The organism is Roseibium sp. TrichSKD4 (genome assembly GCF_000148725.1).
In the GTDB taxonomy this organism is placed as follows: Bacteria; Pseudomonadota; Alphaproteobacteria; order Rhizobiales; family Stappiaceae; genus Roseibium.
Map to the genome: position 1 here is coordinate 1,044,189 of NZ_GL476320.1, position 57,671 is coordinate 1,101,859.

Annotated in this window: 46 protein-coding genes, 1 tRNA gene and 6 pseudogenes (1 of these 53 only partly in view); 38 read left to right on the forward strand and 15 right to left on the reverse strand. The window is 55.7% G+C overall.

Features of this window, described 5'->3' with window-relative positions:
* Both TRICHSKD4_RS25575 and TRICHSKD4_RS25580 read left to right on the forward strand, forming a co-directional pair.
* Nucleotides 1-1,577: pseudogene (locus tag TRICHSKD4_RS25575) on the forward strand (hypothetical protein); the annotation flags it as partial.
* Nucleotides 1,574-1,867 (forward strand): hypothetical protein, encoded by a 294-nt coding sequence (locus TRICHSKD4_RS25580; protein ID WP_040617417.1) that lies wholly within the window; start codon nucleotides 1,574-1,576, stop codon nucleotides 1,865-1,867. The pseudogene TRICHSKD4_RS25575 and the gene TRICHSKD4_RS25580, both read left to right, overlap by 4 nt.
* A gap of 78 nt (nucleotides 1,868-1,945) precedes the next feature.
* Here the strand turns inward: TRICHSKD4_RS25580 and TRICHSKD4_RS31015 are convergent, their stop codons facing one another.
* Nucleotides 1,946-2,095, reverse strand: coding sequence for a hypothetical protein (locus TRICHSKD4_RS31015; RefSeq protein WP_168157077.1), 150 nt, complete (start codon nucleotides 2,093-2,095; stop codon nucleotides 1,946-1,948).
* A 33-nt stretch (nucleotides 2,096-2,128) separates the two neighbouring features.
* Here TRICHSKD4_RS31015 and TRICHSKD4_RS28640 point away from each other — a divergent pair, with 33 nt between their 5' ends.
* The 3 genes and pseudogenes from TRICHSKD4_RS28640 to istA (TRICHSKD4_RS31870) all read left to right on the forward strand — a co-directional run.
* Nucleotides 2,129-3,646 carry an EndoU domain-containing protein gene (locus TRICHSKD4_RS28640; protein ID WP_009760182.1) on the forward strand — a complete coding sequence of 506 codons (1,518 nt, stop codon included), beginning with the start codon at nucleotides 2,129-2,131 and terminating at the stop codon, nucleotides 3,644-3,646.
* Nucleotides 3,647-3,648: 2 nt separating this feature from the next.
* Entirely contained in the window at nucleotides 3,649-4,092 is a 444-nt protein-coding gene (locus TRICHSKD4_RS25590) for a hypothetical protein (RefSeq protein ID WP_040617418.1), read from the forward strand.
* A gap of 317 nt (nucleotides 4,093-4,409) precedes the next feature.
* Nucleotides 4,410-5,081: pseudogene (gene istA, locus TRICHSKD4_RS31870) on the forward strand (IS21 family transposase); the annotation flags it as partial.
* Nucleotides 5,082-5,089: 8 nt separating this feature from the next.
* On the opposite strand, the gene TRICHSKD4_RS25600 reads toward istA (TRICHSKD4_RS31870), so the two are convergent.
* Complete coding sequence (locus TRICHSKD4_RS25600) at nucleotides 5,090-6,094, reverse strand: IS30 family transposase (protein WP_040617578.1); 1,005 nt, start codon at nucleotides 6,092-6,094, stop codon at nucleotides 5,090-5,092.
* A 423-nt stretch (nucleotides 6,095-6,517) separates the two neighbouring features.
* On the opposite strand from TRICHSKD4_RS25600, the gene TRICHSKD4_RS25605 reads away from it, so the two are divergent.
* The 12 genes and pseudogenes from TRICHSKD4_RS25605 (at nucleotide 6,518) to TRICHSKD4_RS25660 (ending at nucleotide 28,566) form a co-directional block, all read left to right on the forward strand.
* Complete coding sequence (locus tag TRICHSKD4_RS25605) at nucleotides 6,518-8,440, forward strand: DUF262 domain-containing protein (protein WP_009760188.1); 1,923 nt, start codon at nucleotides 6,518-6,520, stop codon at nucleotides 8,438-8,440.
* Nucleotides 8,441-13,618, forward strand: coding sequence for a DEAD/DEAH box helicase (locus TRICHSKD4_RS25610; protein WP_009760189.1), 5,178 nt, complete (start codon nucleotides 8,441-8,443; stop codon nucleotides 13,616-13,618).
* A 1-nt stretch (nucleotide 13,619) separates the two neighbouring features.
* On the forward strand, nucleotides 13,620-16,391 hold the full coding sequence (locus TRICHSKD4_RS25615) for a DEAD/DEAH box helicase (protein WP_009760190.1): 2,772 nt from the start codon (nucleotides 13,620-13,622) through the stop codon (nucleotides 16,389-16,391).
* 2 nt (nucleotides 16,392-16,393) lie between these two features.
* Complete coding sequence (locus tag TRICHSKD4_RS25620; protein ID WP_009760191.1) at nucleotides 16,394-20,329, forward strand: Eco57I restriction-modification methylase domain-containing protein; 3,936 nt, start codon at nucleotides 16,394-16,396, stop codon at nucleotides 20,327-20,329.
* A 3-nt stretch (nucleotides 20,330-20,332) separates the two neighbouring features.
* Complete coding sequence (locus tag TRICHSKD4_RS25625) at nucleotides 20,333-21,487, forward strand: ImmA/IrrE family metallo-endopeptidase (protein ID WP_009760192.1); 1,155 nt, start codon at nucleotides 20,333-20,335, stop codon at nucleotides 21,485-21,487.
* A gap of 4 nt (nucleotides 21,488-21,491) precedes the next feature.
* Nucleotides 21,492-22,256: an HNH endonuclease gene (locus TRICHSKD4_RS25630; protein WP_009760193.1), complete on the forward strand. Its 765-nt coding sequence runs from the start codon at nucleotides 21,492-21,494 to the stop codon at nucleotides 22,254-22,256.
* A 73-nt stretch (nucleotides 22,257-22,329) separates the two neighbouring features.
* Nucleotides 22,330-23,859, forward strand: a pseudogene (gene istA, locus TRICHSKD4_RS25635) (IS21 family transposase).
* Nucleotides 23,849-24,639 (forward strand): annotated as a pseudogene (gene istB, locus TRICHSKD4_RS25640) (IS21-like element helper ATPase IstB). The pseudogenes istA (TRICHSKD4_RS25635) and istB overlap by 11 nt, the downstream one beginning before the upstream one ends.
* A 179-nt stretch (nucleotides 24,640-24,818) precedes the next feature.
* Complete coding sequence (locus tag TRICHSKD4_RS25645; RefSeq protein WP_040617419.1) at nucleotides 24,819-25,358, forward strand: hypothetical protein; 540 nt, start codon at nucleotides 24,819-24,821, stop codon at nucleotides 25,356-25,358.
* 208 nt (nucleotides 25,359-25,566) lie between these two features.
* Nucleotides 25,567-26,124: a DUF3489 domain-containing protein gene (locus TRICHSKD4_RS28645; protein WP_009760199.1), complete on the forward strand. Its 558-nt coding sequence runs from the start codon at nucleotides 25,567-25,569 to the stop codon at nucleotides 26,122-26,124.
* Nucleotides 26,121-26,663, forward strand: a complete 543-nt coding sequence (locus TRICHSKD4_RS25655) for a DUF2924 domain-containing protein (RefSeq protein ID WP_009760200.1) — start codon at nucleotides 26,121-26,123, stop codon at nucleotides 26,661-26,663. Before TRICHSKD4_RS28645 ends, TRICHSKD4_RS25655 begins: the two co-directional genes overlap by 4 nt.
* Before the next feature lie 91 nt (nucleotides 26,664-26,754).
* Nucleotides 26,755-28,566, forward strand: coding sequence for a recombinase family protein (locus TRICHSKD4_RS25660; RefSeq protein WP_009760201.1), 1,812 nt, complete (start codon nucleotides 26,755-26,757; stop codon nucleotides 28,564-28,566).
* A gap of 242 nt (nucleotides 28,567-28,808) precedes the next feature.
* Here the strand turns inward: TRICHSKD4_RS25660 and TRICHSKD4_RS25665 are convergent.
* A tRNA-Gln gene (locus TRICHSKD4_RS25665) sits at nucleotides 28,809-28,882 on the reverse strand.
* Between the two features lie 453 nt (nucleotides 28,883-29,335).
* Between TRICHSKD4_RS25665 and TRICHSKD4_RS25670 the strand changes: the two genes are divergently transcribed.
* From TRICHSKD4_RS25670 to TRICHSKD4_RS25685, 4 genes are all read left to right on the forward strand, one after another.
* A complete protein-coding gene (locus TRICHSKD4_RS25670) occupies nucleotides 29,336-30,901 on the forward strand; it encodes a Ppx/GppA phosphatase family protein (protein ID WP_009760204.1) in 1,566 nt (521 codons plus the stop codon).
* Nucleotides 30,898-31,593, forward strand: coding sequence for an RlmE family RNA methyltransferase (locus tag TRICHSKD4_RS25675; RefSeq protein ID WP_009760205.1), 696 nt, complete (start codon nucleotides 30,898-30,900; stop codon nucleotides 31,591-31,593). The genes TRICHSKD4_RS25670 and TRICHSKD4_RS25675 overlap by 4 nt, the downstream gene beginning before the upstream one ends.
* Before the next feature lie 188 nt (nucleotides 31,594-31,781).
* Nucleotides 31,782-33,284: an IMP dehydrogenase gene (gene guaB, locus TRICHSKD4_RS25680; RefSeq protein WP_009760206.1), complete on the forward strand. Its 1,503-nt coding sequence runs from the start codon at nucleotides 31,782-31,784 to the stop codon at nucleotides 33,282-33,284.
* Between the two features lie 44 nt (nucleotides 33,285-33,328).
* Nucleotides 33,329-34,621, forward strand: a complete 1,293-nt coding sequence (locus tag TRICHSKD4_RS25685; RefSeq protein ID WP_009760207.1) for an RsmB/NOP family class I SAM-dependent RNA methyltransferase — start codon at nucleotides 33,329-33,331, stop codon at nucleotides 34,619-34,621.
* A 9-nt stretch (nucleotides 34,622-34,630) separates the two neighbouring features.
* Here TRICHSKD4_RS25685 and TRICHSKD4_RS25690 read toward each other — a convergent pair whose 3' ends face one another.
* On the reverse strand, nucleotides 34,631-35,707 hold the full coding sequence (locus tag TRICHSKD4_RS25690) for a tetratricopeptide repeat protein (protein WP_009760208.1): 1,077 nt from the start codon (nucleotides 35,705-35,707) through the stop codon (nucleotides 34,631-34,633).
* A gap of 257 nt (nucleotides 35,708-35,964) precedes the next feature.
* Between TRICHSKD4_RS25690 and guaA the strand changes: the two genes are divergently transcribed.
* From guaA to TRICHSKD4_RS25725, 6 genes and pseudogenes are all read left to right on the forward strand, one after another.
* Nucleotides 35,965-37,515, forward strand: coding sequence for a glutamine-hydrolyzing GMP synthase (gene guaA / locus TRICHSKD4_RS25695; protein WP_009760210.1), 1,551 nt, complete (start codon nucleotides 35,965-35,967; stop codon nucleotides 37,513-37,515).
* Nucleotides 37,516-37,575: 60 nt separating this feature from the next.
* Complete coding sequence (locus TRICHSKD4_RS25700) at nucleotides 37,576-37,968, forward strand: GtrA family protein (protein ID WP_139052277.1); 393 nt, start codon at nucleotides 37,576-37,578, stop codon at nucleotides 37,966-37,968.
* Nucleotides 37,969-38,050: 82 nt separating this feature from the next.
* Nucleotides 38,051-38,569, forward strand: a complete 519-nt coding sequence (locus TRICHSKD4_RS25710; RefSeq protein ID WP_256377434.1) for a ChbG/HpnK family deacetylase — start codon at nucleotides 38,051-38,053, stop codon at nucleotides 38,567-38,569.
* Nucleotides 38,570-38,693: 124 nt separating this feature from the next.
* Nucleotides 38,694-39,479 carry an FkbM family methyltransferase gene (locus TRICHSKD4_RS25715; protein ID WP_009760215.1) on the forward strand — a complete coding sequence of 262 codons (786 nt, stop codon included), beginning with the start codon at nucleotides 38,694-38,696 and terminating at the stop codon, nucleotides 39,477-39,479.
* Nucleotides 39,480-39,719: 240 nt separating this feature from the next.
* A pseudogene (locus TRICHSKD4_RS31400) lies at nucleotides 39,720-39,998 on the forward strand (GNAT family N-acetyltransferase); the annotation flags it as partial.
* A gap of 42 nt (nucleotides 39,999-40,040) precedes the next feature.
* The gene (locus TRICHSKD4_RS25725) at nucleotides 40,041-40,550 is read left to right on the forward strand and encodes a hypothetical protein (protein WP_040617421.1); all 510 of its coding nucleotides are present in this window, start codon (nucleotides 40,041-40,043) and stop codon (nucleotides 40,548-40,550) included.
* Here the strand turns inward: TRICHSKD4_RS25725 and TRICHSKD4_RS25730 are convergent.
* Nucleotides 40,541-40,891 (reverse strand): TraR/DksA C4-type zinc finger protein, encoded by a 351-nt coding sequence (locus TRICHSKD4_RS25730; RefSeq protein WP_009760220.1) that lies wholly within the window; start codon nucleotides 40,889-40,891, stop codon nucleotides 40,541-40,543. The two genes, TRICHSKD4_RS25725 and TRICHSKD4_RS25730, sit on opposite strands and share 10 nt — an antisense overlap.
* Before the next feature lie 150 nt (nucleotides 40,892-41,041).
* Between TRICHSKD4_RS25730 and TRICHSKD4_RS25735 the strand changes: the two genes are divergently transcribed.
* A complete protein-coding gene (locus TRICHSKD4_RS25735) occupies nucleotides 41,042-41,410 on the forward strand; it encodes a hypothetical protein (RefSeq protein WP_009760221.1) in 369 nt (122 codons plus the stop codon).
* Between the two features lie 9 nt (nucleotides 41,411-41,419).
* Here TRICHSKD4_RS25735 and TRICHSKD4_RS25740 read toward each other — a convergent pair whose 3' ends face one another.
* On the reverse strand, nucleotides 41,420-42,058 hold the full coding sequence (locus TRICHSKD4_RS25740) for a MarC family protein (RefSeq protein WP_009760222.1): 639 nt from the start codon (nucleotides 42,056-42,058) through the stop codon (nucleotides 41,420-41,422).
* Nucleotides 42,059-42,282: 224 nt separating this feature from the next.
* On the opposite strand from TRICHSKD4_RS25740, the gene gyrA reads away from it, so the two are divergent.
* The 6 genes from gyrA (at nucleotide 42,283) to tgt (ending at nucleotide 49,155) form a co-directional block, all read left to right on the forward strand.
* Nucleotides 42,283-45,060 (forward strand): DNA gyrase subunit A, encoded by a 2,778-nt coding sequence (gyrA, locus tag TRICHSKD4_RS25745; protein ID WP_009760223.1) that lies wholly within the window; start codon nucleotides 42,283-42,285, stop codon nucleotides 45,058-45,060.
* Between the two features lie 111 nt (nucleotides 45,061-45,171).
* On the forward strand, nucleotides 45,172-45,672 hold the full coding sequence (gene coaD, locus TRICHSKD4_RS25750) for a pantetheine-phosphate adenylyltransferase (protein WP_009760224.1): 501 nt from the start codon (nucleotides 45,172-45,174) through the stop codon (nucleotides 45,670-45,672).
* Between the two features lie 47 nt (nucleotides 45,673-45,719).
* On the forward strand, nucleotides 45,720-46,259 hold the full coding sequence (locus TRICHSKD4_RS25755) for a peptidylprolyl isomerase (RefSeq protein WP_009760225.1): 540 nt from the start codon (nucleotides 45,720-45,722) through the stop codon (nucleotides 46,257-46,259).
* 43 nt (nucleotides 46,260-46,302) lie between these two features.
* Nucleotides 46,303-46,776 (forward strand): peptidylprolyl isomerase, encoded by a 474-nt coding sequence (locus TRICHSKD4_RS25760; RefSeq protein WP_009760226.1) that lies wholly within the window; start codon nucleotides 46,303-46,305, stop codon nucleotides 46,774-46,776.
* A gap of 143 nt (nucleotides 46,777-46,919) precedes the next feature.
* A complete protein-coding gene (queA, locus tag TRICHSKD4_RS25765; protein WP_009760227.1) occupies nucleotides 46,920-47,993 on the forward strand; it encodes a tRNA preQ1(34) S-adenosylmethionine ribosyltransferase-isomerase QueA in 1,074 nt (357 codons plus the stop codon).
* Nucleotides 47,994-48,003: 10 nt separating this feature from the next.
* A complete protein-coding gene (gene tgt, locus TRICHSKD4_RS25770; protein ID WP_009760228.1) occupies nucleotides 48,004-49,155 on the forward strand; it encodes a tRNA guanosine(34) transglycosylase Tgt in 1,152 nt (383 codons plus the stop codon).
* A gap of 14 nt (nucleotides 49,156-49,169) precedes the next feature.
* Here the strand turns inward: tgt and TRICHSKD4_RS25775 are convergent, their stop codons facing one another.
* The 5 genes from TRICHSKD4_RS25775 to TRICHSKD4_RS25790 all read right to left on the reverse strand — a co-directional run bounded on the left by TRICHSKD4_RS25775 (nucleotide 49,170) and on the right by TRICHSKD4_RS25790 (nucleotide 52,324).
* Nucleotides 49,170-49,625, reverse strand: coding sequence for a DUF4864 domain-containing protein (locus TRICHSKD4_RS25775; protein WP_009760229.1), 456 nt, complete (start codon nucleotides 49,623-49,625; stop codon nucleotides 49,170-49,172).
* 110 nt (nucleotides 49,626-49,735) lie between these two features.
* Complete coding sequence (locus TRICHSKD4_RS32505; protein ID WP_083782879.1) at nucleotides 49,736-50,131, reverse strand: UDP binding domain-containing protein; 396 nt, start codon at nucleotides 50,129-50,131, stop codon at nucleotides 49,736-49,738.
* Complete coding sequence (locus TRICHSKD4_RS25780; RefSeq protein WP_009465942.1) at nucleotides 50,115-51,641, reverse strand: IS66 family transposase; 1,527 nt, start codon at nucleotides 51,639-51,641, stop codon at nucleotides 50,115-50,117. Before TRICHSKD4_RS25780 ends, TRICHSKD4_RS32505 begins: the two co-directional genes overlap by 17 nt.
* Nucleotides 51,642-51,710: 69 nt before the next feature.
* On the reverse strand, nucleotides 51,711-52,058 hold the full coding sequence (tnpB, locus tag TRICHSKD4_RS25785; RefSeq protein ID WP_009465501.1) for an IS66 family insertion sequence element accessory protein TnpB: 348 nt from the start codon (nucleotides 52,056-52,058) through the stop codon (nucleotides 51,711-51,713).
* Nucleotides 52,055-52,324 carry a hypothetical protein gene (locus TRICHSKD4_RS25790; protein ID WP_009465502.1) on the reverse strand — a complete coding sequence of 90 codons (270 nt, stop codon included), beginning with the start codon at nucleotides 52,322-52,324 and terminating at the stop codon, nucleotides 52,055-52,057. The genes tnpB and TRICHSKD4_RS25790 overlap by 4 nt, the downstream gene beginning before the upstream one ends.
* On the opposite strand from TRICHSKD4_RS25790, the gene TRICHSKD4_RS31875 reads away from it, so the two are divergent.
* Complete coding sequence (locus TRICHSKD4_RS31875) at nucleotides 52,302-52,475, forward strand: hypothetical protein (protein ID WP_009760231.1); 174 nt, start codon at nucleotides 52,302-52,304, stop codon at nucleotides 52,473-52,475. The two genes, TRICHSKD4_RS25790 and TRICHSKD4_RS31875, sit on opposite strands and share 23 nt — an antisense overlap.
* Nucleotides 52,476-52,482: 7 nt before the next feature.
* On the opposite strand, the gene TRICHSKD4_RS25795 is transcribed toward TRICHSKD4_RS31875, so the two are convergent.
* Nucleotides 52,483-53,832, reverse strand: a complete 1,350-nt coding sequence (locus TRICHSKD4_RS25795; RefSeq protein ID WP_009465529.1) for an IS5 family transposase — start codon at nucleotides 53,830-53,832, stop codon at nucleotides 52,483-52,485.
* A gap of 115 nt (nucleotides 53,833-53,947) precedes the next feature.
* Here TRICHSKD4_RS25795 and TRICHSKD4_RS31880 point away from each other — a divergent pair.
* Nucleotides 53,948-54,013 (forward strand): annotated as a pseudogene (locus TRICHSKD4_RS31880) (L,D-transpeptidase); the annotation flags it as partial.
* Here the strand turns inward: TRICHSKD4_RS31880 and TRICHSKD4_RS29825 are convergent.
* The 3 genes from TRICHSKD4_RS29825 to galU all read right to left on the reverse strand — a co-directional run bounded on the left by TRICHSKD4_RS29825 (nucleotide 54,010) and on the right by galU (nucleotide 55,974).
* Nucleotides 54,010-54,747 carry a nucleotide sugar dehydrogenase gene (locus TRICHSKD4_RS29825; protein ID WP_371256932.1) on the reverse strand — a complete coding sequence of 246 codons (738 nt, stop codon included), beginning with the start codon at nucleotides 54,745-54,747 and terminating at the stop codon, nucleotides 54,010-54,012. The pseudogene TRICHSKD4_RS31880 and the gene TRICHSKD4_RS29825 sit on opposite strands and share 4 nt — an antisense overlap.
* The gene (locus TRICHSKD4_RS32085; RefSeq protein ID WP_050763532.1) at nucleotides 54,632-54,997 is read right to left on the reverse strand and encodes an NAD(P)-binding domain-containing protein; all 366 of its coding nucleotides are present in this window, start codon (nucleotides 54,995-54,997) and stop codon (nucleotides 54,632-54,634) included. The genes TRICHSKD4_RS29825 and TRICHSKD4_RS32085 overlap by 116 nt, the downstream gene beginning before the upstream one ends.
* Before the next feature lie 95 nt (nucleotides 54,998-55,092).
* On the reverse strand, nucleotides 55,093-55,974 hold the full coding sequence (gene galU / locus TRICHSKD4_RS25805) for a UTP--glucose-1-phosphate uridylyltransferase GalU (RefSeq protein ID WP_040617582.1): 882 nt from the start codon (nucleotides 55,972-55,974) through the stop codon (nucleotides 55,093-55,095).
* Nucleotides 55,975-56,299: 325 nt separating this feature from the next.
* Here galU and kdsA point away from each other — a divergent pair, with 325 nt between their 5' ends.
* Complete coding sequence (kdsA, locus tag TRICHSKD4_RS25810) at nucleotides 56,300-57,142, forward strand: 3-deoxy-8-phosphooctulonate synthase (protein ID WP_009760236.1); 843 nt, start codon at nucleotides 56,300-56,302, stop codon at nucleotides 57,140-57,142.
* A 125-nt stretch (nucleotides 57,143-57,267) separates the two neighbouring features.
* Nucleotides 57,268-57,671, forward strand: the 5' portion of a protein-coding gene (eno, locus tag TRICHSKD4_RS25815; protein WP_009760237.1) for a phosphopyruvate hydratase. It continues 871 nt past the right edge of the window; only the first 404 of its 1,275 coding nucleotides appear in the window; the start codon lies at nucleotides 57,268-57,270; its stop codon lies beyond the right edge, outside the window.

The window sequence follows — 57,671 nt, forward strand, 5'->3', positions numbered from 1 at the left end:
GCGAGAACACCTCGCTTACCGGCGGCGTCATTGCGTCACGCTCCGGTGACCTGACCCTTGAAACAGAAACCCTTGAGACGAAGGATCTTGAACTTCACGACAAGAACCGTCAGGTCTCAGGCGGTGTAAATGTGTCTGTTGGCCCCTCGGCTAACGGCAACTTCACACCCGGCGGCTCCATCGAAGGGTCCTATTCCAATTACGAGAAGGAAGGCATCGCCCGCGCCACCATTGGCGAAGGGGAAATCGTCGTACGTGATGGCGATGCCGACGGCGTGTCGGCAACAAAGCTCCGCGCCGAGGCAGATAGCGCAGAGGCTGCAGGCGATGCAGACACCGCCGCAACCCTTCGCGCCATGGCAGACGCCGAAGAGGCCGAAGATACAGCCGCCACCGAAACTCAACTCGCCAACCTCAACCTCAACCGCGACCCGGACAACGTCGTCGAAGTCACCAAGGTCGTTGACGAAGGCTTTGATCTTTATGTCAGTGATACGAGTGTGCGGACCGCGGTAGAAGCAGTCGATATTGTCGGACAGGCATTGGGCAAAGCTTTTGCTCAAGTCAGTGAAGCTCTTGCCCAATCGGGGGAGTTGACAGCTGAAGAACTTGCAACTGCCCAAGCGGTCGGTGAGGCCATTGACGAAGGCCGGTTTGATCTGCAGGCGCTGGTCAACTGTTCAGGGAAACAGGGTTTCAACCTTTGGCATCTTTTTGTGTCCCCGGCATACGCTTCTACCGGTTGTGCAGTATTCGACAAGGATGGAGTGAAAATCGCCGACCTGACACCCAAGGAACGGGAAGCTTGCGTAAAAATCCTTGCCAATCTTCTTGAGCGATATGCGTCCAAAGTCCTTGGGGATCCGGAAACTGCCGGTGAAATGCCAGAGAGCATCCGGACCATTGCAAACTCACTTCGAGCAATCGCACCTGACGGCCAAGCAGTTCAATTAATGAATGCTTTGGGAATGTCGGCGGGGACAATCAAAGACTTCGCGCTTCGTTCGATTATGGAGGAGGTCGATCCCGAAGCATATGACGAATTGCAGAATATCTTCGAAATCGGAGCCGGTTTAGGTGGGGATGTCGTCGATGCAGCTCTGGACCAAATCGCGGACAAGTACGGTATGTCCGATTCAGATCGAAAAGATATGAAACTGGTAGCAGGAGCTACCTCAGGCGTTGTTATTGGCTTTTTTGGAGGGCGTTATGTTATCAAAAGTGCTTCAAATGATAGTGGAAACAATGTCAATGCGGGTGTCCTACTGAACCGTCAGCTCGCTGCGGAAGAAATAGCTGGTGGCCATGGCTTTGAAAAACACGTGATCAATCAAGGGGAGTTTGCAGGCTTGGGCATCAAAACAAGAATGCAATACCAAAAGCATATCGAAAATGTTCTGAATAACCCAAGTAGCGTTCGATACACCACGGATGGAAGAAGCTTCTATCTTCAGGAAAATACTGGAACGGTGGTAGTTCGGAATCCTAGTGCGCCGGACGGGGGAACAGCTTTCCAACCAAAAAATTGGAACGAATATATATCTGAACTGCCAGCAAGAGCGGAGCCGTATCAATGACAGAAAATTACCTTATGCATTCAATAAAAATGGCCTTACACGATCTTGAAAAGCGCGGGGATATTGTTGTTTGCTCGAGCGAAACTGAGGTCTCCGCTAAATATCTTTATGAGGCAGTATGCGAGTTAGTTCCCAATGAAAGGCTAACCATCACAGAACTTGCTGGAGTGAGGTCGTTGATTCTTCAAGCATTGTCTGACAAGCGTTTCTTTGATTGGGAAATGCCAACTTTGACAGGTTTGACTTCAGAGGAGTTTAAGGCTGTAGCCAATAAACTTCCCAAAGGGTAATAGGTTGGAAGCCTATAATTATGTAACCTTTTAGCGCCTTCGTTTACACCTCGGAGCTGTATTTTTCCTAGGTGCTCATCAGACAATCCCTCCCGCATTCTCACCGATGACGAGCTGAATGTATCTGTCGGCGAGAACACCTCGCTCACCGGCGGCGTCATAGCTTCGCGCTCCGGTGACCTGACCCTTAAAACCGAAACCCTTGAGACAAAGGATCTGGAGCTTCACGACAAGAACCGTCAGGTCTCTGCCAGCGCGAATGTGTCTTTAGGCCGCTCGGCAGATGGCAACTTCACGCTCGGCGCAAGTGTTGAAGGCTCCTATTCCAATTATGAGAAAGAAGGCATTGCCCGCGCCACCATTGGCGAAGGGGAAATCGTCGTACGCGACGGCGATGCCGATGGCGTATCAGCAACAAAGCTCCGCGCCGAGGCAGATAGCGCAGAAGCGGCTGGCGATGCAGACACCGCCGCAACCCTGCGCGCCATGGCAGACGCCGAAGAGGCCGAAGACACAGCCGCCACAGACACCCAACTCGCCAACCTCAACCGCGACCCCGACAACGTCGTCGAAGTCACCAAGGTCGTTGACGAAGGCTTTGAGCTTTATGTCAGTGATACGAGTGTGAGGACCGCAGTAGAAGCCGTTGATGTTGTCGGCCAAGCTCTAGGCAAAGCATTTGCTCAAGTCAGTGAAGCTCTCACCAAATCGGGAGAATTGACAGCTGAAGAACTTGCAACTGCCCAAGCGGTTGGTGAGGCCATTGACGAAGGCCGGTTTGATCTGCAGGCGCTGGCCAACTGCTCAGGGAAACAGGGTTTCAACCTTTGGCATCTTTTTGTGTCGCCAGCATACGCTTCTACCGGTTGTGTCTTGGTAGACAAGAATGGCGCAAAGATTGCTGACCTAACACCCAAAGAGCGAGAGGTTTGCGTTAAACTGCTGGCAAACCTGCTCGAAAAATATGCCGACGAATACTTGGGCGATCCAGCGACAGCTGGAAAAATGCCAGAATCCGTTAGGGCGATTGCAAATTCACTTCGATCAATTGCGCCTGACGAACAAGCAATTCAGCTGCTTAATAGCTTCGGCATGGCCGGAGGACTTATCCGAGAATACGCGCTTAGCGCGCTCTTGGAGGAACATGATTCAGAGGCTTACAATGATCTGCTAGAGTTTTTTAAGGAACTTGCGGGCTACGGACAAGTTGGTGGTGATGCAGTTGACACTGCTATCGACAGAGTTGCCGACAAGCATGGCCTTTCCGAGGCTGACCGGAAAGATCTGAAACTTGTGAGCGGCGCCGGTCTTGCGGTCGTAATCGGATTATCTGGTGGACGTTACGTTGTAAAGAACGGGATTGCTACTCAAACAAAGCTGCTTTCAGGAAAAACACTTGATATCGAAGTTTCGGAAGCGCGTATCAATCATGTATTGCACGGTGACGTTAGAGCATCGGGTCCAACCGGTGGTCATTCTACAAATTCTGGAAGCGTTAAGACAATTGGGAATGTTGAGGTAGGTCATGGCGGAGTGCGCCGTGCGCAAGTCGCGATCCATGGCCAAGCGAAATCGAATAATGGAGGGGTATCAACGCTATTTCCTGCTTCATGGAGTGATCAAAGAATCCTACGAGAGTTCTCGCAAGGTCTTCGAACAGGTGTTACATCTTCTAACCCGATTACTGGCGTACCACGGGTAGTCTCGCCAAGCGGTGTCACAATTGAATTTATTCGCAGAGGCGGTGAAATTAAAACTTTTTACCCTGTGTTCGAGTAGGCATGACAATGATGGAAGTAACAGAAGATGATTGGCGAGAAACCCCAATCACCAAGATATCGTTCCCAATATTGGAAGTTGTTCTTGATGGACAAAGTCCGAATCTGCATTTTGGCTTCATCGCCCAATTATATCGCAAGTATCGCTTAGGTGATTGGAAAGGTCGAATACCTGCTCCAAATGCCCTTGCGGATAAGACTTACTTGATGTGGAAAGATGAAGCTTACTGCCTGTTCCATTCGCGGCATGAGAAATTTGGTGATCATATCATTGAATGTGCGCACCCTTACTCCAAAAATGCTTTTGTGTTTTTTGACTACAATATTCTAGAAGCTTCGTTCGCAGTTCTGAATAAGGGTGGTGGGGAACAGCTGCCGCATATCCCGACATATTATGCACATCCGCACGACAGGTATGATTTTAAAACAGGCGTGCATATGTGGTGACGTAAGCGTCCAAACAATGAAATGTATATGGTTCCACCTAACCTTCTGGACTTACGAATTAAATGCCGGGGTCAATTAGGTGTCGTCTCATGGTCAATATCCAAAATGCGAATATTCGTTGTTAAGAGTGGCCAGCTAGCCAGTAAGGTGCGCTTGGAGTGTTTCGATGAACGGGTCGAATTCCTCCCGATCTGCTGGTCTGTAATCGGCGGAGCAATACTCGGCCACGGTAGCGGCGGCATTGTGTTGTCGCGGGCGGCGTAAAAGTCGTCCACTTTCGCCCTTTCATTTGATGGGAGGGCTTGGGGATATTCACCGTGGACTTGTATTTGAAGGTTCGTCACGCTCATTTTGAAGACGGTTTGAGTGGTCGTCAGGTTTCTCGTGATTTTGGGATCAGCCGGGACAGTGTTGCGAAGATGTTGACGTACTCGGAACCGCCAGGTTACCGGCGCACTGCACCGATCAAGCGGCCAAAGCTTGATCCTTACACAGACCAGATCGATAGCTGGTTGGCGGAAGACAAGAGCCGCCCGCGCAAACAGCGCCATACAGCCAAGAAGATATTTGAACGATTGCGCGATGAATGCCGGTTTGATGGCGGCTATACGATTGTCAAAGACTATGTGCGTGCGCAAAAGTGCGGCTCGCGGGAGATGTTTGTGCCGCTGAGCCATCCTCCAGGGCATGGCCAAGCTGACTTTGGCGAAGCGTTGGTTGTCATTGGCGGGATCGAACAGAAGGCGTACTTTTTTGCCTTTGATCTGCCGCACAGTGATGCGTGCTATATTCGCGCTTATCCTGAAGCTAACACCGAAGCCTGGCTTGATGGACATGTGCATGCCTTTGCCTTCTTCGGGGCAGTGCCACGCTCGATCCTTTACGACAATGACCGCTGTCTTGTGGCCAAGATCATGCCGGACAGCACCCGCAATCGCACGCAGCGGTTCAGCGCGATGCTGTCTTATTACGTGATCGGGGACCGTTATGGGTGGATTCATGAGCGAAGTGCAACGTTTGCATTAAAGCGGATTTTGATGTCTTTTCCAAGCTCGTTTAGGAAAGCCTCTACGGGTGATTTGAAGCCGAGGCATTTTCTCGGCGTGAGGTTGATAGACATGGCGATGTCCTGGATTTCGTCGTCGGTCAGCTCGTCGAGATTGGTTTTTCGGGGGAGCCAGCGTCGAATGCGCCCGTTGGCGTTTTCCACTCCCCCCTTTTGCCAACTCGCATAGGCATCGCAAAAGAATGTCGCGAGGCCGAGCGCGTCCTTCAGCAATTTATGTTTTGCGAACTCCGTGCCGTTATCAAAAGTCATGGACCGGCGCATGGAAGGGTCGAGCCGGGTCAGGATTTCCGTGATTGCGGTCACGGTTTGCGCGGCGGTTTTGCTGGCGAGCCGGGTCATGATTGTCAGCCGTGTCTTACGCTCGTGCAGGACCAAAAGCGGGCGGTTATGCTTGCAGATCACAAGGTCACCCTCCCAGTGACCTGCCTCGGCACGCTCATTGGCGGCGTCAGAACGCTCGGATATATGGGTCTTTCCGGTGATCCTGTCCTTCGACCGGCGGGCGCGGCGGCCCCGGCTGGCCTTGCGGCGCGTGAGGTATCGCCAAAGCTTTCGGGCTTTCTGTGCGGCTCGGAAGATGAAAGCATAGATCGTCTCGGTGCTGATCGCTCTCAGGCCGACCTCAACACCGCGCTTCAACCAACCTGCGATTTGTTCTGACGTCCAGCCCTCCGCCAAACGCTCAAGGACGAAACCCCGCAAGCTATCATCGCGCTCAAGAATGGCCTGGCGCTGCCGGCGATACATGTAGGACCCGTAGGCAAATGTCGGGCGATACGCGCCGTCTTGATGAGAGTTCCGGCGCAACTCCCGGCTGACGGTAGATTTATGACGCCCAATCGCCCCTCCAATGGCTGTGGGGCCGTGGCCCTGAGCCTTCAATTCGGCAATCCGGTCTCTTTCAAAACGGGTGAGGTGAGAATATCCTGGCATCGCAACATCGTTTTCTTGTGTGGTAACAAGCGGATACCAAATCCGCCGACGATGTTGCACTTCACTTCTGAATTCACCGGCTATGCTCACACGGGCCCTGAAAGCATTTCCCATCAAAATGGACACTGCAACCAAGCTCTTTTAGATTGTGCAATCTGGTATTGTAATCGCATGAAACCTCTAATATTCATCGAAATATCTAGTTTGGCCTTTCGTTTTCAATACAATTGTCACTCCAATCTTTTGATGACCCCGAATCACAAAGAAATCCGGCGGCGTTTTGAACAGTGCCTAGAATTCATTGGGCGTGGGCTGTTTTGGAGGCACATGTGGATCGCAGCAATCTGATGAACCAATTCGGGGTCTCGGCCAACCACGCATCCATTTTCCAGAAGCCAACAATTTCATTTGAGGAGAGCGAGATTGGGTAAACAAGCCGCATTTAAGACCAACCCGGTCAGCTTGGAGGACCTTCTCCGTCAATGTGGGAATGGCAAGATTCAGTTGCCAGATTTCCAGCGCAGCTGGGTTTGGGACGAGGAACGGATCAAGGGGCTGATCGCCTCGATCTCGCAGGCGTTTCCGGTCGGCGCGTTGATGACGCTAGAGGTGAAGTCTGGCGCGGCTGATACCTTTGCGCGGCGACCAATCCAGGGGGCAGATACCGCCGTGGGCAACGACTCACCGGATCAGCTCTTGCTGGATGGCCAGCAGCGCATGACCTCACTTTATCAGACATGCCTACGCCGCGAAGTAGTGCAAACGGTAACTCCTCGCCTCAAGCTTGTGAAGCGCTGGTTTTACATTGACATTCGAAAAGCAATGAATCAGGCCGAGGACAGGGAGAACGCTATTGTCTCTGTTCCCGAGGACCGGCGGATCAAGTCGGACTTCGACCGGAAAATCGACCTCGATCTTTCCACGCCAGAACGCGAATACCAAAACCTTATGTTCCCGCTGAACCAGGTTTTTGACTGGGATGAATGGCAAGATGGGTTTAACGAGTCCTGGCTGGAAAACAACCCGGAGACACGCAAGCTCTTTAAGCCTTTCAAGGATGAGGTCCTTCAGAACTTCAAGGCCTACCAGCTGCCCGTGATCGCATTGAGCCCCGACACTTCCCACGAAGCCGTTTGTCTGGTCTTTGAGAAGGTGAATACCGGCGGCAAGCCGCTCGACGCATTCGAGCTTGTGACAGCGATGTATGCAGCCCGCGGCCATCGCCTGCGGGACGACTGGCTCGGCGCCGACGGCCAGCCGGGGCTCCAGTCGAGACTTCAGCTTTTTGGGCGGGCAGCCGAACAGAAGTTCGGCGTGCTGGAAAAAGTCGCGGCAACAGATGTGCTCCAGGCCATCGCCCTCCTGCATGGGGTCGAGACCCGTGCGGCCGAAATCGCCGCAGGGCGCAAAGAGTCGGAGCTGTCCGCAGTCAGGGCCACGCGTCAGTCGCTACTAGACCTGCCGCTGGAGGCTTACCTGAAACACCGTGCTGCGGTCGAAGACGGTTTCAAGACTGCGGCGAAGTTCCTCCGACAGAACTACATCTACCGGGTCATCGATCTGCCCTATCAGGGCCAGCTTGTCCCCTTTGCCGCGATCCTCGCCATCATCGGACCAAGGTTCGACCACGCTGCAGTGAAAGACCAGCTCGCTCGCTGGTTCTGGTGCGGCATTTTCGGTGAACTCTATGGCTCGGCCATCGAGTCCCGATTTGCCAAGGATGTGCTCGAGGTGCCCGCATGGCTGGACGGTGGTCCCGAACCCAGCACAATCACCGATGGTCGTTTCCGACCGGAACGACTGCGCACCCTGCGCACCCGCCTGTCGGCCGCCTACAAAGGCATCCACGCTCTTCTGATGGCCGAAGGCGCGAGAGATCTTCGCTCCGGCCAGCACTTCAAGGACACCGTGTTCTTCGACGAATACGTCGATATCCACCACATCTTCCCGCAGGACTGGTGCAAGAAGCAGAAGATCGAGCCGAAGGTCTTTGACACCGTCGTCAACAAGACCCCGCTCAGCTACAAGACCAACCGCATTCTTGGCGGCGTAGCACCATCGGTCTACCTGAAACGACTGGAAACAGGCGGAAAGGACAACCCGCCGATCGCCCGCGAAGCGCTTGATGATTATCTGGCGTCCCACGGGTTGGATCCCTCCTTGCTGAGGGCGGATGACTTCGAGGGCTTCATGGCGGATCGGGAGACGCGGCTCCTTGCAATGATTTCAAAGGCAACCGGGCATGCGATCGTCAGGGCAGATTCCGTGCCGGAGGAAGGCGAGGACGTTCTCCAGGACGACGAAGGCTTCGATGTTCCAAGCCCGGACGCCGAGGAGGCCGCCTGAATGAAAGCGTTTGAGTTCGACCATCAATTGATCCGTGCTTACGAGCACTTTTCGCGTTCATTCAGCGCAATTCGGGCGCCCGACCTGAAATCCGAGATCGATGCCCAGTACGACGCCGGAAAATTCTGGCCGGATGCCCTATTGTCTCTGAACCCACGCTTCATGGCGGGGCCGACGGTCGATGAACTTGTCACCACGGGTGATCTCGACGACGGTACGGGCAAGGTTTTCCGGTTTGGCACCACGCCTCTTCGCTTTCACCGGCACCAAGCCGAGGCGATCGCGAAGGCGAAGCAAGGAAAGAGTTATGTCGTCACGACCGGTACGGGTTCGGGGAAATCCCTGTGCTTCTTTGTGCCGGTTGTCGACGCGATCATCCGCGCGCGACGCGCAGGAAAGCAGCGCCGCACGACGGCAATCATCGTTTACCCCATGAACGCACTGGCAAATAGCCAGATGAAGGAGATCGACAAGTTCATCGCCGGTTCCGGTTTGCCCGATGAGCTCAAGCCGGTGGTCAAACGTTACACCGGTCAGGAAAGCCGTGAAGAACGCGAGCGCATCGCTGCCAATCCGCCCGATGTTCTCCTGACGAACTACATGATGGCGGAACTGCTTCTGACGCGTCAGGACGACCTGGACTCGAAAGTCGTCTCGAACGCGTCCGGTCTCGAATTCATCATTCTCGACGAACTCCACACCTATCGCGGGCGCCAAGGTGCCGATGTCGCGGTCCTCGTTCGACGCCTGCGGGACAGGTGCTCGCCTGACAAGGAGCCAATCTGCATCGGGACCTCGGCAACGATGGCCTCCGAGGGATCGGACGAGAGCCGCTCGCTTGCTGTCGCGAAGGTAGCGTCTCGTCTGTTTGGCACCGACATTGGCCCGGACGCGGTCATTGACGAGTCTTTGCAACGCGCGACCGATGACACCCTGAAGACCGAGCACGTCCTTGGCGCTTTGAAGACAGCCCTGACTCAGCCTTTGCCGGACGTACTCGATGACGAAACCCTGAAGCGCCATCCGCTCTCGGTGTGGGCCGAACTCGAACTTGGATTGGACGATGGGCTTGAGATTCGCAGGAAGAAGCCTATCCCTTTCGAAGAAGCCGTTGAAAAGCTTTCTCTGGCCAGCGCGGTCGATGCCGAAACCTGCCGAGACTATCTCGAAAGATTCCTGACCCGTGTAAGCCTGCCGGAGCATGAGCGCGGCGGCACAAAGGACGGAGCCTTTCTCGCCTTCAAACTCCACCGTTTCATCTCCGGTGCGGGTGAAGTCTTTACGACGCTCACAGCCAGGCCGCGTAGGATCCTTCTTGAAGGACAGCTCGAGGACCCCGAAGCCCCTGGAAACCGCCTCTACCCCACGCGGTTCTGCCGAAATTGTGGCCAAGAATACCATGTCGTGACCAAGGTCGACGATGATGGGAGCCTGCGCTTTCTGCCTCGAAGCATCGACGACACGCCGCTCGACACTGAAGAAGACGAGGTCGCTGGGTATCTCTGTCCGGTGACGCCCGGCGATACGGACTTCCAGTTCACAGGCGAGCTTGAGGGTTACCCCGAAAGCTGGCGAGAAGAGAAAAACGGCATTGAACGGCTGAGAGGGTATCGCAAGAAGCGTATGCCGGTGTCCTACGTCGTTGGTGCCGATGGTCGCCACGGAGCGGGCGGAAACGATTTCTGGTTCATCCCGGGAAAGTTCGCGTTCTGCCTGTGCTGCCATGACGAACCGACGCAGGGGATGCGTGAGCGCAGCAAGTTGGCAGGTCTGTCCGGCGAAGGGCGAAGCTCGGCAACAACCTTGCTGGTCGCCAGCGCCCTGGAGTGGATGAACAAACCTGGCAGCGGCGTACCCGAGACGAAGCGGAAGCTTTTGGGGTTCACGGATAACCGTCAGGATGCAGCCCTGCAGTCCGGCCATTTCAATGACTTCCTGTTCGTAAGCCTTTTGCGCGGAGCCATCCTTCGCGCGGTCATTGCTGCCGGCTTAGGTGGGCTCGCAGAAGACGAGTTTGGCCTGCAGGTGGTGAAGGCGCTCGGCTTTACTGCCGCCAACAAAGAGGCGCGCCAGCATTGGCTGCTGGATTCGAATGCTGGTGCCATCATTCGTGAAGATGCCCAACGGTCGCTCGCAAAGGTACTCGCCCATCGTGTCTGGACGGACCTGCGTCGCGGTTGGCGCTTCACCAACCCCAGCTTGTCTGTCCTGAACCTGATCGACGTGATTTTCATCGGCCTCGAGGAGATCTCTGAAGATCGCGAGCGCTTCATGGCCATCCATCCAGCGCTGGGAGAGCTCGACCTCGAAAAGCGGCAGGCAATTCTGAAGAAAATTTTGTCGGCGATGCTCGAGGGGCTGGCTGTTCACACTGAGGATCTCGATCTTACCGTTCTCGATGGAGTGGCACAGAAATCCCGGAACTTGCTCCAGGCACCTTGGGCCATTGATCAAAAAGAAAACCCGCGTACTCGGTCATCGCTCGTCCTGCGTGGTGGCAGTAAGAACGTGGTCACACTGCGTGAAGAACAAACACTTCTTCGAGCTGGCCCCAATTCGCGGATCGCACGGCTAGTGAACAGGAACTCTGTTCTCGGCACCAAGCTGAACAAGGATGAATACTATGAGTTCATGGAAGGGATACTTGCCTTCCTGAGCGACGAGGGGCTGCTGGTGCCAGTCGAACTCGATAGCGATGTGACGGGCTGGCGCCTTTCACCATCCGCCGTTCGGCTTGTGCCTGGACCGGCCCTCGCTGATGAAACCAAGCGCGGTAACCAATATTTCCACGACCTTTACACCGCGATTGCCAGTGACCTTGGCGACGGGCGTAGTTCGTACTGGGGGCTGGAAGGACGCGAGCACACGGCTCAGGTTTCGCAGAAACAACGTGAATGGCGCGAGTGGCGGTTCCGGTTCGAACAGGATGACATGGAGCATCTTGCCACCTCGGAATACCGCACGGAAATTCGGGCAACGGGCGAGTCAGACCGGTTCCTGCCCGCGCTGTTCTGCTCTCCGACCATGGAACTCGGCGTTGATATTTCCGCCTTGAACGCTGTCTACCTGCGCAACGTACCGCCTACGCCAGCGAATTACGCGCAGCGTGCTGGCCGTGCCGGTCGCTCAGGCCAAGCCGCGGTTGTCGTGACATACTGCGCCTCGGGGTCTCCGCATGACCAGTATTTCTTTGAACGGCGCAACGATATGGTTGCCGGCGTCGTGCGGCCGCCAGCGCTCGACATCACCAATGAAGAGCTGGTCCGATCGCACCTGCATGCGGTGTGGCTTGCGGAAGCGAAACTGGCGCTTTCTCCTGACATCCCAGAGATTCTGGACCTTCACGGGGATAAATTCCCGCTGAAGGAAGATGTTCTGGCGGTCATCTCGAAACCCGCTCTGGTCTCGCAGGCACGGGGACCGATGGCGCATGTCTTGAAGCAAATTCTGGCGTCCAACGGAGGGCAAACCCCGATCTGGATGGACGATCCCGACGAGTTCGTTCTTCACACGGCCATGAACGCGCCAAAGGAATTTGACCGCGCCTTCAACCGTTGGCGCGATCTATACAACTCTGCCAGAAAGCAGTTGAGCGACGCAAACACTCGCTCGGAGATTACAGGCCTGTCAGGAGTTGACCGGCGCAAGATCAAGGCTGCTCAGATGCAGGCCCAGGATCAAATTGCCATCCTAGAACAAGGCAAAGCCTCGAATGCCTCCGATTTCTATACCTATCGGTATCTGGCCACAGAGGGCTTCCTGCCCGGATACAACTTCCCGCGCCTACCCCTCTACGCCTTTATTCCGGGAGAAGGTAAAGCGGGCAATTTCCTGTCCAGAGCCCGCTTCCTGGCCATTTCCGAATTCGGCCCGCGCAGTCTGATCTATCATGAGGGTCGCGCCTACCGGGTTATGAAGGCCAAGCTTCCTCCGCAGGCACCTCAAGGTGACGGACCTGAGTTGGCAACCGAAGACATCTACATCTGTTCCAACTGTGGTGCATCGCATGAGGGCGAAGTCGAGCGTTGCCATGGGTGTTACAACCACATGGCGGGTGAGGTCCCCATCAAGAAGACCTTGCGCATCGACAACGTCGAGGCGGCCCCGACTGAGCGTATCACGGCGAATGATGAAGAGCGCGTTCGGCAGGGCTTCGACATCCAGACCGTCTTTTCCTGGCCGAGGAAGGATGGGCAGGTCCAAGTGACTAACGCCAAATTCGTCTGTGGCGAGACTTCCCTCTTGGCCCTGCAATACGCCAACAGTGCGGAAATCAGCCGACTGAACAAGGGCTTGAAGCGCCGAAAGGACCAGACGGTCTTCGGTTTCCACATCGATCCGAGGTCCGGATACTGGGCGAAATCCGACGACGAGGATAGCGACACGGACGTCCCGCCGGACGTGGTCAAGCCGGTTCGCATTGTTCCGATTGTCCGCGATAGAAAGAATGCCCTGCTGTTCCGCTTCGAAAAGCCAGAGCAGTATGAGCCCGAGACAATCGCGACTGTTCAGCATGCGTTGCTGCGCGGAATCGAAGTGGTTTTCCAGTTAGAGGAAGGCGAAATCCTCGGTGAACCGCTGCCCGCGAGGGACAACCGTCGCGCAATCCTTGCCTACGAGGCAACGGAAGGCGGCGCCGGCGTGCTCACGCGCCTGATTGATGACGGAAAGGCAATCAACGAGGTGGCGAAGACCGCACTGGGTTTGATGCACTTCGAGAATGTCGATGCTGCGATTGCGGCGGGTGATGCTGATCTGTTGCAAGAGAAGAAAGACGGAAGCTGTGTTCGCGGCTGCTACCGTTGCCTGTTGTCCTACTTCAACCAACCGGACCATGAGCTGATCGACCGCTCGAGCCCGGAAGTGGCGCAATTCCTGATCGATCTTGCACGCGGCACAATTTCCCTTGCTGCGAAGCCGACCGCTGGAACGGTGGTATCACCATGGCTTGAGGCATTCAGCGCCGCAGGTATTCCCCAAGTCGATACAATGCATGCGAGCTTTGGTGGACGCGAATTCGAGTTCGTTTGGCTCGCTTTCGCGGTTGCCGCAACGACCGCTGACCTGACAGCAGAAGCTGAGGCAGACGCGATGAACAAGGGCTGGGTTATTTTTGGATTGCCTTCGGCTCCATCGGAAGGACTGCCGGATGGCTTTATGAAGAATTTTGAAGGTTGATATGACCGTGAATTTTACTCTTGGGGACCTTGTCAGAGCGCGCGGCCGTGAATGGGTTGCCTTACCGACACCTGGTGAGGGCCTGCTTGCCCTGCGTCCTCTCTCGGGCAATGAAAACGACATCGTGGTTCTTGCTCCGGATCTCGAGCTGGCACCCGTAGAAGCCGCTCGCTTCGACCTGCCTGACGACGCGCGCACGACAGTGCAGTCCAAGGCGGCCCTCCTTGCCGACGCGTTGCGACTGACCCTCCGCAGGGGGGCTGGCCCGTTCCGATCCGCCGCACAGCTTGCGTTTGAGCCTCGGACGTACCAGCTTGTCCCGCTGCTCATGGCCCTTCGGCTTCAGGTCCCGCGGCTGTTGATTGCCGATGACGTTGGCATCGGCAAGACCATCGAAGCGGGTCTGATCCTGCGCGAACTGATGGATCGTGGAGAGGTCGATGCGTTTTCGGTTCTCTGCCCTCCGCACCTCGTGGACCAGTGGATCACCGAATTGAAGGATCGCTTTGGGATCGATGCCGTTGCCGTCACCTCCGGAACTGCGGCACGTCTGGAGCGCAACCTCCCATCGGCGCAAACCCTTTTCGATGCCTATCCGTTCACGGTGGTCAGCCTTGACTACATCAAAGCCGAGAAACGTCGGGATGGGTTCGCCAGGGCCTGCCCGGATTTCGTTATCGTCGATGAAGCACACGCCTGCGTCGGGACGCACAAGGGAAAGCAGCAGCGCTTCGACCTGCTTCAGGGCCTTGCACGCGATCTGGACCGTCGGTTGATCCTGCTGACAGCCACGCCGCACTCCGGGGATGAGGATGCGTTCGCTCGGCTGCTGTCTCTGATCGACACAGAATTCGGGACCGTCAACTTCGACAACCAGAAATACCGCGAGCGCCTTGTCAGGCACTTTGTTCAGCGACGGCGCGTCGATCTGCTCGCGGGCGACTGGGATGAGAACCGCTCGTTCCCCAAGCACGAGACCAACGAATACTCTTATCGCCTGAACGACGAGCATCGGGCCTTCCAGGAAGCCGTGCTTGATTACTGCTTCTCGGTCGTGTCTCGGGCCGGAGACGCGCAGAAGGATCGCCGCCTTGCCTTCTGGGGCACTCTCGCGCTGATGCGCTGTGTCGGATCGTCACCCGCAGCCGCAATGAGCGCGTTGCGAAACCGGGCTTCCAATGAAAACGACCGCCTCGAGCCGCAGATATACGACGAAGACGGCGATGACGAAGACGCCGTGGACATTGAGCCAAACACCGTCTTTTCAAATGACCCCGCTCTCCAAGGGCTGCTCGACAAGGCCAGCGAACTTCTGACGGCCGAAGATCCCAAACTGAACGCCCTCATCAAGGCCCTCAAACCCTTGATCAAAGACGGCGCTAACCCCGTCGTCTTCTGCCGCTACCTCGCCACGGCCGAACATGTGAAGGAAGGGCTTCGTAAAGCCTTCCCCAAGCTGAATGTGCAGGCCGTGACGGGTGAACTGACGCCGGACGAACGTCGGGATCGCGTAGCGGAAATGGCGGCGGAAGAAAGTGCCGCCACAGATCAGCGCATCCTGGTCGCCACGGACTGCCTGTCGGAGGGGATCAACCTTCAACAGCTGTTCGACACCGTGATCCACTACGACCTTTCCTGGAACCCGACGCGTCACCAACAACGCGAAGGCCGCGTCAATCGCTTCGGACAGCCCGCCGAACTCGTTCGCTCAATCATGATGTTTTCGCCCGACAGCGCCATCGACGGTGCTGTCTTGGACGTCATTCTTCGCAAAGCCAAGGAAATCCACGACGCTACTGGCGTGACTGTGCCTCTGCCCGACGAGCGGGGACCGGTCACCGATGCACTGATGACTGCAATGATGCTCCGCCGTGGCGGTGGCAGCCACAAGCAGCTGACGCTGGACCTGCAAATCGGCGACGGTATCCAGGTGATGGAGACCCGCTGGCGCGATGCAAGCGAGAACGAAAAGCGATCACGTGCCCGGTTTGCACAAAACGCCATGAAGCCGAGTGAGGTCGCACCTGAATGGGACAAGGTGAAGTCCCTGCTTGGATCACCAGCAGAAACGCTCGAATTTCTCGAGCGCGCGATGTCTCGGTTCGGGGTGCCCCTCGAGAAGAAGAAATCGCTGCAATTCGCCCACGTGCATGCCCTTCAAGATAGCCTCAAGGAAAAGCTGGAGCAGCGTGGGCTGAAGGGCTCTCTGAAGCTGGCCACGCAAGAACCGGTGCCCTCAGGCGCTTCACTTCTGACCAGAACCCATCCGCTGACATCGTCCCTGGCAGAAAGCCTGCTTGAAGCCTCTCTTGACACCGAAGCGCTGCCGGATCTGGGCATCGGTCGTGTCGGGGCCTGGCCGAGTGCCGCCGTCACTCAGATGACGCGTGTCGCGCTCTTGCGTATTCGCTACAAGCTCACGGTTCATGCACGGCGCGAGCGCCTTCTGCTGGCAGAGGAAGCCGCGCTCGTTGCCCTCGACAGCAATACGGTGATCGCCTCTGGCAGCGAGGCGCGCGCGCTGCTTGCCTCTCCCGCGACTGCTGATCTTGCGTCTGTCGCCCGCGACCGGATGATCAATACGGCGAAGGCGGCCCTTCCTGACCTGCTGGGCGGCCCGATTGCCGATTTCGTGCAAAAGCGTGCCGCGGAGCTGGTTGAAGACCACGCCCGCCTTCGTGCTGCAGCCGGGTCCGCGTCGCGTGTCAGTGTGGAGCCGATCATTCCCCCAGACGTCATCGGCCTCTTCGTTCTTGTTCCGGGGGAGGTGTAATCATGGCCCGCAAACCAATTACCGATATGTCGGCGTGGCCGTCGCTGAGCCTCGAAGGCAACCTGATCGCGCCTGCGATGATCGCCAAGATCGATCAGCGCCAGGCACCCGAGCAATCCCCCGACGAATACGGGGTTCGCAAAGGTCTCCAGATCCGCGAGGAAATCGCGACCGCCTTCCGCGTAGGCCAATCGCATTTCGACGCCTTTGCAAAAATCGAGCAACCCTCGGCCGCCGCCACCTCGCGTTTCATCGCCGATTTCTTCAAGGAAACCTTCGGGTACACCGATCTCGCGGTGGCAGTAGCACCGATCGCCCTGATCGCGTCCGACCGTGTGCCCGTCGTTGTGGTCCCGCCATCCGAACTGCTTGATCGTCGCAGCCCGACGCTCTCGACGGACAGGTCGCGGTCTCCGGCCTTTGCTCTTCAGGACCACCTGAATGATCGGGACGAGGCCCTTTGGGGCATCGTGACCAACGGGATGCAGTTGCGCCTCATGCGCGACAATGCCTCCCTGACCCGCCCGGCCTATATCGAGGCTGATCTGGCGCAGATGTTCACCAACGAGGACATCGCGTCCTTTGCGGTGCTCTGGCTGCTGATCCACCGCACCCGCTTCGGCGCGGCAGACACCCCCGCCACCGATTGCCCGCTCGAACGCTGGCGCGATGCCGGCTCCAAGGAGGGCGAAGCCGCGCGTGATCGCCTGGCCGGTCAGGTCCAGCTGGCACTCAAACTGCTCGGCTCGGGCTTCCTCGAGGCCAACCCCGACCTCGCCGCGAAACTGCATTCCGGCGAAGTGAACCTGACCGATTGGTTCAACGAGCTCCTGCGCCTCGTCTACCGCCTGATCTTCCTGATGGTGGCCGAGGACCGGAACCTCCTCCACCCGGAAAAGGCCAAACCCGAGGCCCGCGCCCTCTACGCCCAGGGCTATTCGCTCCAGTCGCTGCGCAAGCAATGTTACCGCGCCGCCACCTGGGACAAGCACCATGACCGCTACGAGGGGGTGAAGATCGTCTTCCGCGCGCTCACGCAGGGCCAGCCCGCCCTTGCGCTGCCCGCCCTCGGCGGCCTCTTTGCCGAGGACCGGCTGCCCCACCTCGAAACCGCCCGCCTGCGCAACCGCGCCTTCATGGAGGCGCTCTACCGCCTCTCCTGGCTTGCCGACAAAGCCGGCATGGTCCCCGTCAACTGGCGCGCGATGGAGACCGAGGAGCTTGGTTCGGTCTACGAATCCCTCCTCGAACTCCAGCCCCAGCTGGGTGACGACGGGAAGACGCTGGTCTTCGCCTCCGAGGCGGCCGAGCAGAAGGGCAACCAGCGCAAGACCACCGGCTCCTACTACACGCCCGACAGCCTCGTTCAGGCGCTGCTCGACACCGCGCTCGACCCCGTGCTCGACAAGACGGAAGGAGAGGCGGACGATCCCGCCAAGGCGCTGCTGAAGCTCTCGGTCATCGACCCCGCCTGCGGCTCGGGGCACTTCCTGCTGGCCGCAGCCCGCCGCATCGCCACGCGGCTGGCGCGCATCCGGGCCGAGGGCACGCCCTCGCTCGCCGACTTCCGCCATGCCCTGCGCGATGTCGCGCGATGCTGCATCCACGGGGTGGACCGCAACCCGATGGCGGTGGAGCTGACCAAGGTCGCGCTGTGGATCGAGACAGTGGATCCCGGCCTTCCACTCGGCTTCTTCGACGCGCAGATCCGCTGCGGCGATGCGCTGCTGGGGGTGTTCGACCTGCAGGTGCTGCAGGACGGTATTCCCGATGCCGCCTACAAGCCGCTGACCGGCGACGACAAGGAAACCGCGAAATACTACCTCAAGGCCAATCGCGATGCGACGGCGGGGGCGAGCGGCTTCGATTTCGGGACCGGCACGTTCACCATGCCTGAAGTCAAACCGCTGGCGCTGGATTTCTCGGGCTTCCGCGACCTGCCCGAGGATACGGTCGAGCAGATCGGCGCCAAGGCCAAGCGGTTCAGGGAGCTGCGCAAGGGGCAGACCTTTGTCCGCGCCAAGGCGGCGGCGGACCTTTATGTGGCAGCCTTCCTGCTGCCCAAGGTCGGCGGCGCACCGGCGGGGGCGTCGGAGCGGACAGTACCGACGACCGAGGAGCTGTGGATGGCTCTCAATCAGGGGAAGATGCGCCAGGCGATGAATGATGCCCCCAACGCCGCCCGCAATGCCCGCGCCCTGCATTGGCCGCTGGAGTTCCCCGATGTGATGCAGCGCGGTGGGTTCGATGTGGTACTGGGTAACCCGCCGTGGGAGCGCATCAAGCTGCAGGAGCAGGAGTTCTTTGCCTCCCGCTCGCCCGAGATCGCAAATGCCCCCAACAAGGCGGCGCGGGACAGGCTGATCAAGGAATTGGAGACGGCCGAGCAGGGCAGCACACATCGTGCGCTGTTCGATGCGTTTACCGAGACCAAGCGCGAGGCCGAGGCGACCAGCCAATTTGTTCGAATGTCGGGAGAGGATAGCGGGCGCTTTGCCCTCACTGGCCGTGGCGACGTGAACACCTATTCACTGTTCGCGGAACTATTCTTGATGCTGATCAGGCCGCTTGGCCGAGCAGGAATCATTGTGCCTTCGGGCATAGCCACCGATGCAACAAATGCACCGTTTTTCTCATACCTTGTTGAGCAGGAAAAACTTGCGCGTCTAATATCATTTGAAAACGAAGAGTTCATTTTCCCTTCGGTTCATCACTCATTCAGATTCAGCCTAATTACAATTTCAAATCAACGAACAAAGGCGCCTGATTTTGCCTTCTTTCTGCGCAGAACGGCTCAAATATCCGAACAAGACAGGAACTTCAATTTAACATCTCAACAGATATACAGAATCAATCCGAACACAATGACTGCGCCGGTGTTCCGCTCGAAGATCGATGCAGAGCTTACAGCAAAACTGTACGAAAATGCTACAATCGTACTGCGTGAGGCTGATCACAAAAGTGGAAATCCATGGAATGCAAACTTCCACTCCAGGATTTGGCATATGTCGGAAGACTCAGAGTATTTCAGAACCGCCGAACAGTTAAGCACCTGTGGCTATGTACGTCGGGGCCAACTATGGGAGAAAAGCGAGAGCACAAGCGAAAGATCTGATATCTATGCGCCCCTTTACGAAGCGAAAATGATCCATCAATTTGACCACCGCTGGGCGACTTACGATGCATCGGGCAATGTGATTTCCTCTGATGAAACCGGATTTACATACGACTTCTCAAACGAGGCGACGCCTCGATATTGGGTCCCACAGAAAGAACTGCGGAAACGACTAGAAGCGAATGGCTGGGGGCGTCAATGGCTTCTTGGGTGGCGGGACATTACCAGCGCTCATGTCTATCGCACGCTTATAGCCTCTGTATTCCCACAAGCGGCAAGCGGCGATACGCTGCTTTTAATCTTCCCCAATCCACCTGACGTTAGGCAGCTCGCGGGGTTAGTAGCAAATTTGTCCGCACTGACCTTGGATTATATCGCAAGGCAAAAGGTAGGCGGTACTCATTTGAAATTTAACGTGTTTTATCAACTTCCAGTTATCCTTCCCGACTTCTACACCGAATCTCGCCTCGCCTTCCTCACCCCGAAGGTGCTGGAACTCACCTACACCTCGCACAGCCTCGCCCCCTTCGCCCGCGATCTGGGCCATGACGGCCCGCCCTTCGCCTGGGACGAGGACCGCCGCGCCCACCTGCGCGCCGATCTCGACGCCTTCTACGCCCGCGCCTACGGCCTGACCCGCGACGAGCTGCGCTACATCCTCGACCCCGCCGACGTGAAGGGCCCCGACTACCCCTCGGAAACCTTCCGAGTCCTCAAGGAAAAGGAAATCCGCCAACACGGCGAATACCGCACCCGCCGCCTCGTCCTCGCCGCCTGGGACCGGATGGAAGCGAACGGCGAATTCACGGCGATGGGGATGTAGGCGATGGCGGTCATCGACCCCGTCGTCAACAGTCGGGTGGCCGACTTCATCCGCGGCGCGGTCCAGTCGATTTTCGACTCGCGCTTCGACTGGACGCCGGACGCCGAGTCTATCCTCGCGCTGATGCGCGAGGGTGGCATGACGCCCGAGCAGGAGCGGCGCTTTCGCCCCTATTTCGATCTGTTCGTCGAGCAGGCCCGAAAGGGCGAGATCAGCGGTTTCAACCCGCAGGTCGACGATGAGACATTCGTCGACTACCCCCCAAAGTTCGACCTCGACGCACTGCTGACACCGCCCGCGTCGCCCGACGCGCAGAAGGACCTGTTCGACGGAACCGGCACGCGAACCGAGTCCGAGCGCGCCCTGATCGACCAGCTGATCGCGGCGACGAAGCTCTATGACAGCAGCGAGGCGATCCAGGAGCTGTTCGCCTTCACCATCAACCTCCGCGAGTTCGCACCATTCAATGCGATGTTACTGCACATCCAGAAGCCCGGCCTGACGCACGCGGCAAGCGCGCATGACTGGTGGCACAGGTTCGGTCGGGTGCCGAAAAAGGGCGCACGACCTCTCTTGGTGCTGCGCATGAAGGGGCCGGTCGATTTCGTGTTCGACGTGCAGGATACCGAAGGCAAGGACCTGCCGGTCGAAGCGTTCTCTTTTCCGACCTTCGGCAATCTGAGCGACACCCGCTTCGCCGAATTCATGCGGGCCGTCAGCAAGGAGAAGATCGATCTCGTTCCGCTGGACGCAGGAGACAGTCAGGCAGGCTGGATCCGGCTGCTCGCCCGCGCGAAGAACGACAAGGGTAAAAATTTCTACCAGCTGGCCTACAACCGGAATCATGCCGCACCGACGCGTTTCGTGACTGTCGCCCACGAACTGGCGCACCTGTATCTCGGCCATCTTGGTGCGGACATCGGACGACGCGTTCCCGACCGGAGCCACACGCCTCACGCGCTGATGGAAGTGGAGGCTGAAATGGCGGCCTACCTGGTGGCGAAGCGCAACGGGCTTGAGCCGAGGAGCGAAAGCTACCTGTCGAATTACAAGGGTGCCTTCGAGGACCTGAACCTCTACGCGGTCACGAGAACCGCGAATGCCGTGGAAACCGCGATGGGCATCTCCGCCCAGAAGCTCTGGAACGAGAAGGCATGAGGGAATGATCGAGACGCCCCAATCCTTCGTGACCCGCCAGGAATGCGATAAGGTCACCTACCAGAATGGCTTCAGGCGCCCCCATGGCGAAACCAAGGGCTGGCAGCGGTACAGTTCGACGACCGCGCAGGGGTCAATCTGGCTCGCTCGGCACACTTCCGGTCCGTGGCTCCTCGCCCTGGATCATGCCGGGGTCATCGCAGAGATCGGGATTGAGGCGTCCGATGCCGCAGGACCAGGCCTCGCACGGTTCCGGTTTGCCTCGCTGGCACAGCTTTATGACGTGATGCCAAGAGTTTACGAGCTTGCCGCTAGCCTTCCCGACGCACCACTTCAGGAATTCCTGCACCTTACAGAAACCCTGCCCAGGACGACAGAAGCGGAGCGGCTCGTCGCCCAGCGTGTCGGCCAGAACATTTTTCGTGAGCGACTGTTGCAATACTGGCAGGGGCGCTGTCCCTTGACCGGAATTGCCGACAAACCTCTTCTCCGTGCCTCCCACATCAAGCCATGGCGCGACTGTGAAAACGATGCAGAGCGTCTGGATGTCCACAACGGCCTGCTTCTGTCGGCTCTTTGGGATGCCGTATTCGATGGCGGTCTGGTGACCTTCGGCGATGACGGGACCCCTGTCTTTTCGGAGAACCTCAGCGAGCAGGCGCGTGCGCGACTCCATTATGATCGGCCAGTCGATCTGACCGAAAAGCATCGGGTCTTCCTGGAGTGGCATCGGACGAAGATATTCGACGCCAAGGCGCCTGACTGTTGATTGCCACTGAGAATTGACCCATGTGCAACCTTGCCCTGGCGCGAAGCAGCTGGGGGCTACAGGAGTGTTAGACATGGGATTTTTGAGAGTTATCCGGAAATGGGCGCTGCGCGACAAGATGCCCATTCGCGAGATCGCGCGGCGGACCGGCGTGTCGCGCAACACGATCAAGAAGTATCTTCGGGAGGGGTTTGTTGAACCCGCGTTTCAGACGCCGGATCGTCCCAGCAAGCTCGACCCATATGCCAAGCAGCTCACAGCCTGGCTTGTATCGGATCAGCGCAAATCACGCAAAGAACGCCGGACGGCGAAGCTGATGCATGCCGATCTGGTGATGCTGGGATATGACGGTTCCTACAAGCGCGTTGCGGCCTTTGTTCGGGAATGGAAAGGCGAACGGCAGCGGGCGCATCACACGACGGATCGTGGAACTTTCGTGCCGCTGGTGTTCGCACCAGGCGAAGCGTTCCAGTTCGACTGGAGCGAGGACTGGGCCTATGTCGGTGGCGAGCGGATCAAGCTGCAGGTCGCGCATATCAAGCTGTCGCACAGCCGCGCCTTTCTGGTTCGGGCCTATCTGCTGCAAACGCATGAGATGTTGTTCGATGCCCATTGGCATGCCTTCCGCGTCTTCGAAGGCATCCCCGGTCGCGGTATCTACGACAATATGAAGACCGCCGTCGACAAGGTCGGAATAGGCAAGGAGCGCGATGTGAATGCGCGGTTCACGGCGATGACCAGCCATTATGTCTTCGATCCCGAGTTCTGCAATCCGGCGGCAGGCTGGGAGAAGGGGCAGGTCGAGAAGAATGTGCGCGATGCGCGCCATCGGATGTGGCAGCTGATGCCGGCCTTTCCGGATCTGGATGCGCTGAATGCTTGGCTGGAAGAGCGCTGCAAACTGCTGTGGGCTGAGACGGCGCATGGCACGTTGCCTGGCAGCATCGCCGATGTGTGGGAGGCTGAGAAGCCTGCGCTGATGTCGCTCCCCACAATGTTCGATGGCTTTGTCGAGGAAAGAAAGCGCGTCTCGCCGACCTGCCTGATCAGCTTTGATCGCACCCGTTATTCTGTGCCCGCCAGCTTTGCGAACCGCCCCGTCAGCCTGCGCATTTACCCTGAGCGGCTGGTGGTCGTTGCCGAGGGGCACGTGATTTGCACGCATGAGCGCATCATCGACCGGTTGCACCGCCAACCGGGGCGCGTTGTCTATGACTGGCGCCATTATCTGGCGGCGGTGCAGCGCAAACCTGGGGCGCTGCGCAATGGCGCCCCCTTCGTGGAAATGCCCTAACCCTTCCGCATGTTACAGGCGAAGATGCTACGCCAGCCTGGCGGGGACCGCGAAATGGTCGATATCCTGTCCTTGGTGCTGCACCATGATGAGCAAGCCGTACTGTGCGCCGTGGAATTGGCGCTGGAGGCGGGCGTTCCCACCAAGACCCATGTCCTGAACCTGCTCCACAGACTTCTGGATGGCAAACCGACCAACCAGCCGGATGTGAACCCTCCAGCGGCCCTGTCGCTGAGTAAGGAGCCCGAGGCCAATGTCGCGCGCTACGACGGGCTTCGCACCCAGAAAGGAACCCGTCATGCGTCATGACCCCGCAGGTGCAGCCCTCATCATCATGTTGCGCAGCCTGAAGATGTCAGGGATGGTGCAGGCCGTGCAGGACCTGCATGAGCAAGGTTCACCCGCATTCGAGGCTGCCATACCGATCCTGTCGCAGCTGCTCAAGGCCGAAATGGCCGAGCGTGAGGTGCGCTCGATCGCCTATCACATGAAGGTCGCCCGCTTTCCGGCCTACAAGGATTTGTCCACCTTCGACTTCGCGGCCAGTGAAATGCGTGAAGCTTTGGTTCGCCAGCTCTATCGATGCGAATTCCTGGATGGAGCCGAGAATGTGGTGCTGATCGGGGGGCCTGGCACAGGGAAATCGCATGTTGCGACGGCCCTCGGTATCCAGGCTATCGAACATCATCGCAAGCGCGTGCGTTTCTTCTCAACGGTCGAACTGGTCAACGCTCTGGAGCAGGAAAAGGCCCAGGGCAAGGCTGGCAAGATCGCAGAGGCGCTGGTGAAAACTGACTTGGTGATCCTGGATGAGCTCGGATACCTGCCGTTCAGCGCCTCTGGTGGGGCCTTGCTCTTCCATCTTCTGAGCAAACTCTACGAGCGCAGCAGCGTCATCATCACCACGAACTTGAGCTTCAGTGAATGGGCCAGCGTGTTCGGCGAAGCCAAGATGACCACCGCGCTGCTCGATCGCCTCACCACCGCTGCCACATTCTGGAAACCGGCAATGACAGCTATCGCTTCAAGGCCAGCTCCGAGACGGCAAAAAAGAAACGAAAGGAAACAGCAGCATTGACGCCAACATGATGCGCAGAACATAACAACCGGGTGGGTCAGATCTCGGTGACAATGCCGGGTCAATTCTCAGTGGCAATCAACAGCGCAAGGGCTCAGCACTCACCAAACATCTTCCCAGACGAAAACGACTTTACTTCTCATTGATTGCATAGCTTCGTCTGCCGTGTTGGTTTGGCGGCGTTTTCATCATGACTTATCTGACGTCGTATATTCGAGGATATCGCCGCGCGTTACGCGATGCTGTGGTTGGGGCGGACATGTTTGGTCACATGCTCAGGCGTTCCGGGCGAGGCTCTGGCGGATCTGCGGATCACACGTCTGCAGACGAGATCGGCATGTTTTTAAGGGCTTACCGAGACCATGGCGAACAGGGTCATTCTGGCAAAGTCCGAACCTGGTCGGATGTATTTGCCACTTCGCAGAGGCTTGATCGTGATGAGCGGTTTCGGGTGAGCGAGCATGGAACTTCATCGTCTGCCCGATATCGTCTGGGGTATGGGGCAGGGCTTTCCTATGCGGCCATATTGCTCACGCAGTATGCATGGTCGATGAATGAGGCTGAAAGCCGTTTCGCTATTTTGACGCTTGTTCTTGAGATTGAGCGCCTTCGAGCGGATTTGGATCGCGAGGAAAGTGAGCATGCTCATTGCAGATGCTTCAGGATGAGGCGCGCAAGCTGGAGCCTGCGTCTGGAGGCTGCGTTTTCCGGCTCAAGGCCAACTTCGTAAGTTTGGCCTTGCCTGCATTGATTTCGCAGAAAGAGCAGCGACGAGACTGGACTTGTGCCGTGATGTGAGCATTGCTTGGTTCTGCGAAGAGCGTATAGGCAACATGATTGATGCCGCGCCTTGATAAACCTCCTGTGCCTGCCGGAAGTGGCAGGCTTCCTCCAGTGCCGGGGCCTGATTTTTCCTGGTCACAGCTATGGAGGCAGGAATGCGTGATATCGATGATGTACTGGACGAGTTGGCCGGTGATGAGGCCCTGATCGTGCCGAAGTTTTTGCGCCGTGGAGGAAAATGCACTAGCGGCACACTGGGGGATGCCGGGAGCGTAGAAGCCGAAGCTGAAGGAAACCTCCAAACCACAGCAGGCATTGAATCAGTCATTGTTGAAGAGACGGGTGCTGAGCCCCCGGCGGTATATACGACTGTCGCAGCAAGGCTGCCCTGTGATTGTACACATGGTGGTGAGAATGTTCGAAAGAGCAGAAACCGAGAACAAGGCCGACAACGAACCCGGCAGGATGAGTTGCTGGGATTGCTTGGCAGGTGCTCGGGCGTGCGGGCAGTGACACTTTGCAAAAAGTTCGGCTGGCAACCGCATACGCTTAGGGCCGCGCTTTCAAAACTCAGGAGACAGGGTCATGTGATCGAGCGACGGCGATCCGTGTCCGGCGAGACGCTCTATATCATTGTGACAGGTGAGGGAGTTTATTCGGACGGTGAGCAGCCTGCCTGCGCCGGGTCTGCGGGCGGAGCAGCTACCCAATGACCACTTGCTGCGAACATACACCTTCACCAGAAACAACGGGCCTGGTTGACCATATTGCGGAACTGGACCGGGCCGGGTGTCTGATCTTGTGGCGCAGGACCTTTGGGCATCAGGCTCCAAAGCACATGTCACAGGTTTTGATGAGAAAACTCCTTGCAAGGGAGGTACAGGTGCGCCGGTTCGGTGGTTTGTCACCAGCTTTGAAGCGGGCGCTTAAATCGGCCTTAAAAGCCCCTTCAAGGGGAGTTCAAATGGGCTTTGACGGCAAAAACGGTGGCCTGGAGACCGAGATGAGTGGGCCGATCGACGGCAAGGGAGCTTCTCCAAACGGAACCAAACGCCGAGCGGTCACAACCGCTCCGGTTCTTGCGCAAGGGACCAGTTTGATCCGCGAATGGAACGGGTGCACCTATCAGGTTGTTGTGACACGGGACGGGTTTGAAATGGATGGCAGATCCTACCGTTCCTTGAGCGCCATAGCCCGCAAGATCACCGGAGCCCACTGGTCTGGCCCGAGGTTTTTTGGACTGGGTCGATGAAGCAGGCATATCAAGATGACATCTGGGTGACCGCCAGAGAAATGACCATTGTTGTGACAGGTGGACCGGGTCAATTGGCGGGCGGAAATATATGAGACGTGTGCGATGTGCCATCTATACCCGCAAGTCTTCTGAAGAAGGTCTGGAACAGGGGTTTAATTCCCTGGATGCACAAAGGGAGGCTTGCGCCTCCTATATCGCCAGCCAGAAACATGAAGGCTGGGAGCTGATCAAAAAGCACTATGACGATGGCGGGGTGTCGGGGGGCACGCTGGAGCGACCGGCGCTCCGGCAGCTCCTGCGGGATGTGGAGGAGGGCGAGGTCGATCAGATTGTTGTCTACAAGATTGACCGTTTGACACGTTCATTGGCTGATTTTGCCAAACTGGTGGAGCGGCTGGACGGGGCTGGGGCATCCTTTGTGTCTGTTACCCAGTCGTTTAACACATCAACGAGCATGGGACGGCTGACCCTCAATGTCCTGCTTAGCTTTGCCCAGTTTGAGCGGGAGGTGACGGCTGAACGTATCCGGGACAAGATTGCAGCGTCAAAAAAGAAAGGGCTCTGGATGGGCGGGACTGTTCCGCTGGGATACCGACCGGACGGGCGCTCGCTTCGAATTGTCCCTGCACAAGCAGAAACCATTCGCTCCCTTTTTGATCTTTATCTCGAGCATGGGTCCATCAATGCTGTTCAGACGAAAGCGGATGAGCTTGGCCTGACAAGACCTGCCGCGAACCGCAAAACGGAAACCACGCAATTGCAGAACGGGAAGGAGGGTGTGCTTGAAGAAAAGACCGGGTTTGCCCGTTCCCATCTTCATTACATCCTGTCCAATCCGGTTTATGCAGGTTTGATCCGCCATGGCGACAAAACGCATGAGGGGCAGCACGAAGCGATCATTGAGCGTGATACGTGGACCAAGGTGCAAGACATGCTTCAGGGTGAGGCAAGAAAAAAGAGAGGCCGAAGCCGAAAGCAAAAACGAAGCGGGGCAGCAGGAGAACAGTTGGGCTTTAATGGCAAAGGGTCTTCTGCAACAACCGGATCTGGCGCCATCATGGGGAAACTCTTTGATGAAACCGGTGATCGATTGACACCGCATCATGTGAACAAAAAGGGGCGAATATATCGGTATTATGTCTCCAACCGTCTTTTGGCGGGCAGGAGCAGAAATGCCGAGTTCAACCTCGTCGCAGGTAATAACTCTGAGCTTGAATCTCCAACGCAACCAAATACCCGACATCCTGTTTGTTCCGGTTGGCGCCTGTCTGCCCCAAAGCTTGAAGAAACCATCGCACGGGCAATCAAGGATCATCTGCGTAAGGGCATAGCTGGATCTTTGCTGACCACACCTCAGGCAGAGCTGATAGCCCATATGCATCAGTTGCTGGAGATGGTGAGTACAGGCCAAAGTTCGAAGGCGTCGAACCTTATATTGCAAATGGTTCGAAGAGGGGATCTCGCTCCCGGAACAATCAGTTTGGCTCTTGATGGGGTTGCAGTGGCCCGCTTTTTTGACTGCAGGGCAGTTCACCTAAATCCGGATGTGCTGACGTTTGATGTCTCTTTCCAGATCCGAAAGCGCGGCGTTGAAACCAAACTCGTCGTGGGCGGGGAACAATCCACGGCAGTCGACCCGACCCTTGTGCACAATATTGCCTTGGGGCATCGCATTTGTCAGTCCATCACCGCAGGGACGCCACTTGAGGAGATCTGCGAGAAGGAAGGACTGTCCAGACGCAGGTTGTTGCAACTGGTGGACCATGGACTTCTTGCGCCCGATCTTGTCCGCAAGGTTCTGGAAGGTCATCAGCCTGTCGGCCTGACATCGGAATGGCTTCAACGACATGCCCTGCCTCTGGACTGGCAGGAGCAGCGGCGGGTGATCGGCCTCTTGTGAATGGGCCTGCTTGTCGGAGCCATATAAATCCGGAAAACGCACAGTCTACGAAATCAACAGCTTGGCACGATGCGCGGTTCTGCAAACTGTCAGCGGCAAACCGGGCCTTAGAGACACTCGCCAAACTGGGTGATATTCGCCGACATTTTTGACGTCTCTGCGCGCGAAAGGGGCGGGTATGTCGCTGAAAACTCAACGGGGAAAACCAGAAGAACGAAGGAATATCTATGATATAGAACGGTTGGCTGGGGAACCTGGATTCGAACCAGGACTAACAGAGTCAGAGTCTGCGGGTCTACCGTTAACCTATTCCCCAATAGATACAGCGCGTCTCGGTGTCAAAATGAGCGCTGAGATGCTTCGCCTTTGGTGGTGAGGCGGTGAGCGTGTATAGCTGTTTTTGTCGGCATTGCAACTGTCTGCTGCAATAATTTTCATGCCAGCGAGGTTGCGATCGCAGTGCAGCAGAACTTTTGTCTTGCCCAGCGCATGTTGCGCTTTGCCAAGTTGCTGCAAGCTGTTACAGTTTGCCCAACGATGATCGAGCGCGTTGATCAGGGCGGGGATCCTTTTGGGATATGGCCTGACCCGCGCTGAAAGGCAAGAAGTGACACAGTCAGGTCAGGAACCGCCCGAAAAAGGGCGTGGGGCCCCTGGCGAGTCCGCAAATGGTTCTGCGCGACAGCAGAAACACAAGTCAAAGCGGCGGAGACGCCGTAGAAACGGGAAAGGGCAGGCAAAGCAGCAGGGCACCTCAATAGAGATTGCATTGCAGCTTGCGGGACGCTCTGATTCCGTTTCTCAAGCGGACCAACAGGGAAAAAGCGGCAGGCAACCGTCTGCGCGTAAGAAGCGTCGGCACCGCAATGTAGGTGACCGGTCCGAGAGTGGTGCCGAATCGCTGAATGCTGGCACTCACGCAGAGCCAAGAAAACCGTCAGTGGTTGGCGGTGGTGATGGCGCAACAGACAGTTCAGCCGACACACAGGCCGACAAGATTTCTCCCAAGGGTTTGAAGGCGGGGCGTCGTCGGAATCGACGTCGTCGAAAGAACCTCGCCGGAAAAAATCACTCGGAAAATCCGAACGCGAACACGCCTCAATCCGCACGGAATATAGGCGTATCCGATCAATTAGTCGGAACTTCGGATGCCGAGCAAATCAGGACCCATGAAGGGCAAGCCGGACCAGCGCCTTCACACAAACCTGTTCATGGTGAAAACGGACAGGTCAGGCGCTCGGGGGAACGGTATGACGGCAATTGTCATGGACGCAGTCGTGCAAATGAGGGGGAAGACCAGCCACCGCTTTATGCGGCGCTTGACCTTGGAACGAACAATTGTCGCTTGTTGATCGCTCGTCCTGAGGAACGCGGGTTTCGGGTTGTAGATGCATATTCGCGCATTGTTCGGCTGGGCGAGGGGATTGGAAAGAACCAACGCCTTGGTGAAGAGGCGATGGAGCGTGCCGTCGATGCACTGGCCAATTGCCACCGAAAACTCGCTGAGCGCGGTGTCATGCGATCACGTTTGATTGCAACAGAAGCTTGCCGGGCTGCAGAAAATGGGATGGAGTTTATCTCCCGAGTTCAAAAGGAAACCGGTCTCGCCTTGGAAGTGGTTGATCGGGAAACAGAAGCTCGGCTGGCTGTTGCCGGTTGCGTGTCCCTCGTCGACCCTAACGCAAAGGGTGTGATCCTTTTCGATATTGGTGGCGGCTCTTCAGAAATCGTTTGGCTCGATCTTCGCAACCGTTGCGGTGCACGTGGCTATGCGTTGACCCGCTTCGTGCGGTCGTGGACATCGCTGCCCTTGGGCGTGGTTAATCTGTCCGAGCGCCATGGCGGTGTACATGTCACGCCTGAAGTGTTCGAGGCGATGGTCGATGATGTGGCAGACCATCTGCAGCATTTTAATCTTTCAGAAGACCTTGCTGACGCAATCGCCGAAAGCGAGGTTCATATGTTGGGCACCTCAGGCACAGTCACCACGCTGGCGGGCGTACATTTGGGTTTGCGGCGTTATGACCGCCGCCGCGTGGACGGAACCTGGCTCACGGACCTGCAGGTTTCGACCATGATTGATCAACTGCGCGATATGTCTTACGAGGAGCGCGTAGAAAACCCTTGTATTGGCGGTGATCGGGCTGATCTGGTTCTGGCCGGTTGCGCGATATTGGAAGCTATTCGGCGGCGCTGGACCTGTCCGCGACTTCGGGTGGCTGATCGCGGATTGCGCGAGGGCATCTTGACAGAATTGATGGCTGCAGATGGCGTCTGGTCCCGAAAACCGGGTCGGTTTCGTCGCCGGGGTGGCCCAAATAGAGGCAAATCATGAGCCGAGGAAAAAAAGGCAGCGGAGATCGCGGCCTCCATGTGCGCGTGAAAACGTCAGCCGGACGCCGCGAATCCTCAACGCGTTGGCTGGAGCGGCAGCTCAATGACCCCTATGTCCGACGTGCAAAAGCCGACGGCTATCGGTCGCGTGCGGCCTATAAGTTGCTCGAGATTGACGAAAAGCACCGGCTTTTGAAGCCGGGCTACCGCGTTGTAGACCTTGGCGCGGCTCCGGGAGGATGGTGTCAGGTCGCAGTCGACAAGGTGAAGTCAACAGAAGACGCACCCAAGGTGGTCGGGATTGATTATCTCGACATGGATTACCTGCCCGGTTTGGCGTTTTTGAAGAAAGACTTTCTGGATGATGATGCTCCAGAGGCTTTAATGAATGCTCTGGGCGGTGGATTGCCGGATCTCGTATTGTCGGATATGGCGGCCCGAACCACTGGGCACCGTCAGACGGATCACTTGCGCACAACGCACCTATTTGAGGTGGCTGTTGATTTTGCGCGGCAAAATCTGGTGCCGGGTGGATCGTTTCTTGCCAAAGTCTTTCGTGGTGGAACAGAAAACCAGCTATTGACGGAAATGAAGCGGGACTTCAAAAGCGTTGCCCATGTGAAACCGCCTGCGAGCCGAAAAGAGAGCCCGGAGCTCTATGTCATAGCCAAGGGGTTTCGCGGGCGGTCTTAGGGCGCCTTCAGATAACTCATCAGATAATTGGGTGCTTGTCCGTGGATTATCGGACAAGGCCTTTTCATATTGTCACCTGCATGTTATTGACCCGCGCCAACTTCTCCGGCACAGCCGAACCGACTCAATGAACTGCAAGATCATCCCGTTCTTGCGTTCATACAGCTATTTCATAAGGGGAATTGGCAATGGCTTCCTTTTTCGTTCCATCGACAGGATCAGAGGCACTGACCTTTGATGATGTGTTGCTGATTCCAGGCCACTCGGAAGTGATGCCGGGTCAGGTTGACTTGCGGTCTCGTGTGACACGCGAGATGGAACTGAATCTTCCGATCCTATCGTCAGCCATGGATACCGTTACCGAGGGACGTCTGGCGATTGCCATGGCGCAGGCTGGTGGGATCGGTGTCATTCACCGAAATCTCTCGCTGGATCAGCAGGCTGAAGAAGTCCGCCGGGTAAAAAAGTTTGAATCCGGCATGGTGGTCAACCCGCTTGTCATTGGGCCTGACGCAACCCTCCAACATGCGTTGGACTTGATGAAACACTATGGCATTTCCGGTGTTCCGGTTGTCGAAAATGGTGGAACCGGAGGACAGCATACAGGCCGTTTGGTCGGCATTTTGACCAACCGTGATGTGCGTTTTGCCTCCAATCCGGATCAAAAGGTCTACGAACTAATGACCCGCGAGAACCTTGTTACGGTTCGCGAGACAGTCAGTCAGGCTGAAGCCAAGCGGCTGCTTCATCAAAACCGCATTGAAAAGCTGCTTGTTGTAGACAAGGACCAAAATTGCATTGGTCTGATCACCGTCAAGGATATCGAGAAGGCGCAGCTCAACCCGAATGCATCAAAAGATGATCAGGGCCGCTTGCGCGCAGCTGCTGCAACAAGTGTTGGCGATGAAGGCTTTGAGCGGGCCGAGCGGTTGATCGACGCAGGTGTAGACCTTCTGGTTGTTGATACCGCGCATGGTCATTCGGCTCGCGTGTTGGAAATGGTGTCGAAGGTCAAAAAGGCGTCCAACTCCACTCAAGTTTTGGCTGGAAATGTTGCCACAGCCGAAGCCACAAAAGCCTTGATTGACGCTGGAGCGGATTCCGTGAAGGTGGGTATTGGACCTGGCTCCATCTGTACAACTCGGATTGTCGCCGGTGTGGGCGTACCGCAGTTGACTGCGATCATGGAATCCGTGGAAGAGGCCAGCAAGCAGGGTGTTCCGGTCGTCGCTGATGGCGGCATCAAATATTCCGGCGACCTTGCAAAGGCCGTTGCAGCCGGAGCATCAACTGTCATGGTTGGCTCTCTTTTGGCAGGAACGGAGGAAAGCCCGGGGGAAGTTTATCTTCATCAGGGTCGGTCTTATAAATCCTATCGCGGAATGGGGTCCGTAGGTGCGATGGCGCGCGGCTCTGCCGACCGCTACTTTCAGGCGGAAGTTCGTGACAGCCTCAAACTTGTTCCAGAGGGGATTGAGGGTCAGGTTCCCTATAAGGGCGCGCTTTCCAGCGTGCTTCATCAGCTGGCCGGTGGTCTTCGGGCGGCCATGGGTTATGTTGGCGGCAAAACCATCGAGGATTATCAGGAAAAAGCTCGGTTTGTGCGGATTTCAGGAGCCGGTCTTCGCGAAAGTCATGCGCATGATGTAACAATCACGCGCGAAAGCCCGAATTACCCATCCAGCCTCTAAAACAAAATTGGCGTAAGCGATAAGGCTTGCGCCGGGAGATATATATGAAAGACGGCGGACGTCTCGCAGCAGCGATTGAAGTTCTTGACGAGATTGAAAACCGTCATCGCCCGGCGCAGGTTGCCTTAAAGGACTGGGGGAACCAGCATCGTTTTGCCGGTTCCGGGGATCGTACTGCTATTGGCAATCTTGTGTTCGATGTTCTTCGGCACAAGGCCAGCCTTTCAGCCCGGTTGCGAAGCACGACGAACAGGCATCTGGTGCTTGGAGTTTATGCTCTGGTTTGGGGCAAAGGTATGGAGCAGTTGGATACGGTTCTGGAAACTGACCGGCATGCGCCAGAGCCACTGTCTGACCAAGAAAAAGGCCTTTTTTCTGGTCAGGCTACGTCAAACATAGCCGCTCATGCTGCCGCCGATGTGCCGGAATGGCTTTGGCCGAGTTTTGTGACCTGTTTTGGTGACAAGGCTGTTGCAGAAGGCAAGGCGCTGGCAACCCGGGCGCCAGTCGATCTTCGCGCCAACCTCCTAAAGTCAAATCGTGAGAAGTTGCTCGACAAGCTATCTCATGTTGATGCGGCGGCTTGTGATGTGGCGGAAACAGGTTTGCGAATTGTGCCGAAGCCGGGTGCTCTCAGAATGCCGCATGTTCAGGCTGAAGAAGGCTACAGGAAGGGCTGGTTTGAACTGCAGGATGAAGCCAGCCAAATCGTGGCTGCTTTGTCGGGTGCCAAGCCGGGCGCTCAGGTTCTGGATTTTTGCGCTGGTGGCGGGGGCAAAACGCTGGCGATGGCCGGCGCCATGCAGAACAAAGGGCAGATCTATGCCTTTGATGCGGACCGTCTGCGGTTGGCACCGATCCACGAGCGTTTACAGCGGGCAGGGGTCCGCAATGTTCAGGTTCGCGATCCTGCCGCAACCAATTTGACGGATCTCGAAGGTTCCATGGACCTTGTCTTCACAGATGCGCCTTGCACGGGAACCGGTGTCTGGCGTCGTCGTCCGGATTCCAAATGGCGTTTGACTGAAAAGGCTGTCCAGGACCGGATAGAGGATCAACGAAGTGTTCTCGGGCGGGCTGCACAATATGTAAAACCGGGTGGACGTCTGGTTTACGTGACCTGCTCTGTGTTGCCGGAAGAAAATACGGACCAGATTGACTGGTTTTTGCGACAGCAGCCGGAGTTTCAATCGGTTTCAGCTGCAGAGGCTTGGACGGCGGCCTATCCAGGCAAAAAAGCGCCAACATATATAAATGATCGCGGTGATATTCTGCTGACACCGGGCTCAACGGACACAGACGGTTTCTTTTGTGCACTGCTGGAAAGACGCGCCTGAGGGAAGTGCCTAAACGTCCTGATTGGTCGGAGACTGCTCTTCGGTTTCGGGGCCGGTATCGGAGTCTTTGCCATCTGAAAGTGGGGCAACAGTCTCTTCTTTCGGCTGCCTGCTGCGATTTTGCAAAAAGGCGTCAATGCGGTTGAGAGAATCCTCGGCGATGGGTCTTCCTTCAGCTGCATATTTCAGAACATCGCGCCCCACGGAGCGAAGGCCAAGCGCTGTCAATGCTGTGCCGATTGCGCTTACAACAGCCTTATTGTCCGGTTTTAGGCGGTATCCCTCACGCGCCAGAGCCAAGGCTTCATCGACGTTTTTCCGTTTCCGCTGGAGTGCACTCAATCGCAGAATGATGTCGATGTCTTTCGGCGCCCGTGAGCGGGCCTTTTCAAACGCGTAATATGCCTTGTCGTTTTCACCAGTGAATTGATAAGCGTCGCCGAGGATCCGATAGCCGAGTGGATTGCTGGCGTCCATATCGACCGCGCGCTGAGCAAGGATCACCGCTTCCTTGGACCTGTTTGACCGGGTCAGAAGTTCTGAAAGACCAAGCAAGGCTGGTGTGTACCGGTCATCAATCGAAAGCGCCTTCCTAAAGGCTGCACCCGCAGAAGAAGATTGCAGGTCTCGTGCGCGGGTTTCGGCATAAAGGGTCAGCGCTTCGACACTTTCTGGCAGCAGTTGCAACAAGTGCTCCGCTGGTTCGCGCGCCTCCTCGGTCTTGCCTAGCTTCATGCGCACGCAGCCCAATCCGAACAAGGCATTGTTGTTGTCCGGGGTGGTTTCCAAAACCTGCTGAAAGTTGGCTTCCGCATTCTCATGATCACCAAGCAGAAGTTGGCAATTTCCAAGATTTGTGCGGGCACTTATATGATCTGGGGCGATAAATACGATGCGGCGAAACTGGGACGCAGCTTCATCGAGATGCCCCGTCCGCAAGAGTGACGTTGCCGCCTTATAGGAAATATCGAGGTCTTCCGGATCACGTTCAAGAGCGCTCAGGTAAGCAGCCAGCGCAGCATCCGTCTTGCCCTCTTTTTCGAGGGCCTGCGCCTTTTCATAATATGAACGCGCTTCTGGATCCATGACCTGCTCCTACTCGGCACACGTTTCGCCATGGGCGGTGTTCCGGGGTGTCGAATCGAACAAACCCCATCTTTTGAACACCTCTAATTTAGGAAGCTTTCGTCAAAAGGTACAATCGATTGAAGGGGTAGATCAAAGAGAGCTGTGGGTAGAGGCACATCGATCGCATCAAAAATGGCACACCAGACTTGCTTTGGGTATGTCAGAAATGAATTTTCCGGCTTCAAATTCCTGTCCGGACAATATAGAAGCTCGCCATGACAGACCGCATTCTCATCATCGACTTCGGCTCACAGGTTACTCAGTTGATTGCTCGCCGGCTGCGCGAACTCAATGTGTATTGTGAGATCCACCCTTTCCAAAACGTGACAGACGGCTTTTTGGCGGAATATGCGCCCAAGGCGATTATTTTGTCTGGCGGACCAGCCTCTGTAACGGATGAGGGCTCGCCGCGCCCACCGTATTCCATCTTCGAAACGGGCATTCCGGTTCTCGGAATTTGTTATGGCCAGCAGGTGATGATGCACATGTTGGGCGGCCAAGTCGAAAGTGGTCACAAGACAGCCGAGTTCGGGCGTGCCTATGTGAGCCCGGGGGCTGAAAGCCTTCCGTTGCTCGAAGGTTGGTTCTCTGAGGGACGAGAGCAGGTGTGGATGAGCCACGGTGACCATGTCAGCGCGATTGCTTCCGGTTTTGAGGTTTATGGCACCTCTCCAAATGCGCCATTTGCGATCACCGGGGATGCTGCTCGGAATTTCTACGCGGTTCAATTCCACCCTGAAGTCCATCACACGCCAAATGGTCGCCGGATTTACGAAAATTTCATCGATCTGGCAGGCTGCAAGCGCGACTGGACTATGGGCGCTTATCGCGAAGAAGCGATTGAAAAGATCCGCGAACAGGTGGGCGACAAGAAGGTCATCTGTGGACTTTCCGGCGGTGTCGACAGCTCTGTTGCAGCTGTCCTTATTCACGAAGCGATTGGCGATCAGCTGACGTGTGTCTTCGTTGATCATGGTCTTTTGCGGCAGGGTGAAGCCGAAGAAGTTGTGACCATGTTCCGGGATCACTACAATATGCAGCTGATCCACGCCGATGAACAGGACCTGTTCCTAGGAGCGCTGGAAGGTGTGTCCGATCCGGAGGAAAAACGGAAAACCATCGGGCGTCTCTTCATTGATGTATTCCAGAAGCATGCCAATGAAATTGACGGTGCAGAGTTCCTTGCGCAGGGCACGCTTTATCCTGATGTGATCGAAAGTGTCAGTTTTTCCGGTGGTCCTTCGGTGACCATCAAGTCGCACCACAATGTTGGCGGCCTGCCAGAAAAGATGGGCCTGAAGCTGGTTGAGCCACTTCGTGAGCTGTTCAAGGACGAAGTACGCCGATTGGGTGTGGAGCTTGGTTTGCCAAAACACTTTATCGGTCGTCACCCGTTCCCTGGGCCCGGTCTTGCGATCAGGTGCCCGGGTGAAATCACGCGCGACAAACTGGATATTTTGCGGCAGGCAGATGCGGTTTATATCGACCAGATCCGAAGACATGGCCTTTACGACGAGATTTGGCAGGCATTTGTGGCGATCCTGCCTGTTCGAACGGTCGGTGTCATGGGGGATGGACGGACTTACGACTACGCCTGTGCTCTTCGTGCAGTGACATCCGTTGATGGAATGACGGCGGATTATTATCCCTTCAGTCACGAGTTCCTCGGTGAAACGGCAACGCGCATCATCAACGAGGTAAAGGGGATCAACCGGGTCACCTATGACATTACGTCCAAGCCCCCGGGAACGATCGAGTGGGAGTAAACGTCCTGCCGTATTGATCTTATCGCCCTAGCCAACACCAATTTTGAATGAGAGTGACCAGTGAGACGGATCGTTATATTCGGAATGATCTCACTGGTTGGTGCTCTTATCGATTTTCCCATCGTCAGCGGTATGTTGGCGCTCGGCCAGGGGTCGCTCTTGGCCTTTGCTGTAGCGATGTGCGTAAGTGGAAGCGTTGTCTACGTTTTTCACCAGAAACTGACTTTTTCCGACCAATCGGGACCGCAATTCAGCCGCAAGCGATTGGCTCAATTCTTGGGCAACACTCTGGTCGTGTTTCTGTTTCGGGTCGCCGTATTCGAGGCTGTAAGTTTGACCGGCTTGCAGCAGGAAATCTGCGTGGCACTTGCCATCGTGTCCTCGTTCTTTTTGAACTATCTGGTGAGCCGATTTTGGATTTTTAAAGCGAATGTGGGTGAGGGCAAAGAATGACGTCGAGAGTTGGGATTATCATTCCGCTTTTCAATGAAAGTGACGTCCTGCCACTCCTTGCAGAGCGTCTTTACAAAGCAATATTTGCTTTCTTGGCCTTGGGCGAGCTAGAACTCGAGCAGCACTTGAGTCTCAGTGCAATATGTTTGTGGACCTGTTTGGCCTTGAACCGAATTTTATTGATGGTCATGAACATTGCCATGCCTATCCGAGCTTGTCGCAAGAGGTAATGGCGTTTGCATCTTCCAAAAATATTCCCGTGAGGGCGATCAGGCTTTTTGAGCCACCGAAAGGTTTCAAAGAGTATGTGCGCAATTGGCTTGGATGCCGCCAATTGGTTGAGGCAAAACGAAGAGTGGTGAAAACCAATGACTATTTTGCCGGCGTTTTGCCCTTGGAGCGACCGCAAGAAGCGGTCCGCCAGTCGGAAGATATTCTGACTTCATTGGACAAAATAGTTCCGTCACAAAGTGAATGTTGGATGATGTGCCACCCGGGGGATGCGGAAGACCCTGTGCAGGTACAAGGCCATTCGCCAGCCCTCAGAGCCCTGGAGGCAGCGTATCTAGGCAAGCGGGCGAGTGACAAAGTGACAAGATGACTTACAAAATACGGTATTCAGTTGAATCGCTATTTTTCTTTAGCTATTTAGACCTTAAATCACTTGGCCTGAATTATAACGAACAGCAGGCAAAGAATAAATTTCACATTTGCAAGGCTAGTCAGTGAAAGACATTTTAAAGAGTGCACTCAATAATTTTGGAATAGGTATTACGCGAGCCTCTAAGCTTGAGTACCTTGAAGCAAACAAAAAAGCGATTACCGATATCCATTTTTTAAAATGTGTGGATGAGCAATTTCGGTCGAAATGTATTGACCTGCTCGATGTATCGCAATCAGAATTCCGGCAGGACTTGTTTGTACTTTGTCAGCTCAATTTTAAGGGGAACGGATATTTTGTAGAATTTGGGGCTACAAACGGTGTAGATTTTTCAAACACACATCTTCTCGAAACAAAATTTGGATGGTCGGGGATTTTGGCGGAGCCTGCACTTACATGGCACAACGATTTGAAAGCGAACCGCACATCGCATGTTGATACTCGCTGCGTGTGGAAGGAAACTGGGCAGAGCATACTGTTCAAGGAAGCGGCTGTCGGAGAACTCTCCACATTAGATCAGTTTTCCAGTCAGGGGGACAATTCCCGGTTTAGGCAGTCTGGTGGAACAAGCTACGAAGTAGAAACGATATCGCTTTTGGATCTGCTGCAGGCGCACAATGCACCAGAACATATCGAATACTTATCCCTGGATACAGAGGGGTCCGAGTTCGAAATCTTGTCGAACTTTGATTTCGATAGGTATTCATTTGATGTAATCACATGTGAACACAACTTCACAGATGACCGAGAAAAGATTCATGGCCTATTGGTACAGCATGGCTATATTCGGATTTTTGAAACTATGGATATAGTGGATGACTGGTATGTTGCGACGCGGATACTGAACTAGGGTTTTGTTGAGCAAGCGCTCAAAACTAGACTGGTTTGATTTCGTCGGATGGCAATCTATACGTTCTGTTAATCTACATTTCAGGACCTGCAATCGAGTAATGAGAATTCGGACGTTTAGTTCCCAAGATACGGATGCTGTTGTTCAGCTCTGGGGCGCGTGTGGATTGACGCGACCTTGGAACAACGCGCGTCTTGATATTGAGCGCAAGGTTTCTTTCCAACCAGAGTTGTTTTTCTCGGTGAAATGGACGGCAAGGTAATGGCGTCCGCCATGTTCGGATATGATGGCCATCGCGGATGGCTTTACTATTTTGCGGTGTTGCCAGAGTTTCAGGGGCAGGGACACGCAAGGGCAATGCTGGATTACGGTGAAACCGCTCTGATGAAACTTGGATGCCCAAAAATCAATTTTCAGGTTCGCGCTGATAACAACAAGGCCATCGCCTATTACCAAGCTGCCGGATACACTGAAGACCAAGTTCTAAGTTTCGGAAAGCGTCTCATTCAAGACAACTGAGTCATTAGGCCGGTGAGGGCAGTATCTGGCGGTGATCGCAGCATGACAGAGTTTCCTGACCTGAAACCGGATTGTTCGTCTTGCGCTGCTCTGTGCTGTGTGGTGTTTGCGTTTGATCAATCGGAGTCTTTCGCAATCGACAAAGAGGCAGGCGAAGTTTGCCCGAACCTCTCAAAATCCGGGCAATGCAACGTGTTTGATCAACGCTCGGAGCTTGGTTTCAAGGGCTGTATCACTTACACCTGCCATGGAGCCGGACAACGTGTCACGCAGGAGCTCTTTCAGGGCCGAAGCTGGCGAGACGACGAGGCACTCACACACCGTATGGGCGAGGCTCTCTCCGTTTTGCGGCGGGTTCACGAACACCTTGCAATACTGGACGCGGCTAGCTCTTTGCCGTTGTCAGACGACCATTTGCTAGGGCTATCACACTTGACCTCGGAACTGCTTCCAGCGGATGGCTGGAGCGAAGAAAGTCTTGCAGCTTTTCCGATTGATGAAATGGTGTCGCGGGTTAGCACATTTCTGAAAAGTTTGCGGTCCTACGTCTGAAGCGGTTGGACCCAGAGACCCGCACAATGAACGCAATGCGTTGCAGCAGGGTCAATATCCAACCGTTTTTCGGGGATCGGTTCGTCGCACTCCACACAAAACCCATAGTCCCCGGTTTCCAGCCGGTGCAATGCATTCTCGATCCGTTGTAGGTTCAGTTGTCGTTGTCTCTCGGAAGCTTGAGCCATGGCCTGACCTTGAAGGGCGTCCATACGGGACAGTCGACCGACGGATTGTTGGTCCAGCATGACTGGTGCCCTCGCGTCTTCAGAGATCTCTCGCAGGTTCTGAAGGTCCTGTTTCAGTTTCAAGAGTTGTTGTTTTCGCTCTTTCATGGTCATGCCAGTCCTCCGGTCCACAAAGTATGGCTCGCGAGAACAGATGATGGCAAATGGTGATATCCACGCTCATGCCATTGGTGACGCTGATGTGATTTTTGTTTCTGCGACGCTACGTTCAAAGTATTCAGAATAGCTTTTTGGAGTGACACAATGAGATGGTTTGTATTGAATGTGATTGCTGGTGTGTTTTTGATGCTTCTTGGTGCGGTCAGCCAAGCTGGAAATGTTGAAATAGTTGGAGCAGAAGCTCGTGAAACAGGAGAGACTTGGCGATTTGCCGTCACCCTCAAGCACGCGGATACTGGCTGGGACCACTATGCGGACCTTTGGCAGGTCGTCGCGCCTGACGGAACTCTTCTCGGCAAACGTGTGCTGGCCCATCCGCACGTGAACGAACAGCCCTTTACCCGGTCTCTGTCTGGCGTCGTGATCCCGAGTGAAGTGGATCACGTGTTCATTCGTGCCCGTGACAGCAAGCACGGGATGGCTGAAGAGATGTATCGGCTGAACTTGAAGTGACCTTCTGAATTAGCCAGCTAACAGCGCCAATACACCATCCGCAACGAACTGAACCGACAGGGCAGCCAGGATAACGCCGAGGAGACGTGTGATGATCAGCTGTGCCGTATCACCGAGACGGCGTTCGATCTTGTCCGCGAGCAAAAACGAACCAAGGCACGAAATGACGACGGTGAAGATCACCAGTCCCAGTCCAGCATAGGTGATGGTGTCAGGGGCTTCGCCAGACAAGAGGATGATGGCAGAAATGGCAGCAGGTCCCGCAATCAATGGAATGGCGAGTGGGAATACGGCCAGCTCTTGTATCGAGCGGTGCTGTTCTTCGGCAGTCTCGGCCATCTTTTCGGCGGTCTCGGTTTTGCGGGCCTGACGCTTACCGAACACCATTTCTACGGCAATCAGAAAAAGCAGAATTCCGCCGGCAATTCTGAATGCAGAGACCGAAATTCCCAAGACATCGAGGAATGTTGGACCGGTCAGGTAGAACACACCGAGAATAATGCCCCCGGTCAGTGTTGCGCGGATGGCAACCCGCTTGCGGTCAATTTGGGACATGCCGGCAGTCAGTGCCAAAAACATGGGCGCCAGACCCACTGGATCAATGGTGACGAACAAGGTCGCAAACGCGTTTATGTAGTAGTCAAACATGCTTCGTCAGCCCCCGCTGTTTTTCGCTTCTCGTCGGGTTTTAAAGGCATTTTGAGGTTTGGCGAAACAATTCCTCTGTGAACTACTCAAGTGCTTGCGTTTTTCTTTTTTAACTCATTGAAATTAGTGAGTAATCTCTCTTCTTTATTTGGGCTTCAAATTTGGCTGGAAGCTGTAAATCGGCTATAAATGGCGGCAGCTAGAACAAAAAATGAGTCGTCTCCTTGACCGATCAGGAAAACAGCACCCCGCCGGGCGGTGTTCCGTCCGATATCAAGCCCATTTCAATCGTAGATGAAATGAAGAGCAGTTATCTCGATTATGCCATGAGCGTGATCGTGAGCCGTGCTCTTCCGGATGTGCGCGATGGGTTGAAACCTGTGCACCGCCGCATTCTCTATTCGATGAATGAAAACGGCTATGAGTGGAACAAGCCTTATCGTAAGTCGGCCCGTGTGGTCGGTGACGTTATGGGTAAATACCACCCGCATGGTGATAGTGCGATTTACGATGCGCTCGTGCGTATGGCGCAGAACTTTTCGCTGCGCCTTCCGTTGATCGATGGGCAGGGCAATTTCGGGTCAATTGATGGCGATCGCGCTGCCGCGATGCGTTACACCGAATGTCGTCTAGAGAAGGTTGCGCACAAGCTTCTTGATGACATCGATAAGGACACGGTCGACTTTCAGGAAAACTACGATAACTCCGAGAGTGAGCCGGTTGTTCTGCCTGCCAAGTTCCCGAACCTTTTGGTCAATGGGGCCGGTGGTATTGCGGTTGGTATGGCGACGAACATCCCGCCGCACAATCTGGGCGAAGTGATCGACGCTGCGATTGCCGTCATGGTAAATCCGGCGATGACGGTTGCTGAGTTGATGGACATCGTTCCTGGTCCTGATTTCCCAACAGGCGGTATCATTCTCGGGCGGTCCGGTATTCGCTCTGCCTATGAAAGTGGTCGCGGCTCCGTTGTCATGCGCAGCAAGGTGGATGTGGAGGAGATCCGCAAGGACCGCAATGCGCTGATCGTCTCGGAAATTCCGTATCAGGTGAACAAGTCCTCGATGATCGAAAAGATCGCCGAAGCGGTCCGCGACAAGCGGATTGAAGGCATCTCCGATATTAGGGACGAAAGTGACCGCTCTGGTATGCGCGTCGTGATCGAGTTGAAACGCGATGCTGTGCCGGATGTGGTGCTAAACCAGCTCTATCGCTACTCGCAATTGCAGACCTCCTTTGGCTGCAATATGGTGGCGCTGAACGGTGGCAAGCCGGAGCAACTCAATCTCCCAGATATCCTAAAGGCATTTATTAGCTTCCGTGAGGAAGTTGTTCAAAGAAGAACAAAATTCCTTTTGAAGAAAGCGCGTGATCGTGCGCATATCTTGGTTGGCTTGGGTATCGCAGTGGCCAATATTGATGAGGTCATCCACCTCATTCGTACGGCACCAGACCCTGCAACTGCGCGTGCCCAGTTGATGGAGCGCGATTGGCCTGCGCGGGATGTTGAGCCACTTATCCGCCTAATCGATGATCCGCGCCATATGGTTCAGGAAGACGGCACTTACAAGCTGTCTGAAGAACAGGCCCGCGCGATCCTTGATCTGCGCCTGCAGCGCCTCACAGCTCTCGGCCGCGATGAGATCGCAGACGAGTTGAGCAAGATCGGCGCTGAGATCTCTGACTTCCTCGATATCCTCCGATCGCGTGCCCGCATTCAGGACATCGTTCGTGGAGAAATGCTGGAGATCAAGGAAGAGTTTGCGACACCGCGCAAGACCGAGATCGTTGATGGTGGCGCAGACTTTGATGATGAAGATCTGATCCAGCGAGAAGACATGGTTGTGACCGTGTCTCACAACGGCTATATCAAGCGTGTTCCCTTGGCGACATACCGCGCGCAACGTCGTGGTGGCAAGGGCCGTTCTGGCATGGCGACCAAAGACGAGGATTTTGTAACCCGTCTGTTTGTTGCCAACACGCACACGCCGGTGTTGTTCTTCTCGTCCCGCGGCATTTGTTACAAGATGAAAGTCTGGCGTTTGCCGCTTGGCGGACCGATCTCTCGGGGCAAGGCCTTGATCAATATGTTGCCGCTGGAACAGGGTGAACAGATTTCGTCCATCATGCCGTTGCCCGAGGATGAAGAAAGCTGGGCGAACCTCGATGTTATGTTCTCCACGGTGCGTGGTACCGTGCGCCGGAACAAGTTGTCCGACTTCACGCAAATCAACCGGAACGGCAAGATTGCAATGAAGCTTGAGGATGGCGATGGCATCGTCAACGTCGCGACCTGTTCTGAGCATGACGACGTTATGCTGACCACGGCGGCGGGCCAGTGTATCCGCTTCCCAGTCGGCGATGTTCGAGTATTCGCTGGCCGGAATTCTGTTGGTGTACGCGGGATCAGGCTAGCAGATGGCGACAAGGTCATCTCTATGCAGATCCTGCATCACATGGATGCAGAAGCGGAAGAGCGTACAGCCTTCCTCAAGATGTCCCGGGCACTGCGCGGCGAGGCGGATGAAAATGCTGGTTCTGATGAAACCGGTGCTGTTGACGCCGGGCTGTCTCAAGAGCGTTACGCTGAAATGAGCGCAGCGGAGCAGATCATTCTGACGCTTTCAGAAAATGGGTATGGCAAGCGAACATCTTCGTTTGAATACCGGGTGACTGGTCGTGGCGGTAAAGGCATTACCGCCATGGCAGTGACAGAGAGAAATGGTGGGTTGGTTTCATCTTTCCCGGTTGAAGAAAGCGACCAGATCATGCTGGTGACCAATGGCGGCCAGTTGATCCGCTGTCCAGTCGATGGCATCCGCATTGCTGGTCGAGCCACGCAGGGTGTGATCGTCTTCAAGACCGCTGACGGCGAAAATGTTGTTGCCGTCGAGGGCATTAGCGAAGTTGATGACGAAGAAGATGTCGATGCTGTTGAAGATGGTGGCGAGGGTGGTGACAGTGCTGCACCCGATGCCGCACCTTCAGATGGCGAAAGCTGATCAGTATTCAATTCCAGTCTAGGATTTCGGCGCGGGTCATACCGCGCCGTTTTCGCATTAAGGCGGTGTGGGCGGGTTGCCGCAGGTGGAATGCCGGAGTAATGAAGAACCATGACACGTATTGCGCTTTATCCAGGGTCATTTGATCCGATCACAAATGGGCATATCGACATTCTCGGGCAGTCACTTGCGCTTGCAGACCGGGTTGTGGTGGCGATTGGAATCCATCCCGGCAAAACCCCGCTTTTTACGTTTGAAGAGCGCGTTCAATTGATCCACGAGGCTGCCGGGGTAGAGTTTGGTGTCGATGAAGCTCGGCGGATCGAAGTGATTTCATTTTCCAATCTTGTGGTTGATGCTGCGCGCGCTCAAACTGCGGCTTATCTCGTTCGCGGTCTCAGAGATGGAACCGACCTGGATTACGAGATGCAAATGGCCGGAATGAACGGAACGTTGGCGCCGTCCATTAAAACGGTTTTCCTTCCAGCTTCCCCCTCGGTGCGCCACATTACGGCGACGTTGGTGCGTCAAATTGCGAAGATGGGTGGTGATATCACCGCCTTTGTTCCTTCGTGCGTCGTGTCCCCCTTGCGAGACCGGTCGTCAGCGTAGTAGGCGATGCGCGGGGCATAAAAAGACCACTTATCAATGGAGTGACCATGTCACGCATATTTTCGGTTTTGACGCTTTTGGCTGCGCTGCTTGTTGCGCCAAACATGGCCGGAGCTCAGGATCTTGATCCGGAAAACACCATTTACATGGATTTGAAAGATGGGCGGGTCACGCTGCAGCTTCGTCCGGACCTTGCACCGAACCATGTTGAGCGCATCAAAAAGCTGACCCGGGACGGGTTTTACGATGGCATCGTATTCCATCGTGTGATCGATGGTTTCATGGCGCAAACCGGTGATCCAACCGGGACCGGTATGGGTGGGTCTCAGGAGCCGGATCTGAAGGCTGAGTTCACCAGAACACGGTTCAAGCGTGGTGTCTTGGGCATGGCACGTGCTGGCAACCCGAACAGTGCCAACTCCCAGTTTTTCATCATGTTTGCAGATGGAGACTGGCTCAACGGACAATACACAGTCTGGGGTGAAATCGTTGGTGGCATGGAACATGTCGACGCGATCAAGCGTGGCGAACCGCCACAAAACCCGGACAAAATCATCAAAATGCAGGTTGCGGCAGACGCGAGCTGAACATCCACCTGCCGGTTGGCAGTCAACGAGATTGGGAGACCCCATGGCTGATATCAAGGATCCTGAAAACACTTTGCTGATGGAAACCACGCAAGGTTCTGTTGTGATCGAAATGCGTCCGGACCTTGCTCCGAACCATGTTGGACGTATCAAAGAACTGGTTCGCGAAGGCTTTTACGATGGCATCGTGTTTCACCGCGTGATTGATGGCTTCATGGCGCAAACCGGTTGTCCGCAAGGCACCGGCACTGGTGGCTCTGGCAAAAAGCTGCGCGCTGAATTCAACAAAGAAAGCCATCAGCGCGGTGTGTGCTCCATGGCCCGTGCGATGGACCCGAATTCTGGCGATAGCCAGTTCTTCATCTGCTTCGGTGATGCGTCCTTCCTTGACGGTCAATACACCGCTTGGGGCAAGGTGCTGGAAGGCATGGAAAACGTTGACAAGATCAAGCGCGGCGAGCCGGTTGTTGATCCTGACAAGATCGTTTCCCTGAAAGTGGCTGCTGACGCCGCTTAAGGCTTTCCTTCGCGGAAAAAGAAATGGGCGCTGTCCGAAAGGAGAGCGTCCATTTTTCTGTTGCAGGTCCTTCGAATTGACCAATGGGTTTGCGGTGGCTAAAAGCCAGCGCACCTCTTCTATAACCGGATATATGCCCGCCCATGCGCGTTGAAGACTTCGATTTTGTGCTCCCAAATGAACGCATTGCCTTGAGGCCCGCACGCCCGCGCGATTCCGCACGCATGCTAGTTGTGCAGCCGGGAGATACCGCTGAACTCAGCGATTTTGGTGTTCGTGATTTGCCGCTGTTGCTGGAGCCGGGAGACGCGCTGGTTTTCAACGACACCAAGGTAATTCCGGCACAGCTTGAGGGCAAAAGGGTTCGCGGTGATATCGAAGCACGCATCAGTGCCACCTTGCATCTGCGCGCAGCTGCGGACCGCTGGAAAGCCTTTGTCAGACCGGGTAAAAAGGTCCAGTTGGGTGATGTTCTTGTCTTTGAAGAGGGCGGAGTAACGCTGACGGCCCGCGCAGAGGAAAAGTCTCCTGCTGGTGATGTCCTCTTGGTGTTTGATCGATCTGCGGCGGAGCTGGATGAGGCAATTGCGTCTGTCGGGCATATTCCGCTACCTCCATATATCGCCCAAAAGCGTGGCGAGGATGAGCAAGATCGATCTGACTATCAGACCATGTTTGCCGAAAAGGATGGCGCAGTTGCAGCGCCAACTGCGGGGCTTCACTTTACACCGGACTTGCTTGCCGCATTGGATGCACGCGGAATAGAGCAACACCGGGTAACCTTGCATGTGGGGGCAGGAACGTTCCTGCCCGTGAAGGTTGATGATACCGACGACCACCAGATGCATGCCGAGTGGGGCGAAGTGAGTGAAGAGACGGCCGCTGCGCTACAAGCCGTGAAGGCTCGTGGTAACAAGGTGGTCAGCGTCGGCACAACTTCTTTGCGCATTCTGGAAAGCGCTGCTCAGGGGTCAGGCGGACTTCAGGCCTTTGCGGGTGAAACATCGATATTTATTACGCCTGGCTATGAATTTAGAGCAATAGATGCGCTGATGACCAACTTTCATCTACCGCGCTCAACCCTTTTCATGCTTGTTTCAGCGCTGTCTGGGCTGGACGTCATGAAACGCGCTTACACACACGCGATTGATCATGAATACCGCTTCTATAGCTACGGTGACGCTTCCTTGTTGTTCCCGCAAAAGCCGACGGTTTGAAGGAAATCTCATGTCTTCTGAAACTCCGAAATTCTCTTTCAAGCTGACAAAAACCGACGGTATGGCTCGGCGCGGGGAGATCACCACGCCACATGGCGTTGTACAGACACCTGCCTTCATGCCCGTGGGGACACAAGGCACCGTCAAAGCAATGTATCCGGAACAGGTTCGTGAGCTCGGATCTGATGTGGTTCTGGGGAATACCTACCACTTGATGCTGCGTCCGGGGGCGGAGCGTGTGGCGCGGTTGGGCGGCCTGCACAGCTTCATGAATTGGCCGCACACGATCCTGACCGACAGTGGCGGATTTCAGGTGATGTCACTGGCCCAACTTCGCAAGTTGGATGAAGACGGCGTGCGCTTTCAAAGCCACATTGATGGCCAGAAATATCACCTGACACCGGAACGCTCCATTGAAATACAGGGGCTTCTCGGGTCTGACATCCAGATGCAATTGGATGAATGTATCAAACTCCCATCTCCGCCGAAGGAAGTTCAGCGGGCGATGGGACTCTCCCTGCGGTGGGCAGAGCGGTCACGGGTGCAGTTCGAGAACATGGGCGGGCCTGCTAAGGGGCAGGGGCTTTATGGGATTGTTCAGGGCGGTGATGTGCCGGACCTGCGGATAAAGTCAGCAGAAAGCCTGCGCGATATGCCGTTTGAGGGATATTCGGTTGGCGGGCTTGCCGTTGGTGAACCGCAAGATGTGATGTTGCGCATGCTGGAAGTCACCACACCAGTCATGCCAACCGGCAAGCCGCGCTATTTGATGGGTGTCGGTACGCCGGATGATCTTTTGGAAAGTGTCGCGCGTGGGATTGATCAGTTCGACTGCGTGATGCCAACCCGAGCCGGGCGCCATGGTCTCGCCTATACCCGCTTTGGCAAGGTGAACCTGAAAAACGCGCGCCATGCGGAAGATCTACGTCCGCTGGACGAGGAAAGTGATTGTCCTGCCACAAGCCAATATTCGAGGGCCTATTTACACCATTTGGTGCGCGCGGGAGAAGGTCTAGCCGGGATGCTGCTGACCTGGAACAATCTCGCCTACTATCAAACGCTCATGCGCGGCATGCGCGAGGCGATTGAGGCCGGAACCTTTGAGGAATTCCGGCTCAAGACCAAAGCTGACTGGGCAAAGGGCGATATCGATCCCTTGTAATTGGAGCAGTGCTGTTACGCACTGATGCCCTCATCCTTCTTGAGGTAACAGCCTGAGATGCGCCAGCTGCCATCAGGTTGTTTCTCGAAACTGTAGACAGCGAGCCAATTCTGGCCCTCCTGGTCCGTTACATACACTTCCTGCATTGGGCCATGTGGTGTTTTGCGGGATTGGCCAAAGGTAACGTTCTTGGGCCGATAAACCGGCTTGTAGCCGTTCTTCACCATGTGGATGAAAATTTCCGGCGTCTGGAAACGTTTTTGCAGGGTCGGTGTTGCGTAAGAGAAAGCTTGCTTTGCATCGCCGCTCTGAAATGCGCTTATCTGTTTTTGGATAATTGATCGGAAAGCGCTGCCCTCTGCAAAATCTGCATAGGCAAGGGAAGGGGTTAACACCACCGGTGCAGCAACCATCCCTGTTGCCATGAAAAGCCCGATACCGAAAGCGGATAGTGTCCGTTTGATCTGCATGTCCAGGAACTCCTTGAGGTCGTGGCTACCAGAACAATATACGGCGAAATATTTAGAATGGATTGCTGTCTAAAATTGCAAGGATCTTGTTTTGCACTGTTGATCGGTCACTACAGACGCCAGAGGGTGATCTGATCCGGTTTGCTTTCGCGCGGCAATCTCGCAGGGATATCCGCCAGCAACCCTTCACCATCGTTCATAAGAGACTGGAAGAAGGGCCAAACGTTCCCTTCCGCAAAATACTGATCATGTGGAACCGCAAGCACCACAGCGTCCGAACCGCGAAGATCATCAAGGCCTGAGAGGGACAGGTCATATTCGGCCCTGACCTCGTCAGGATCGGCTAGCGGATCATGGACGAGAACTTCAGCCCCGAATTCTCTCAGTTCGGTAATTAGGTCGATGACTTTGGAATTTCGTGTGTCCGGGACGTTGGCTTTGTAGTGACCGTCCGGCGAAGGCGCTCTGGCGCGACACCGATGCGGCCTGTTACGCTGCCTGAGCAGCGTAACGCCAGGGCAGAAGTTCGTCGAGGCGTGTGATTTTGTGGTCGGCGACTTGACCGAGGACCCAGGTCAGCCAGGCCTGAGGGTCAACACCGTTGAGCTTGGCCGTTTCGATCAGGGTATAAGCGATAGCCATGGCTTTGCCGCCGCCTTGGGAGCCTGAGAACATCCAATTTTTGCGTCCGATGGCGACGGGTTTAACGGCGCGCTCGGCGGTGTTGTTATCCAATTCCAGATGGCCGAGCTCAAGGTATGGGCGTGCTTTCGGCATTCGGCCCAAGGCATAGCGGATGGCCTGCGCGAGTGGTGACTTTCCCGAGATTTTGGGCAATTGCGTCTGCAACCATTCTTCCAAGGCGTCAAAGATCGGTTTTGCCCTAGCCTGCCGGATGGTAGCGCGGTCTTCGGGGGGCATGCCCCTGATCTCTTTCTCGATAGCGTAAAGCTCAGCAATCCGGCGGATGACTTCTTCGGCAATGGCGCTGCCCTGCGAGGAGAAGACATCCACGAACTTGCGTCGTACATGCGCCATGCAGGCCATCTCATCGGCTTTGTCGTCACCGAACACACCGTTGAACCCGGAATATCCATCCGCATGGACCCAGCCCTTGTATCCCGACAAATGAGCAACGGGATGCTCTCCTTTGCGATCCACCGTGAACTGATACCATGCACAGGGTGGCGATTGGCCAGACCAGGCACGCTCATCCCGCACATAGGTCCAGACCCGCGCCGTTTTGGTCTTCTTGTTGCCGGGGGCCAGCATTTTGATGGGCGTATCGTCGGCAAAAAGCGCAGGTCCTTGCCGCACCATCCGTCCGATGGCATCGGCAAGAGGTTCCAGCAGGGCCGTCGAGCGACCAACCCAGTCGGCCATGGTCGAGCGGTCCAGATCGACGCCTTCACGGGCAAAGATCTGGCTCAGGCGATAGAGGGGTAAATGATCGGCATATTTGCTTACCAGAACATGGGCCAACAATCCCGGTCCGGGCCGCCCACGCTCAATGGGGCGCGATGGCAGCGGCGCTTGCACAATCGCCTCGCACCATGAACAGGCTTTGCGGGGCCGGATGATCCGCTTCACCTTGAAGCGTCCCGGCACGTATTCCAACTCTTCGGTGACATCCTCACCCAGGGTGCGCAAGTTGCCACCACAACGACCGCATTCATCACCGGGAGAGAGCTCCTCGTCTTCCCGATCCAGATGATCCGGCAAGGGCTTGCGGCTGTGTTTGCGCTTCGGCTTTGGATCAACTCCCTCCTGCGACGGGGCGGGCTGTTTTGCCTGGTCTTCAGCGGCCTCAACAATCTCGGCGTCCTCGAGCAGATCGAGATTGAGCTGATCCAGACCCTCAGACTTGGAGCCGAACCGATGCCGATTGGCCCCGTGCAACTGGTGTTGAAGCTGCTCGACCTTGAGGCTCAGAGCCTTGACCTCGTCGGCCAGAAGGCGGTTCACCGCCCTCAATTCGGCGGGGTCCTCCGGGGTGATATCAAGGTCCTTCAGCATCTTCGATCTTATATCAGATCAAGGGCGTAAGTTGAATCCCGAGAGGCGCGCAAACGCCAATATATTGGCCTATCCGACGCTCAGGGGCCGCCATGTTTTTTGCGGCATCCGCCAGTCTATGCCTTCAAGCAACATCGACAATTGCGCGGGCGTCACGCTGACCTTACCGTCCTTCGCAGCAGGCCAAACAAACCGGCCCTTCTCAAGGCGCTTGCTGAACAGGCATGCGCCCTGTCGATCCCACCAGATGATCTTCAGCAGATCACCGCGCCGTCCCCGGAACACAAACAGATGTCCAGAATAGGGTTCAAGCTCCAGAACCTTCTCCGCCTGAGCCGCCAAAGTGTTGAACCCGCGCCGCATGTCCGTCACCCCGGCAGCCAGCCAAACCCGCGCGTTGGACGGCACGGGGATCACGGCATTAGACCTTCAACCAAAGCCAGCACCGTCGGCAGCGCCGTCGTCCCTTCCACCAATACCCGCCGCCCGTCCGACAGCGTGATATCAACCCGCTGAGCCGACAACGGCATATCCGAGGCAAGCGCCGCGATCTGGTGGCCTGGTGCGGCCTGCGGGCCCTCTATCTCCACTGGTAGAAACGCCGCTCCATCAAGGACGCAATCGCTGTCTTCTGGCGCAAACCGCTCATCACGCAGCCAGTTGTGGATCAGGTTCGCATTCATCGCAGAGCGGCGCGCAACCTGCGCAACCGAAACCCCCGGCACTCTGGCCTGCAAACAGATCGACCGCTTCTCGTCATCCGACCAAAACCGCTTCTTGCTGCCCTTCTTCGTACCCAAAATGTGCCTCACAATGTCCATTAGTCCGCCCTGAACAACGTCTAAGCCATTGATGTTGCGCGTGGCCGAAGCAATACGCAAATATTCGATTTGACCGGTTTGGGGATGGGGTTTGTGATCCAGAGCAGCAAAATGATCAGTGCATTGAGGATCAGACGCAGGTTATGACCGGCTGCGGCCAGCAGGGCGTTGATGGCATCGCCATTTTTGCCATTGAGGAAGTTCCGGTCAAGTCGTCCATCTGTTTTCATGTGGCCGATGGTGGCCTCGATCGCTGATCGTCGTTTCAGCTCACGCTTCATCTGTGCCGTCAGCCCGCGCTTCTGGCCGGAGATCATGACCTTGGCGTCGCCCTCATAATCATGCCCCCGATAGCCACGGTCCACATAGACACGCTCAGCTTTGGTGCCGCAGACTTTCTCAGCCTGACTGATGGTGTCATTCAAGGTGTGCCCATCATAGGGATTGCCCTCAAAAGCCCTCGCCGCAAGAACCAATCCTTCCCGATTGGTCGTGGCAATGCCAACCTTGGCCCCGAACTCGTAAGGTGTTCGCGCCTTGCCCTTGGCAATACAGGCCACTTCCGGCGCATGCATGGAATAAATCTTGTTTTTGTCCTTGGGGGTCTGGGCCAGAAGCCGCTCCACCAGTCCCAGCAGACGGGAGAACCGGTGCTCAAGACCTTCGTTGCCTGCGATCTTGCGGGAGATGTCGCGATAGACCCGGCCCAGATAGGTCTTCAGCTTTTTGAGTTCCCGGCGCATCCGCTTGAACTGTTTGGCATGGGCATAACGGCCCGCCATCAAGGCCGCCTTTTTGGCAACTCTGGTATGGCTGCGACGCAAGATGATGCCGGCCCTCTTGGCCTGGCGCACCAGAAGCTGCAAGGCCTTGTGATAAAGACGGCTATCGGTGGGATGGGCAATGGCTTTGGGTTGAACGGTCGTATCAACCAAGACCCGCTCAAGGCTGCTCTTCTTGATCGTCCCGCTCTCAATCGCAACACCTACCGTAGCAGAAAGAAGCTTTTCCATTCCCTCAGGACCAATCCGTTTGCGCCAGCGGGTCATGGTTGAGGGATCAATGGGGAATTGGTGCTGGAAAAACTCAAAACCGCAGAAAGACTGCCAGTAGGGGTTTTCAACCCAACGCTCAACCGTCTCTTCATCGGAAAGATCGTACATGTGCTTGAGAAAGTGCAGCCCGGCCATCAGACGCGTTGGTTTGGCCGGTCGTCCCAAGGGGCGATAATGCCTGCCGAACTCCGCATCAAATTCATCCCAAGGCATCAGACCAGACAGCCGCACCAACGAATGGTTCATATCGATGATTGCGGCCAGGCGTTCCTTGAACAGATCGCCACACCGTTTGTTGCGTTTTGAAGGTCTCATGAGAATATGCCAGAAAATGCGTGCTTCGGATCAACTAACCGGCATATTCACACATCCAAAACCCAATGGGTATCCATACTCTTCAATCAGTTAAGGGGTTTTTCAGCGCGAACCCATTAACGAAAATGGACATTATCACCCCACTGCGCTCCCCGTCAGAGCGGGAATACCGAACGCTCACGCTTTGTATGTCAGTCCGAGGATTGCAATTTTCGGCGGCATGGACCGACCAAGTTTGACACAAGACTGGATGATCTTTCCGGCAATGAACGCTGGCATGGCTTCATTTGTCCCGCGTCCGGCCAGAATGACTTGCGGTGTCAGTCCAATCTCATGGGCCTTGTGTGTGAGATAATAGGGGTCCACACCGATGCAATGTCCACCAACAAGGCCTGGCTGAAAGGGAAGGAAGTTCCACTTTGTAGAGGCTCCGGCCAACACGTCTCTGGTATCGATCCCCATGGCGTGAAACAAAATGGCCAGTTCGTTCATGAGCGCAATATTCAAATCGCGCTGGGTGTTCTCAATCACCTTTGCGGCTTCTGCCGCCTTGATGGACGGGGCGATATGGACACCTGCCTTGACGACGCTTGCATATAAATCTGCCAGAGTACGCGTCGCGACCTCTGAGCTCGCCGAGACAACCTTTGTGATTGTTGTAAAATCGTGAACCTTGTCACCTGGGTTAATCCGCTCCGGCGAATAGCCAACCTCGAAACCTTCACCGAGTTTCAGCCCTGATCCCGCCTCCAGAAATGGCACCGCAATATCCTCGGTTGCTCCGGGAAAAACGGTACTCTCAAATACAACGATCGCGTCCGGTTTCAAGTTCTGGCCAACGGCGGATGCAGCCCCCCTTGAAAGGGGAAAGATCGGGGCGTTTGGCTTGGTCCACTGGAGTTGGTACAGCAACAATAACGATGTCGCATTGTTTCAAGGCACTAGGATCATGGGTGAGCGAAAGTGTTTTGCTCTCCAGATCACTATTGTCAACTGATCCCGTCTTGTCTTTGCCTGACTTGAGATCGGCCAGTCGAGCCCTGTTGATATCAAATCCGGTGACCGCGTACCCGGCTTTTGCAAAGCTGCATGCGACGGGTAGCCCAACATATCCGAGGCCAACAATACCAAGTGCAGGCTTCGGCTTTTCTGACAGTGACATCATGGAATCCAGAGCTGAGACCGGACCTTGGATCAGATCAAATCCTTACAAACAAGCAAGTGCGTGCAAAGCGCACGTCTTGTGGCCTACTGGGTTGCTTAGCTTGGGTCAAGCATGGTCCGCAGCAAGGGGACAAGTTCTTCGGCCAGATCCGGAGTGTCGAGAGCATAGGCAATGTTGGCACTCAGGAAGCCAGCCTTTGAGCCACAGTCGTAGCTTTTGCCTTCGTATTTCAGTGAGGAGAACGGCTGGCTTTCCAGAAGTTTTAGCATGCTGTCAGTCAGCTGTATTTCTCCACCTGCACCTGTGCCCTGCTCGGATAATAGGTCAAAAATCTCGGGCTGGAGAATATAGCGACCGGTGATTTGCAGGTTGGACGGCGCAGTACCGGGGGCCGGTTTTTCCACCATATTGGCAATCTGGCTGGCCCGTTTATCAATCTTGTCACCCAGTGCGACAATGCCGTAATTGTGCGTCTGGTCTTCTGGCACTTCTTCAACCGCAATCACATTGCCGCCGGTGCGATCATAAAGATCGACCATTTGCTTCAGGCAGCTGGTTTCGGATTTGATGATCACATCCGGTAGAAGAATGGCGAACGGCTCGCGCCCGATAATATCGCGGGCGCACCAGATGGCGTGACCTAGTCCGAGCGGATCTTGTTGCCGGGTAAAGCTTGTCGAACCGGGCTCAGGGCGGATCGCTTCCAGAAGGTCAAGGGCGCCCTTTTTGTTACGTTCCTTCAGTGTATCTTCCAGCTCATAAGCCCTGTCGAAATGGTCTTCGATCACGCCTTTGTTTCGTCCTGTGACAAAGACGATGTGTTCAATCCCGGCAGCGCGGGCTTCATCGACCACATATTGAACAATTGGCCGGTCCACGATTGTGAGCATTTCTTTAGGAACGGCTTTGGTCGCAGGCAAAAAACGGGTTCCCAGTCCAGCAACGGGAAGAATGGCTTTGCGGATAGGCTTGTTCATTTTTGCAGCGTCCATGGTGCGAATCTGTGGTCGCCTTTTGCTTAATCTCCACTGCTTCTTCTGCCAAGTAGAAACACGTGAAATCAGCCATTTTGCTAAGTCTTGGTGGCTGAATTCCGCAATTTTCAATTCTTGCGTGTTGACCCCTTTGGGGGCGAAGGGGAGGCGATCTGGTGAATTGAATGGCAGTGTTTCCCCGAACTTGCCTTGCCGAGTTGCGATCCCGGCGAAAGAGGGCTATGCAACGGGCGATATTGAAGGTGGACGCGTCTGAAGAAGATGCTGTCCGGCGCCGTCTGTTTCTATCCAAAGGGCTAGTCCACGAATGTCCAAACCAAATTCTGTCGTCAACGTCGGAAACGTCTCCTTCTCAAATACGGCTGCGTTCAGCTTGATTGCTGGTCCATGTCAGATGGAAAGTCGCGAACATGCTCTGGAGTGTGCTGCGGCAGTGAAGGAAATTGCCGGCAATTTGGGCATACCGGTTGTCTTCAAATCGTCCTTTGACAAGGCAAACAGAACATCACTGTCTGGAAAACGCGGTGTGGGGCTGTCTGATGCGCTGCCTGTGTTTGGCGATATCAAGGAAAGATATGGCATGCCGGTGTTGACCGACGTGCATGCGGCAGAACAATGCGCGCCAGTCTCTGAAGTCGTAGACATTTTGCAAATACCTGCCTTCTTGTGCCGACAGACTGACCTGCTGGTTGCAGCCGCACAAACCGGAGCGGTGGTAAATGTCAAAAAAGGGCAGTTTCTTGCGCCTTGGGACATGAAAAACGTTATGGAGAAGGTAACGGAATCCAGCAACCCGAATGTTCTCCTGACCGAACGCGGGGCTAGTTTTGGTTACAATACGCTCGTGAGTGACATGAGGGCTTTACCCATCATGGCGCAGACCGGCGCTCCGGTCATTTTTGATGCGACGCATTCCGTGCAGCAGCCGGGCGGGCAGGGCACATCCAGCGGCGGGGACCGTACGATGGTCCCCGTATTGAGCAGAGCAGCAGTTGCTGTCGGCGTTGCTGGGCTTTTCATTGAGACGCATCCAGACCCAGATAGCGCCCCTTCAGACGGCCCCAACATGGTGCCGCTTAAAGATCTTGGTGCGTTGCTGTCTCAGTTGAAGGCACTGGATAGTGTCGTAAAGGCACCAACGACCAACTAAGTCACGATTTTAGGCCGCTTTAGCGGCCCTTTTTTGTCGTAGGAAATTGAAATTTGTACCGGTTCCCGGTACGTCGTCATTGCAAATATTCGGGGCATGGTCCCCAGCCGAAGGAGTGAAATGGCATGACTGCAATCATTGACATGATTGGACGTGAAATCCTTGACAGCCGCGGTAATCCGACCGTGGAAGTCGATGTTTTTCTGGAGGACGGGTCTTTTGGTCGTGCTGCTGTTCCTTCGGGGGCGTCGACAGGCGCTCATGAAGCTGTTGAATTGCGCGACGGCGGCGATCGTTTTCTAGGCAAGGGCGTTCGTAAAGCCGTAGAGGCTGTCAACGGCGAGATCTTCGAAACCGTCGGTGGACTAGACGCGGAGGATCAGCTCAAGATCGATCAGGCCATGCTTGATCTGGACGGAACAGAAAACAAGGCACGGTTGGGTGCGAACGCAATCTTGGGCGTGTCCCTTGCTGTTGCCCGTGCGGCGGCTCAGGCCTCTGGCCTGCCGCTTTATCGGTATGTCGGCGG

Excerpts from the sequence above, each read along its gene's own strand:
- TRICHSKD4_RS28645 (WP_009760199.1), top strand. The coding sequence starts at position 25,567 with ATGCGTGATATCGATGATGTACTGGACGAGTTGGCCGGTGATGAGGCC.
- TRICHSKD4_RS25780 (WP_009465942.1), bottom strand. The coding sequence starts at position 51,641 with ATGCTGAAGGACCTTGATATCACCCCGGAGGACCCCGCCGAATTGAGG.
- coaD (WP_009760224.1), top strand. The coding sequence starts at position 45,172 with ATGACACGTATTGCGCTTTATCCAGGGTCATTTGATCCGATCACAAAT.
- TRICHSKD4_RS25630 (WP_009760193.1), top strand. The coding sequence starts at position 21,492 with ATGATCGAGACGCCCCAATCCTTCGTGACCCGCCAGGAATGCGATAAG.
- TRICHSKD4_RS25620 (WP_009760191.1), top strand. The coding sequence starts at position 16,394 with ATGGCCCGCAAACCAATTACCGATATGTCGGCGTGGCCGTCGCTGAGC.
- TRICHSKD4_RS25615 (WP_009760190.1), top strand. The coding sequence starts at position 13,620 with ATGACCGTGAATTTTACTCTTGGGGACCTTGTCAGAGCGCGCGGCCGT.
- TRICHSKD4_RS25685 (WP_009760207.1), top strand. The coding sequence starts at position 33,329 with ATGAAAGACGGCGGACGTCTCGCAGCAGCGATTGAAGTTCTTGACGAG.
- TRICHSKD4_RS25625 (WP_009760192.1), top strand. The coding sequence starts at position 20,333 with ATGGCGGTCATCGACCCCGTCGTCAACAGTCGGGTGGCCGACTTCATC.
- guaA (WP_009760210.1), top strand. The coding sequence starts at position 35,965 with ATGACAGACCGCATTCTCATCATCGACTTCGGCTCACAGGTTACTCAG.
- TRICHSKD4_RS25790 (WP_009465502.1), bottom strand. The coding sequence starts at position 52,324 with ATGAATGCGAACCTGATCCACAACTGGCTGCGTGATGAGCGGTTTGCG.
- TRICHSKD4_RS25660 (WP_009760201.1), top strand. The coding sequence starts at position 26,755 with ATGAGACGTGTGCGATGTGCCATCTATACCCGCAAGTCTTCTGAAGAA.
- TRICHSKD4_RS25600 (WP_040617578.1), bottom strand. The coding sequence starts at position 6,094 with ATGCCAGGATATTCTCACCTCACCCGTTTTGAAAGAGACCGGATTGCC.
- TRICHSKD4_RS25735 (WP_009760221.1), top strand. The coding sequence starts at position 41,042 with ATGAGATGGTTTGTATTGAATGTGATTGCTGGTGTGTTTTTGATGCTT.
- TRICHSKD4_RS25645 (WP_040617419.1), top strand. The coding sequence starts at position 24,819 with ATGACTTATCTGACGTCGTATATTCGAGGATATCGCCGCGCGTTACGC.
- TRICHSKD4_RS25730 (WP_009760220.1), bottom strand. The coding sequence starts at position 40,891 with ATGACCATGAAAGAGCGAAAACAACAACTCTTGAAACTGAAACAGGAC.
- TRICHSKD4_RS25755 (WP_009760225.1), top strand. The coding sequence starts at position 45,720 with ATGTCACGCATATTTTCGGTTTTGACGCTTTTGGCTGCGCTGCTTGTT.
- kdsA (WP_009760236.1), top strand. The coding sequence starts at position 56,300 with ATGTCCAAACCAAATTCTGTCGTCAACGTCGGAAACGTCTCCTTCTCA.
- galU (WP_040617582.1), bottom strand. The coding sequence starts at position 55,974 with ATGAACAAGCCTATCCGCAAAGCCATTCTTCCCGTTGCTGGACTGGGA.
- TRICHSKD4_RS25655 (WP_009760200.1), top strand. The coding sequence starts at position 26,121 with ATGACCACTTGCTGCGAACATACACCTTCACCAGAAACAACGGGCCTG.
- tgt (WP_009760228.1), top strand. The coding sequence starts at position 48,004 with ATGTCTTCTGAAACTCCGAAATTCTCTTTCAAGCTGACAAAAACCGAC.
- queA (WP_009760227.1), top strand. The coding sequence starts at position 46,920 with ATGCGCGTTGAAGACTTCGATTTTGTGCTCCCAAATGAACGCATTGCC.
- TRICHSKD4_RS25740 (WP_009760222.1), bottom strand. The coding sequence starts at position 42,058 with ATGTTTGACTACTACATAAACGCGTTTGCGACCTTGTTCGTCACCATT.
- guaB (WP_009760206.1), top strand. The coding sequence starts at position 31,782 with ATGGCTTCCTTTTTCGTTCCATCGACAGGATCAGAGGCACTGACCTTT.
- TRICHSKD4_RS25775 (WP_009760229.1), bottom strand. The coding sequence starts at position 49,625 with ATGCAGATCAAACGGACACTATCCGCTTTCGGTATCGGGCTTTTCATG.
- TRICHSKD4_RS25795 (WP_009465529.1), bottom strand. The coding sequence starts at position 53,832 with ATGAGACCTTCAAAACGCAACAAACGGTGTGGCGATCTGTTCAAGGAA.
- TRICHSKD4_RS25590 (WP_040617418.1), top strand. The coding sequence starts at position 3,649 with ATGACAATGATGGAAGTAACAGAAGATGATTGGCGAGAAACCCCAATC.
- TRICHSKD4_RS25675 (WP_009760205.1), top strand. The coding sequence starts at position 30,898 with ATGAGCCGAGGAAAAAAAGGCAGCGGAGATCGCGGCCTCCATGTGCGC.
- TRICHSKD4_RS25725 (WP_040617421.1), top strand. The coding sequence starts at position 40,041 with ATGACAGAGTTTCCTGACCTGAAACCGGATTGTTCGTCTTGCGCTGCT.
- TRICHSKD4_RS25580 (WP_040617417.1), top strand. The coding sequence starts at position 1,574 with ATGACAGAAAATTACCTTATGCATTCAATAAAAATGGCCTTACACGAT.
- TRICHSKD4_RS32085 (WP_050763532.1), bottom strand. The coding sequence starts at position 54,997 with ATGATGTCACTGTCAGAAAAGCCGAAGCCTGCACTTGGTATTGTTGGC.
- TRICHSKD4_RS25610 (WP_009760189.1), top strand. The coding sequence starts at position 8,441 with ATGAAAGCGTTTGAGTTCGACCATCAATTGATCCGTGCTTACGAGCAC.
- TRICHSKD4_RS25690 (WP_009760208.1), bottom strand. The coding sequence starts at position 35,707 with ATGGATCCAGAAGCGCGTTCATATTATGAAAAGGCGCAGGCCCTCGAA.
- TRICHSKD4_RS25760 (WP_009760226.1), top strand. The coding sequence starts at position 46,303 with ATGGCTGATATCAAGGATCCTGAAAACACTTTGCTGATGGAAACCACG.